Annotated in this window: 56 protein-coding genes and 1 pseudogene (2 of these 57 only partly in view); 28 read left to right on the forward strand and 29 right to left on the reverse strand. The window is 65.1% G+C overall.

Annotation, left to right across the window (positions count from 1 at the left end; translation table 11 throughout):
• Window positions 1-303, reverse strand: partial view of a LacI family DNA-binding transcriptional regulator gene (locus ACOJB8_RS25615; RefSeq protein ID WP_069266659.1) — the start only. Its footprint begins 690 nt before the window's first position; only the first 303 of its 993 coding nucleotides appear in the window; its start codon is at window positions 301-303; the stop codon falls past the left edge of the window.
• A 174-nt stretch (window positions 304-477) separates the two neighbouring features.
• On the opposite strand from ACOJB8_RS25615, the gene ACOJB8_RS25620 reads away from it, so the two are divergent.
• From ACOJB8_RS25620 to ACOJB8_RS25630, 3 genes are all read left to right on the forward strand, one after another.
• The gene (locus ACOJB8_RS25620; protein WP_069266660.1) at window positions 478-1311 is read left to right on the forward strand and encodes an NAD-dependent epimerase/dehydratase family protein; all 834 of its coding nucleotides are present in this window, start codon (window positions 478-480) and stop codon (window positions 1309-1311) included.
• A gap of 295 nt (window positions 1312-1606) precedes the next feature.
• The gene (locus ACOJB8_RS25625) at window positions 1607-2005 is read left to right on the forward strand and encodes a helix-turn-helix transcriptional regulator (protein ID WP_368618849.1); all 399 of its coding nucleotides are present in this window, start codon (window positions 1607-1609) and stop codon (window positions 2003-2005) included.
• A 38-nt stretch (window positions 2006-2043) separates the two neighbouring features.
• The gene (locus ACOJB8_RS25630) at window positions 2044-3333 is read left to right on the forward strand and encodes a type II toxin-antitoxin system HipA family toxin (protein WP_475014993.1); all 1290 of its coding nucleotides are present in this window, start codon (window positions 2044-2046) and stop codon (window positions 3331-3333) included.
• Window positions 3334-3339: 6 nt separating this feature from the next.
• On the opposite strand, the gene ACOJB8_RS25635 is transcribed toward ACOJB8_RS25630, so the two are convergent.
• Window positions 3340-4248 (reverse strand): LysR substrate-binding domain-containing protein, encoded by a 909-nt coding sequence (locus ACOJB8_RS25635; RefSeq protein ID WP_368684606.1) that lies wholly within the window; start codon window positions 4246-4248, stop codon window positions 3340-3342.
• Window positions 4249-4382: 134 nt separating this feature from the next.
• On the opposite strand from ACOJB8_RS25635, the gene ACOJB8_RS25640 reads away from it, so the two are divergent.
• From ACOJB8_RS25640 to ACOJB8_RS25650, 3 genes are read left to right on the forward strand one after another with little or no spacing between them, the layout of a single operon-like run.
• A complete protein-coding gene (locus ACOJB8_RS25640; RefSeq protein WP_368727767.1) occupies window positions 4383-5801 on the forward strand; it encodes a M20 family metallopeptidase in 1419 nt (472 codons plus the stop codon).
• A gap of 10 nt (window positions 5802-5811) precedes the next feature.
• Window positions 5812-7119, forward strand: a complete 1308-nt coding sequence (locus tag ACOJB8_RS25645; protein ID WP_069266663.1) for an MFS transporter — start codon at window positions 5812-5814, stop codon at window positions 7117-7119.
• 39 nt (window positions 7120-7158) lie between these two features.
• Complete coding sequence (locus ACOJB8_RS25650; protein WP_368727766.1) at window positions 7159-8253, forward strand: serine hydrolase domain-containing protein; 1095 nt, start codon at window positions 7159-7161, stop codon at window positions 8251-8253.
• Here ACOJB8_RS25650 and ACOJB8_RS25655 read toward each other — a convergent pair.
• The 3 genes from ACOJB8_RS25655 to ACOJB8_RS25665 all read right to left on the reverse strand — a co-directional run bounded on the left by ACOJB8_RS25655 (window position 8250) and on the right by ACOJB8_RS25665 (window position 13920).
• Window positions 8250-11273, reverse strand: a complete 3024-nt coding sequence (locus ACOJB8_RS25655) for an FAD-binding and (Fe-S)-binding domain-containing protein (RefSeq protein ID WP_475014964.1) — start codon at window positions 11271-11273, stop codon at window positions 8250-8252. The genes ACOJB8_RS25650 and ACOJB8_RS25655 overlap by 4 nt on opposite strands.
• A gap of 6 nt (window positions 11274-11279) precedes the next feature.
• The gene (locus tag ACOJB8_RS25660) at window positions 11280-12566 is read right to left on the reverse strand and encodes an MFS transporter (protein WP_342948770.1); all 1287 of its coding nucleotides are present in this window, start codon (window positions 12564-12566) and stop codon (window positions 11280-11282) included.
• A 136-nt stretch (window positions 12567-12702) separates the two neighbouring features.
• A complete protein-coding gene (locus ACOJB8_RS25665) occupies window positions 12703-13920 on the reverse strand; it encodes an alanine--glyoxylate aminotransferase family protein (RefSeq protein ID WP_368727764.1) in 1218 nt (405 codons plus the stop codon).
• A 162-nt stretch (window positions 13921-14082) separates the two neighbouring features.
• Here ACOJB8_RS25665 and ACOJB8_RS25670 point away from each other — a divergent pair, with 162 nt between their 5' ends.
• Window positions 14083-14790, forward strand: a complete 708-nt coding sequence (locus ACOJB8_RS25670; protein ID WP_342948768.1) for a GntR family transcriptional regulator — start codon at window positions 14083-14085, stop codon at window positions 14788-14790.
• Between the two features lie 81 nt (window positions 14791-14871).
• On the opposite strand, the gene ACOJB8_RS25675 is transcribed toward ACOJB8_RS25670, so the two are convergent.
• The 4 genes from ACOJB8_RS25675 to ACOJB8_RS25690 form a co-directional block, all read right to left on the reverse strand.
• Complete coding sequence (locus ACOJB8_RS25675) at window positions 14872-15168, reverse strand: hypothetical protein (protein ID WP_342948767.1); 297 nt, start codon at window positions 15166-15168, stop codon at window positions 14872-14874.
• On the reverse strand, window positions 15165-15647 hold the full coding sequence (locus ACOJB8_RS25680) for a DUF2778 domain-containing protein (protein ID WP_342948766.1): 483 nt from the start codon (window positions 15645-15647) through the stop codon (window positions 15165-15167). Before ACOJB8_RS25680 ends, ACOJB8_RS25675 begins: the two co-directional genes overlap by 4 nt.
• A 12-nt stretch (window positions 15648-15659) precedes the next feature.
• Window positions 15660-16142: a type VI secretion system tube protein TssD gene (gene tssD / locus ACOJB8_RS25685; protein ID WP_342948765.1), complete on the reverse strand. Its 483-nt coding sequence runs from the start codon at window positions 16140-16142 to the stop codon at window positions 15660-15662.
• A gap of 192 nt (window positions 16143-16334) precedes the next feature.
• Window positions 16335-17288 carry a LysR family transcriptional regulator gene (locus ACOJB8_RS25690; protein ID WP_342948764.1) on the reverse strand — a complete coding sequence of 318 codons (954 nt, stop codon included), beginning with the start codon at window positions 17286-17288 and terminating at the stop codon, window positions 16335-16337.
• Between the two features lie 164 nt (window positions 17289-17452).
• Between ACOJB8_RS25690 and ACOJB8_RS25695 the strand changes: the two genes are divergently transcribed.
• Both ACOJB8_RS25695 and ACOJB8_RS25700 read left to right on the forward strand, forming a co-directional pair.
• Window positions 17453-18643 (forward strand): M20 aminoacylase family protein, encoded by a 1191-nt coding sequence (locus ACOJB8_RS25695; protein ID WP_069266669.1) that lies wholly within the window; start codon window positions 17453-17455, stop codon window positions 18641-18643.
• A complete protein-coding gene (locus ACOJB8_RS25700; RefSeq protein WP_342948763.1) occupies window positions 18640-19944 on the forward strand; it encodes an MFS transporter in 1305 nt (434 codons plus the stop codon). Before ACOJB8_RS25695 ends, ACOJB8_RS25700 begins: the two co-directional genes overlap by 4 nt.
• A 117-nt stretch (window positions 19945-20061) precedes the next feature.
• Here the strand turns inward: ACOJB8_RS25700 and ACOJB8_RS25705 are convergent, their stop codons facing one another.
• Complete coding sequence (locus tag ACOJB8_RS25705) at window positions 20062-20442, reverse strand: hypothetical protein (RefSeq protein WP_069266670.1); 381 nt, start codon at window positions 20440-20442, stop codon at window positions 20062-20064.
• Between the two features lie 222 nt (window positions 20443-20664).
• Here ACOJB8_RS25705 and ACOJB8_RS25710 point away from each other — a divergent pair, with 222 nt between their 5' ends.
• Complete coding sequence (locus tag ACOJB8_RS25710; RefSeq protein WP_342948876.1) at window positions 20665-21219, forward strand: type 1 glutamine amidotransferase domain-containing protein; 555 nt, start codon at window positions 20665-20667, stop codon at window positions 21217-21219.
• A gap of 21 nt (window positions 21220-21240) precedes the next feature.
• Here the strand turns inward: ACOJB8_RS25710 and ACOJB8_RS25715 are convergent, their stop codons facing one another.
• Window positions 21241-23214 carry a potassium transporter Kup gene (locus tag ACOJB8_RS25715; RefSeq protein ID WP_475014970.1) on the reverse strand — a complete coding sequence of 658 codons (1974 nt, stop codon included), beginning with the start codon at window positions 23212-23214 and terminating at the stop codon, window positions 21241-21243.
• A 162-nt stretch (window positions 23215-23376) separates the two neighbouring features.
• On the opposite strand from ACOJB8_RS25715, the gene ACOJB8_RS25720 reads away from it, so the two are divergent.
• Window positions 23377-24357, forward strand: a complete 981-nt coding sequence (locus ACOJB8_RS25720) for a bifunctional helix-turn-helix transcriptional regulator/GNAT family N-acetyltransferase (RefSeq protein ID WP_342948761.1) — start codon at window positions 23377-23379, stop codon at window positions 24355-24357.
• 6 nt (window positions 24358-24363) lie between these two features.
• On the opposite strand, the gene ACOJB8_RS25725 is transcribed toward ACOJB8_RS25720, so the two are convergent.
• Window positions 24364-25689, reverse strand: a complete 1326-nt coding sequence (locus ACOJB8_RS25725) for an MFS transporter (protein WP_342948760.1) — start codon at window positions 25687-25689, stop codon at window positions 24364-24366.
• A 43-nt stretch (window positions 25690-25732) separates the two neighbouring features.
• Entirely contained in the window at window positions 25733-26617 is an 885-nt protein-coding gene (locus ACOJB8_RS25730; RefSeq protein ID WP_069266674.1) for an isocitrate lyase/PEP mutase family protein, read from the reverse strand.
• Window positions 26618-26770: 153 nt separating this feature from the next.
• Here ACOJB8_RS25730 and prpR point away from each other — a divergent pair, with 153 nt between their 5' ends.
• The 3 genes from prpR to ACOJB8_RS25745 all read left to right on the forward strand — a co-directional run bounded on the left by prpR (window position 26771) and on the right by ACOJB8_RS25745 (window position 30323).
• The gene (gene prpR / locus ACOJB8_RS25735) at window positions 26771-28777 is read left to right on the forward strand and encodes a propionate catabolism operon regulatory protein PrpR (RefSeq protein ID WP_342948759.1); all 2007 of its coding nucleotides are present in this window, start codon (window positions 26771-26773) and stop codon (window positions 28775-28777) included.
• A 75-nt stretch (window positions 28778-28852) separates the two neighbouring features.
• Window positions 28853-29464, forward strand: a complete 612-nt coding sequence (locus tag ACOJB8_RS25740) for a LysE family translocator (protein WP_342948758.1) — start codon at window positions 28853-28855, stop codon at window positions 29462-29464.
• Between the two features lie 28 nt (window positions 29465-29492).
• Window positions 29493-30323, forward strand: a complete 831-nt coding sequence (locus ACOJB8_RS25745; RefSeq protein WP_342948757.1) for an alpha/beta hydrolase — start codon at window positions 29493-29495, stop codon at window positions 30321-30323.
• Window positions 30324-30363: 40 nt separating this feature from the next.
• On the opposite strand, the gene ACOJB8_RS25750 is transcribed toward ACOJB8_RS25745, so the two are convergent.
• Both ACOJB8_RS25750 and ACOJB8_RS25755 read right to left on the reverse strand, forming a co-directional pair.
• The gene (locus ACOJB8_RS25750) at window positions 30364-30633 is read right to left on the reverse strand and encodes a hypothetical protein (protein WP_069266678.1); all 270 of its coding nucleotides are present in this window, start codon (window positions 30631-30633) and stop codon (window positions 30364-30366) included.
• A 422-nt stretch (window positions 30634-31055) separates the two neighbouring features.
• Window positions 31056-31346, reverse strand: a complete 291-nt coding sequence (locus ACOJB8_RS25755) for a hypothetical protein (protein ID WP_069266679.1) — start codon at window positions 31344-31346, stop codon at window positions 31056-31058.
• Window positions 31347-31509: 163 nt separating this feature from the next.
• Between ACOJB8_RS25755 and ACOJB8_RS25760 the strand changes: the two genes are divergently transcribed.
• Window positions 31510-31896, forward strand: a complete 387-nt coding sequence (locus tag ACOJB8_RS25760) for a DUF3175 domain-containing protein (RefSeq protein ID WP_342948756.1) — start codon at window positions 31510-31512, stop codon at window positions 31894-31896.
• 179 nt (window positions 31897-32075) lie between these two features.
• Window positions 32076-34661: a bifunctional aconitate hydratase 2/2-methylisocitrate dehydratase gene (acnB, locus tag ACOJB8_RS25765; protein ID WP_069266681.1), complete on the forward strand. Its 2586-nt coding sequence runs from the start codon at window positions 32076-32078 to the stop codon at window positions 34659-34661.
• Between the two features lie 120 nt (window positions 34662-34781).
• Here acnB and ACOJB8_RS25770 read toward each other — a convergent pair whose 3' ends face one another.
• Window positions 34782-35378, reverse strand: a complete 597-nt coding sequence (locus tag ACOJB8_RS25770) for a TetR/AcrR family transcriptional regulator (RefSeq protein ID WP_069266682.1) — start codon at window positions 35376-35378, stop codon at window positions 34782-34784.
• Between the two features lie 114 nt (window positions 35379-35492).
• On the opposite strand from ACOJB8_RS25770, the gene ACOJB8_RS25775 reads away from it, so the two are divergent.
• Together ACOJB8_RS25775 and ACOJB8_RS25780 are read left to right on the forward strand one after the other, a co-directional pair.
• Complete coding sequence (locus ACOJB8_RS25775; protein WP_069266683.1) at window positions 35493-35873, forward strand: DUF4267 domain-containing protein; 381 nt, start codon at window positions 35493-35495, stop codon at window positions 35871-35873.
• A gap of 1 nt (window position 35874) precedes the next feature.
• Window positions 35875-36195: a DoxX family protein gene (locus ACOJB8_RS25780; RefSeq protein WP_342948754.1), complete on the forward strand. Its 321-nt coding sequence runs from the start codon at window positions 35875-35877 to the stop codon at window positions 36193-36195.
• 62 nt (window positions 36196-36257) lie between these two features.
• On the opposite strand, the gene ACOJB8_RS25785 is transcribed toward ACOJB8_RS25780, so the two are convergent.
• Both ACOJB8_RS25785 and ACOJB8_RS25790 read right to left on the reverse strand, forming a co-directional pair.
• Entirely contained in the window at window positions 36258-36620 is a 363-nt protein-coding gene (locus ACOJB8_RS25785; RefSeq protein WP_069266685.1) for a BON domain-containing protein, read from the reverse strand.
• Window positions 36621-36722: 102 nt separating this feature from the next.
• Window positions 36723-37592 (reverse strand): LysR substrate-binding domain-containing protein, encoded by an 870-nt coding sequence (locus tag ACOJB8_RS25790; protein ID WP_475014996.1) that lies wholly within the window; start codon window positions 37590-37592, stop codon window positions 36723-36725.
• Window positions 37593-37734: 142 nt separating this feature from the next.
• Here ACOJB8_RS25790 and ACOJB8_RS25795 point away from each other — a divergent pair, with 142 nt between their 5' ends.
• The gene (locus ACOJB8_RS25795; RefSeq protein ID WP_342948752.1) at window positions 37735-38385 is read left to right on the forward strand and encodes an ureidoglycolate lyase; all 651 of its coding nucleotides are present in this window, start codon (window positions 37735-37737) and stop codon (window positions 38383-38385) included.
• Here ACOJB8_RS25795 and tatA read toward each other — a convergent pair.
• Window positions 38382-38609 carry a Sec-independent protein translocase subunit TatA gene (tatA, locus tag ACOJB8_RS25800; protein ID WP_069266688.1) on the reverse strand — a complete coding sequence of 76 codons (228 nt, stop codon included), beginning with the start codon at window positions 38607-38609 and terminating at the stop codon, window positions 38382-38384. The two genes, ACOJB8_RS25795 and tatA, sit on opposite strands and share 4 nt — an antisense overlap.
• Window positions 38610-39141: 532 nt before the next feature.
• Between tatA and ACOJB8_RS25805 the strand changes: the two genes are divergently transcribed.
• Entirely contained in the window at window positions 39142-41334 is a 2193-nt protein-coding gene (locus ACOJB8_RS25805; RefSeq protein WP_475014977.1) for a glycoside hydrolase family 28 protein, read from the forward strand.
• A 319-nt stretch (window positions 41335-41653) separates the two neighbouring features.
• On the opposite strand, the gene ACOJB8_RS25810 is transcribed toward ACOJB8_RS25805, so the two are convergent.
• The 3 genes from ACOJB8_RS25810 to ACOJB8_RS25820 all read right to left on the reverse strand — a co-directional run bounded on the left by ACOJB8_RS25810 (window position 41654) and on the right by ACOJB8_RS25820 (window position 43717).
• Window positions 41654-41965, reverse strand: a complete 312-nt coding sequence (locus ACOJB8_RS25810; protein WP_342948750.1) for a high-potential iron-sulfur protein — start codon at window positions 41963-41965, stop codon at window positions 41654-41656.
• 220 nt (window positions 41966-42185) lie between these two features.
• Window positions 42186-43199 carry a zinc-dependent alcohol dehydrogenase family protein gene (locus ACOJB8_RS25815; RefSeq protein ID WP_475014979.1) on the reverse strand — a complete coding sequence of 338 codons (1014 nt, stop codon included), beginning with the start codon at window positions 43197-43199 and terminating at the stop codon, window positions 42186-42188.
• Window positions 43196-43717: an SRPBCC family protein gene (locus ACOJB8_RS25820; RefSeq protein WP_342948748.1), complete on the reverse strand. Its 522-nt coding sequence runs from the start codon at window positions 43715-43717 to the stop codon at window positions 43196-43198. Before ACOJB8_RS25820 ends, ACOJB8_RS25815 begins: the two co-directional genes overlap by 4 nt.
• A gap of 120 nt (window positions 43718-43837) precedes the next feature.
• On the opposite strand from ACOJB8_RS25820, the gene ACOJB8_RS25825 reads away from it, so the two are divergent.
• Window positions 43838-44740, forward strand: coding sequence for a LysR family transcriptional regulator (locus ACOJB8_RS25825; RefSeq protein ID WP_342948747.1), 903 nt, complete (start codon window positions 43838-43840; stop codon window positions 44738-44740).
• A gap of 29 nt (window positions 44741-44769) precedes the next feature.
• On the opposite strand, the gene ACOJB8_RS25830 is transcribed toward ACOJB8_RS25825, so the two are convergent.
• Both ACOJB8_RS25830 and ACOJB8_RS25835 read right to left on the reverse strand, forming a co-directional pair.
• On the reverse strand, window positions 44770-45180 hold the full coding sequence (locus tag ACOJB8_RS25830; protein WP_069266693.1) for a hypothetical protein: 411 nt from the start codon (window positions 45178-45180) through the stop codon (window positions 44770-44772).
• 110 nt (window positions 45181-45290) lie between these two features.
• Window positions 45291-45578 (reverse strand): hypothetical protein, encoded by a 288-nt coding sequence (locus tag ACOJB8_RS25835; RefSeq protein WP_428995997.1) that lies wholly within the window; start codon window positions 45576-45578, stop codon window positions 45291-45293.
• A gap of 1 nt (window position 45579) precedes the next feature.
• Here ACOJB8_RS25835 and ACOJB8_RS25840 point away from each other — a divergent pair.
• The 5 genes and pseudogenes from ACOJB8_RS25840 to ACOJB8_RS25860 form a co-directional block, all read left to right on the forward strand.
• Window positions 45580-45732 (forward strand): annotated as a pseudogene (locus ACOJB8_RS25840) (MFS transporter); the annotation flags it as partial.
• Window positions 45733-45938: 206 nt separating this feature from the next.
• Entirely contained in the window at window positions 45939-46313 is a 375-nt protein-coding gene (locus ACOJB8_RS25845) for a hypothetical protein (protein WP_342948746.1), read from the forward strand.
• Window positions 46314-46388: 75 nt separating this feature from the next.
• On the forward strand, window positions 46389-47267 hold the full coding sequence (locus tag ACOJB8_RS25850) for a LysR substrate-binding domain-containing protein (RefSeq protein ID WP_069266696.1): 879 nt from the start codon (window positions 46389-46391) through the stop codon (window positions 47265-47267).
• A gap of 158 nt (window positions 47268-47425) precedes the next feature.
• A complete protein-coding gene (locus tag ACOJB8_RS25855; RefSeq protein ID WP_342948745.1) occupies window positions 47426-48580 on the forward strand; it encodes a methionine aminotransferase in 1155 nt (384 codons plus the stop codon).
• Between the two features lie 47 nt (window positions 48581-48627).
• Window positions 48628-49416 carry an ABC transporter substrate-binding protein gene (locus tag ACOJB8_RS25860; protein ID WP_342948744.1) on the forward strand — a complete coding sequence of 263 codons (789 nt, stop codon included), beginning with the start codon at window positions 48628-48630 and terminating at the stop codon, window positions 49414-49416.
• 40 nt (window positions 49417-49456) lie between these two features.
• On the opposite strand, the gene ACOJB8_RS25865 is transcribed toward ACOJB8_RS25860, so the two are convergent.
• Complete coding sequence (locus ACOJB8_RS25865) at window positions 49457-49693, reverse strand: hypothetical protein (RefSeq protein WP_342948743.1); 237 nt, start codon at window positions 49691-49693, stop codon at window positions 49457-49459.
• Window positions 49694-49726: 33 nt separating this feature from the next.
• Window positions 49727-50305, reverse strand: a complete 579-nt coding sequence (locus ACOJB8_RS25870; protein ID WP_342948742.1) for a hypothetical protein — start codon at window positions 50303-50305, stop codon at window positions 49727-49729.
• Between the two features lie 223 nt (window positions 50306-50528).
• Here ACOJB8_RS25870 and ACOJB8_RS25875 point away from each other — a divergent pair, with 223 nt between their 5' ends.
• Window positions 50529-50909, forward strand: coding sequence for a DUF3022 domain-containing protein (locus ACOJB8_RS25875; protein ID WP_342948741.1), 381 nt, complete (start codon window positions 50529-50531; stop codon window positions 50907-50909).
• Between the two features lie 13 nt (window positions 50910-50922).
• Here ACOJB8_RS25875 and ACOJB8_RS25880 read toward each other — a convergent pair whose 3' ends face one another.
• The 3 genes from ACOJB8_RS25880 to ACOJB8_RS25890 all read right to left on the reverse strand — a co-directional run bounded on the left by ACOJB8_RS25880 (window position 50923) and on the right by ACOJB8_RS25890 (window position 54849).
• Complete coding sequence (locus ACOJB8_RS25880; RefSeq protein WP_342948740.1) at window positions 50923-52245, reverse strand: MFS transporter; 1323 nt, start codon at window positions 52243-52245, stop codon at window positions 50923-50925.
• Window positions 52246-52371: 126 nt separating this feature from the next.
• Window positions 52372-53913 (reverse strand): bifunctional 3-(3-hydroxy-phenyl)propionate/3-hydroxycinnamic acid hydroxylase MhpA, encoded by a 1542-nt coding sequence (gene mhpA, locus ACOJB8_RS25885; RefSeq protein WP_342948739.1) that lies wholly within the window; start codon window positions 53911-53913, stop codon window positions 52372-52374.
• Window positions 53914-53997: 84 nt separating this feature from the next.
• On the reverse strand, window positions 53998-54849 hold the full coding sequence (locus ACOJB8_RS25890) for a fumarylacetoacetate hydrolase family protein (RefSeq protein WP_069266703.1): 852 nt from the start codon (window positions 54847-54849) through the stop codon (window positions 53998-54000).
• Between the two features lie 144 nt (window positions 54850-54993).
• Between ACOJB8_RS25890 and ACOJB8_RS25895 the strand changes: the two genes are divergently transcribed.
• Window positions 54994-55220, forward strand: the 5' end (the start) of a protein-coding gene (locus ACOJB8_RS25895) for a VOC family protein (protein ID WP_069266704.1). Its footprint extends 352 nt past the window's final position; the window shows 227 of its 579 coding nt (coding positions 1-227); its start codon is at window positions 54994-54996; its stop codon lies beyond the right edge, outside the window.

Raw genomic sequence — 55220 nt, forward strand, 5'->3', positions numbered from 1 at the left:
GGCGTCCACGAGGAGCAGCGTGTAGTCGTGCTGGAGCGCCACGCGGTTCGCGCCCTTGACCACGTTCGTGAAGTGCGGGTTCGCGATGTCCAGAATGGCGATGCCGATGGTGCGCGTGCGCCCCGTGATCATCGAGCGCGCCAGCGGATTGGAGCGGTAGCCGAGCAGCGCGATGGCGTCCTTGACCTTCGCTTCCACCGCCGGCGAAAAGCGCTGGGTGCCGTTCACGTACTTCGATACCGTCGCGACCGAAACGCCGGCCATGGCGGCGACATCGCGAATCGTCGGGGAACCACTTTTCATAGATCGGCAACGCCAGGGAGGATCGACGGCGAGCATTGTCGCAGAAACGGACCTGGGGTGAACCCCGGTATTCGCCGCAGGTATTCCTCCATTGACGCTGCGACTGCCGATGGCTATATTTGGAAAACGTTTTCCTCGCGTTTTCAATACCAAAATAATCTCCAGGGAGCCCTGATGTCGCAACACCCACTTGCAGCCAAACCGTTCGGCCGCCTTCTTCTTACCGGCGCGGGCGGCAATCTGGGCCGTCAGTTGCGCGGCGCGCTCGCGAACTGGGCCGAGATCGTTCGCGTCAGCGACATCACGGAGCCGGGCGAGGCGGCGGCACACGAGGAAACGCGCCGCGTCGACCTCTCGGATCGCGCGGCGGTCATGCAACTCGTGGAGGGCGTGGATGCGATCGTGCACCTGGGCGGCATCTCCATCGACGCGCCATTCGACGATCTACTCGAAGCCAACATTCGCGGCACGTACAACCTCTATGAAGCCGCGCGCAAGCACGGCGTCAAGCGCATCGTCTACGCCAGCTCCAATCACGTCACGGGCTTCCATCCCGTCACGAGCGTGCTCGATACCGATGCCGCGCACCGGCCGGACAGCCTGTACGGCGTGACGAAATGCTTCGGCGAATCGCTGTCGCGCTATTACTTCGATCGCTTCGGCATGGAGACGGTCTGCCTGCGCATCGGTTCGTCGTTCGAAGAACCGAAGAACGCACGCATGCTCGTGACGTTCCTGAGCTATCGCGACTTCATCGAACTCGTGCGCTGCTCGCTGTTCACCAACCGCGTGGGTCATGCGATCGTCTATGGCGTGTCGGACAATCCGGCGAGCTGGTGGGACAACGGCAAGGCGGGATTCCTCGGCTACCGCCCGCGCGACAGCTCGGCGCCGTACGCCGAGCGCTTCCCGGCGACCGCGCCGAACGCCGAGCTCGGCGACGCTGCGCAGCAGTATCAGGGCGGACCGTTCGTGCTCGGCGAGCCGATGCATGGCGCCGAACGCTGATCGGAGTCCTGATAAAAGGGAAGACGGGCCCGGACGCCTGCAAGCAGACCGCCCTGGCCGCGAAGCGGCTGGGGCGGGGTTGTGCGGCGATTGACAGTTAGTTGCACATTTACTGGCGTGTCATGCACCTACCGCCGCCCTCGCCCGGCAGCGAATACAATCTGTAGACTGTATTTTTAAATTACAGCCTGTGATTTGTATTTTTACTTTACAGGGTATAGACTGTATCCGACTGGGCCGCGCGTTTCCGTTTGCCTCGGCCGCCTGCATCGGCATTTCGCCGCCCGGAGTTGCCGTGGACTACCCTCTCAAGACCCTGAGCCAGCTGCGCCCGATTCTCGTCGGCTTCCGCAAGAAGGCCGGCCTCACCCAGAAAGACATCGCCGCGCGGCTCGGCATCTCGCAGCAGAGCTATGCCGCGTTCGAGGCGAATCCCGAAGCCGCGAGCGTCGAGCGGCTCGTGCGGGTCTTGCGCCTCGTCGACGTCGAAATCAAGCTCGGCGCGCCCGAAGCCAAGGCCTCGCCTGTCGCGGCGAAAGCCGCGCCCCGCCCGGCCAAAGCACCTGCGGCTGCAGCCAGGATGCCGAGCGCGGCCAACCCCCCGGCCGCCCGCAAACGCACCCGCGCCACGCCGGCGGAGGCCGCGCCGCAGCGCCAGTCCGCCGGCCGCCGCAAGCCGAGGGAGGACTGGTGAGCACACGCCCCCGCCTGCCCAACCGGCTCGACCTGTGGATGAACGGCCTCCCGGTGGGCTACTGGGAGAACGTGCGCGGCAACGAACGCCTCGTCTACCTCGACAGCTGGCTCGACGACGAGCAAGGCCGCCCCCTTTCGCTCTCGCTGCCGTTCACGCCCGGCAACCAGCCCTACCGCGGCCAGATCGTCGCGGACTATTTCGACAATCTGCTGCCGGACAGCGACCGCATCCGCAGACGCATCGCCGCGCGCTACCAGACCGGCGGCACCTCGCCGTTCGAGCTGCTCGCCGCGCTCGGCCGCGATTGCGTGGGCGCGCTGCAGATCCTTCCAGCCGGCGTTGCGCCCACCGGCCTGAAGAGCATCAAGGGGCGCGCCCTGAGCGAAGGCGACATCGCGCAACTGCTGCGCGAAACCACCGCCACGCCGCATGCGGGCGAGCACGAAGCCGTGGACAGCCTGCGGCTGTCGATCGCCGGGGCGCAGGAAAAGACCGCACTGCTGCGGCATGGCGGGCAGTGGCTGCTTCCGCAGGGCAGCACGCCGACCACGCACATCCTGAAGCTGCCGCTCGGCCTCGTCGGCAACATGCGCGCCGACATGCGCACCTCGGTGGAAAACGAATGGCTGTGCACGCAAATCATCGCGGGCTACGGTTTGCCCGTCGCGCCGTGCGAAATGGCGCAATTCGAGGACGCGAAGGCACTGATCGTGGAGCGTTTCGACCGGCGTCTTGCGAGCGACGCCAGGTGGATCGTGCGCCTGCCGCAGGAGGATCTGTGCCAGGCCACGGGCACGTCCGGGCTCGCCAAATACGAAGCCGACGGCGGCCCCGGCATCGACGCGATCATGCAGGTGCTGGACGGCTCCGTGCAGGCCACGGCCGATCGCCGCAACTTCTTCGTCACGCAGCTCATCTTCTGGCTGCTCGCGGCCACGGACGGCCACGCGAAGAACTACAGCATTGCGCTGCTGCCCGGCAGCCAGTACGCCGCCACGCCGCTCTACGACGTGCTCAGCGCGCATCCGGTCGTCGGCCGGGGCCGCAATCATATTGCGCCGCAGCGCGTGAGCCTTGCGATGGCCGTGCGCGGACGCAACCGGCACTATCGCGTCGAGGAGATCTATCCGCGCCACTGGATCGCGCAAGGCCAGCGCGTGGGATTCTCCGCGGCGGATGTCGAAGCGATGCTCGCGCAGGTGGCAGCGCAAACGCCGCGCGTGATCGAAGCCGTCGCGGCGCAGATCCCCGCCGATTTCCCCGCAGATGTAGCCGACGCCGTTTTCGCCGGCATGCGCCGGCTCGCCGCGAGGCTTACCGCGTAGGCGAAATCAGCCGCCCGCAAGCTCATCGTCGTCGATCGCGCGCGTGAGCAGGTCGAGAAAGGCCTGCATGGTTTGCGGCAGCGTGCGGCCCGCCATCGTCTGGATCTGCAGCGTGCGCTGATGCAGTTCCGGGTTCGTGAGCGGCACCGCGGCCAGCCCCTCCACCTCGAGACGGCCGCGCACGGTCAGAAAGCCGGTGAACGTCACGGCATCGGTGAGGCGTACGAATCGTTGCAACGCCACATGATAGTTGCTGACGAACACCGGCTCGAAGATCAGCCCTTCGAGGCTGCACGCGATGTCGAGGAGCTGGCGGATCGTCACGCCCTGGCTGTTCATGGCGACCGGCCAGGGGATCAGATCGCGCAACGACAGCGACTCGCGCGCCGCCAGCGGATGATCGCGCCGCATGAGCGCGAAGATCGGCGCGCGCTGCGAACAGTGCACGGCAATCTCCTTCTCGGGCGCGACGCTGAAGCACAGCGCGATATCGGCTGTGCCCTCGCGCACGCGCTGCGTTGCAACAGAAGGCGCGGACACGTCCAGCTGAAAATGCGTTTGCGGATGGCTCCGGAGAAAGTGAGCAAATACCTGTGGCAGAAAATCCGGCGCGAGGCCTTCGGAACTCGCAACGCGGATGGTCGCGCGACCGCCCTCGCTCAGCCCGCGAATCTCGCCGACCACGCGCTCCGTTTCGAGCAGGCTGCGCCGCGCGTGCTCGGCCAGCATGCGCCCCGCCTCGCTCAGCACCATGCCGCGCGGGCGCCGTTCGAATAACGGCGTGCCGAGCTCCTCTTCGAGCCGGGCGATCTGCCGGCTGAGCGCAGACACGGCAACGTAGAGCCGCTCGGACGCCTTGCTCAGCGAGCCGCTGCGGGCCACTTCCAGAAAATAGCGCAGTGCGGTGTTGTCCATGTCGATGAGCGCGGTCTCGTCCGCTTTGCCGTTTCGGCAAAGATAGATCACAAATATTGTAATTGTGCAGAAATATCGGTGGTTGCAGGATCGGTCGACGTCATCAAACGCCATCGAACAGAGGGAGACGCGCGTTGACCCGTGACACCGCCATTCAAACTGCAGTCGATCAATACGATTCAGGCCGCTTCCTGAACGACCTGCGCCGCCGCGTGGCGTTTCGCACCGAGAGCCAGGAGCCGGAGAGCGGCGGCCGTTTGCGCGCCTATCTGGACGAGGAACTCACGCCGCTGCTCACCCAATGGGGTTTCACCTGCCGGGTCGTCGAGAATCCCGCCAACGGCGCGGGCCCGTTCCTGATTGCTCACCGCCACGAAGACGATGCGCTGCCCACCGCGCTCAGCTACGGCCACGGCGACGTGGTACGCGGCTACGACGCGCAATGGCGCTCGGGCCTCACGCCATGGGACGTAACCGTCGACGGCGAGCGCTGGTACGGCCGCGGCACCGCCGACAACAAAGGCCAGCACAGCATCAACCTCGCGGCGCTCGAGGCCGTGCTCGACGCACGCGGCGGCAAACTCGGCTTCAACCTCAAGCTGCTGTTCGAAACGGGCGAGGAAGTCGGCTCGCCGGGCCTGCACGAACTGTGCACGCGGTTGCGCGACGAACTCGCCGCCGACGTGCTGATCGCCTCCGACGGACCGCGCCTGAGCGCGCACCGTCCGACAATCTTTCTCGGCTCGCGCGGCCTCGTCAATTTCAAGCTCGAACTCACGCTGCGCGAAGGCGGCCATCATTCGGGCAACTGGGGCGGCCTGTTGCGCAATCCGGGCGTCGTGCTCGCGAATGCGATCGCTTCCATGGTCGATGCGCACGGCAAGATCCTCGTCGATGGCCTGCGCCCGCCGCCGATTCCGGAATCCGTGCGCCGCGCGCTCGCCGAAATTCGCGTGGGCGGCAATCCGGGCGAGCCCGAGGTCGATCGCGATTACGGCGAGCCGGGCCTCACGCCCACCGAGCGCGTGTTCGGCTGGAACAATCTGGAAGTACTCGCGTTCCGCACGGGCAACCCCGAGAAGCCCGTGAACGCGATTCCGCACCACGCCATCGCGTACATGCAGATCCGCTTCGTCGTGGGCACGAACTGGCAGGACCTCGAACGGATCGTGCGCGCGCACCTCGATGCGCACGGCTTCGAGATGATCGAACTCGAAGTGGAACGCGGCGCACCGGCCACGCGCGTCGATCCCGACAACGCCTGGGTGCAATGGGCGGTGCGCTCGCTGCGCGAGACCACGGGAGCCGACCCCGTGCTGCTGCCGAATCTCGGCGGCACGCTGCCCAACGACGTATTCGCCGAGGTGCTCGGCATGCCCACGCTGTGGGTGCCGCATTCGTATCCGGGCTGCTCGCAGCACGCGCCGAACGAGCACCTGCTCGGCCCGGTCGTGCGCGACGGGCTGCGCATTATGGCTGGCCTCTTCTGGGACCTCGGCGCAAGAGAGGCCGGTGCGTCCAACCCCGCACCGCATCCCACCACGCTTGCATGAGGACGTCGCAATGAGCATCGAATCCCTACCCGCGCACGGCAGCGAGCCCTGGTCAGAGCCTGCTCAAGGCACGTCAGGCAAGAACGTCTCGCGGCTCATCGTCGCGACTTCGATCGGCAACGCGCTCGAGTTCTACGACCTGCTGGCGTACGGCTACTTCGCCTCGACGCTCTCCAAGCTCTTCTTCCCCGTTCACAACGCAACGATGTCGCTGCTGCTCACGCTCGGCACATTCGCGCTCTCGTACCTCGCGCGGCCGGTCGGCGCGCTCGTGCTCGGCTCATACAGCGACCGCAAGGGCCGCAAGGCGTCGCTCACGCTCTCCATCACGATGATGACGATCGGCACCGGCATGGTCGCGCTGATGCCCACCTACGCGACGATCGGCATCCTCGCGCCCATCGGCATTTTTGCCTCGCGTCTTCTGCAAGGCTTTTCGGCGGGCGGCGAGTTCGGCAGTTCCACTGCCTTCCTGATCGAGCACGCGCCGCAGCGCAGCGGTTTCATGTCGAGCTGGCAGTTCTCGAGCCAGGGCGCGAGCACGCTGCTCGTCTCCCTGTTCGGCGCGGTGCTCACGGGCATGCTCACGCAGCCGCAGCTCGAAGGCTGGGGCTGGCGCATTCCGTTCCTGTTCGGTGTGCTGATCGGTCCCGTGGGCCTTTATATCCGCCGACGCATGGACGAAACGCCCGAATTCGAGCGTATCGAAAAAGCCGAGTCGCCCGTGCGCGAACTGTTCGCGACGCAGAAGGCGCGCGTGATCGCATCGATCGGCGTGCTGATCCTGACTACCTCGGCCCAATACGTGCTGCTCTACATGCCGACCTATGCCGCGCGGCAGCTCGGCCTCGCACCTTCGTCGGGCTTCATCGCCACGCTCGTGGCCGGCCTGATCGCCATCGTGCTCACGCCGATCGTGGGCCACTGGTCGGACAAGGTGGGCCGCACGCGCATCATGTTCGCGGCGGGCGTGCTGTTCCTGCTCACCGTCTATCCCGCGTTCATGTTCGTCACCGCCCATCCTTCGCTGCCCTCGCTGCTGGCGGCCGTGGTCTGGATCGCGGTGCTGAAGGTCACCTATTTCGCTTCGATTCCGGCGCTCATGGCCAGCTTCTTCCCCGCACGCACGCGCACCACGGGCATGGCGCTCGCCTATAACGTCGGCACGACCGTGTTCGGCGGCTTCACGCCGCTCGCCGTGGCCGCGCTCATTGCGGCGACCGGCAACAATCTCGCGCCGGGGCTCTGGCTGATGTTCGCGGCCGTGTTGAGCCTCGCTACGCTGATCTGGGCCTGCATGCGCCTCGACGCCCGTTGAAGCGGCCCGCACAAGAACACCAACAGGAAACACGCTCGTATGCAACACGATTTGCCGAAGGAAGTTCAGGACGCCATCCAGTTTTCCGTCGATCACGAATCGGCATGGGACCGCAATGCCGATGGCAACTTCGGCGTGCACGTGAACGACCCGCCGCCGTGGAACTGCTTGCTGGGCCCCATTCACGATCGCGGCCCTGTGTCCGGCGCGGTTGCTGTGAACGGGCGCCCGCTCGCGCAATGGGGCGCGCCCGATCGGCCCGATCTGACCTTCAGCATCGCCAAGACGTATCTGGCGCTGCTCGCGGGCGTGGCGCACGATCGCGGCCTGCTGCCCGATCCCGACGAGCCCGTCCACGTGCGCGCGCCCGGCATCGGCTTCGATGATGACCACAATGCGCAGGTCACGTGGACGCATCTACTGCAACAGACGAGCGAATGGCAAGGCACGTGCTTCGGCCTTACCGATCAGGCCGATCACTATCGCGCCGTTACGTTCGGCGAGCCGCCCGACGGGAAAAAAGGCGACTTGCGCCCGTTACGCGCACCCGGCACGTATTGGGAATACAACGACGTGCGCATCAACCAGCTTTCGTTCGCGCTCCTGTGCCTGTTCGGTCGTTCGTTACCCGAAGTCTTTCGCGAGACGATCATGAGGCCCGTCGGCGCGAGCGAGAACTGGCAATGGGTCGGTTACGACGACGCGTGGATCGACCAGGGCGGCAGACGCGTGCAGTCGGTGCCGGGCGGCTCGCATTGGGGCGGCGGCATGTCGGTGAGCGCAAACGATCAGTTGAAGGTCGCGCAAATGCTGCTCGACGACGGCGTCGTATCCGGCCGCCGCGTACTCTCGAGCGAATGGATCGCGCGTATGCGCACGCCCTGCCCGCTCGCGCCGTTCTACGGCTCGCTGGTGTGGCTCAACACGGGGCGGCGCATGTTCCCGAGCGTGCCCGAGTCGAGCTGGTTTGGCGTCGGCGCGGGCAGTTCGTTCATGTGGATCGAGCCCGAGCGCAAGATCGCGCTGATCGTGCGCTGGCTCGATTCGCAATTCGCCGATGCGTTCTTCGGCAAGATGCTGCACGCCGTGGATGCCGTGTGCGCGCGCCAGGGCACGAGGACGCTGGCGACCTAGCGCAGCGCCATTTCCAGCACCCGCGCCACGTGTAGCGCCGTGGCGTTTGCGGCGTCGTGGATCTGGTGGCGGCAACTCGTGCCATCCGCCACGACGAGATCAGCGCGATCCGCCTTGCGCACGGCGGGCAACAGCGCCAGCTCGGCCATCGCCAGCGAAGCTTCGTAGTGCTCCGCTTCGTAGCCGAAGCTGCCCGCCATCCCGCAGCATGACGATTCGATCGGCTTCACATCGAGGCCCGGAATCCAGCCCAGCACCGTGAGCACGGGGCGGAAGGCGTCGAATGCTTTCTGGTGGCAGTGGCCGTGCACCCACGCGCGTGGCGCATCGAGTTCGTGCAACGTGAGATCGAAGCGGCCCGCGCCTTTCTCGCGCACGAGGAATTCCTCGAACAGGAACGCCGCGGCCGACAACTCCCGCGCTTCGTCGCCGTAGCCGTATTGCAGGAATTCGTCGCGCATCGAGAGCAGGCACGAAGGTTCGAGCCCGACGATCGACACGCCGCGGGCCACGAACGGCATCAGCGTATCGAGCAGGCGCCGCGCCTCGCGCTTTGCCTCGTCGACCAGTCCCGCGGCGAGGAAGGTGCGGCCACAGCAGAGCGGGCGCTCTTCGCCGCGCACGTTGAAGTGCACGAAATAGCCGGCCGCTTCGAGCACACGTTGCGCGGCGCGGGCGTTTTCGGGCTCGAAGTTGTCGTTGAAGGTGTCGACGAACAGCACCACTTCCTTCGTTGCCGCTGCTGCGTCGGGCTTTGCGGCCGCGACCTCCGCAAGGAACGAAGGCCGCAACTGCGGCAGCGAGCGTTGCGGCGCGAAGCCGAGCATGCGCTTTGCCCACGCGGAGACCACCGGGATACGCTCGCCCGCCGCCGCAAGGCCGCCGGCTTGCGCCGCGCGTCGCGCATAGCGCGGTAAATAGGCAATCATCTTCTCGCGCAGCTTCAGACCGTGCTTCGTATTCCATGCAGCGCGCGCCTCGATTTTCAGCTTCGCCATGTCCACGCCGGTGGGACAGTCGCGCTTGCAGCCTTTGCACGATACGCACAGGTCGAGCGTGTCCTTGACGTCGTCGCTTGCGAGTCCGTCCTCGCCCAACTGGCCAGAGATCGCGAGCCGAAGCGTGTTCGCGCGGCCACGCGTCACGTGCTTCTCGTCCTTCGTCACGCGGTAGCTCGGGCACATCGTGCCCGCGTCGAACTTGCGGCAGTGGCCGTTGTTGTTGCACATCTCCACGGCCTTCGCGAGTCCGCCGGTCAGGTCGTCGCCGCTGCCGGGCGGCGTTTCTACACCCGTTAGCGGATCGCGGCCCACGTCCCACGCCGACCAGTCGAGCATCGGCCGCATCTGGCGCTCGCGATATCCCGGCGCGAAGCGGAACAGCGTCGCGTCGTCCATTTTCGGCGGCCGCACGATCTTGTCGGGATTGAAACGGTTCTCGGGGTCGAACAGCTGCTTGATTTCCGAGAATGCGGCGTTGATCTTCGGTCCGTACTGCCAGGCAATCCATTCGCCGCGGCACAGACCATCGCCATGCTCGCCCGAAAACGCACCCTTGTACTCGCGTACCAATTCCGCAGCCTGCTCGCCTATCGCGCGCATTTTCGCCGCACCGTCGCGGCGCATGTCGAGTATCGGCCGCACGTGCAGCGTGCCGACGCTCGCGTGCGCGTACCACGTGCCTTCGGTGCCGTGCCGATGGAAGATGTCGGTCAGGCGGCTCGTGTACTCCGCGAGATGCTCGAGCGGCACGGCGCAGTCCTCGATGAACGAGACGGGCTTGCCGTCGCCCTTCATGCTCATCATGATGTTCAAGCCCGCTTTGCGCACTTCCCACAGCGCCTTTTGCTCGTTCGCATCGGTCATCTTCACGACTGAGTCCGGGAGGCCGTGGTCGCCCATCAGCTCGACCAGTTCTTCGAGGCGGCGCAGCTGGGCGTCACGCTCGTCGCCCGCGAACTCGACCAGCAGGATCGCATCGGGCCTGCCCACCAGCGCCTTTTCGATCACCGGCTTGAAGCCCGGATTGCCGAGCGCGAGTTCGATCATCGTGCGATCGACCAGCTCGACCGCAGTCGGCTTGAGCTTGACGATGTGCTGCGCCGAGTCCATCGCCTGCCAGAACGTGGGAAAGCTCACTACGCCCAGCGTCTTGTGCGCGGGCAGCGGCGCGAGCTTCAGCGTGATCTGCCGGCTGAACGCGAGCGTGCCTTCGGAGCCCACGAGCAGATGCGCGAGATTCGCCACGCCGTCGTCGGTATAAGCGAGCGGGTTCTGGCAATCGAACAGGTCTATGTTGTAGCCGGCCACACGGCGCAGCACCTTCGGCATGCGTTCCGCGATCTCGCCGCGCTCGCGCGTAGCGATGCGCTGTACGCCTTCGAGCAGCGCCGCCAGCCGCACGCCTTCGTGCGGCATGTTCAGCGACTGGAAGCGCGCTTCGGTGCCATCCGCGAGAATCGCGTCGATGCCGAGCACGTTGTGCACCATGTTGCCGTATTCGATCGAACGCGAGCCGCACGAGTTGTTGCCCGCCATGCCGCCGATCGTGCACTGCGCCGCCGTCGACACATCCACGGGAAACCACAACCCGTGCGGCTTGAGCCACGCGTTCAGATGATCGAGCACGACGCCCGGTTCGACCGTCACCGTGCGCGCATCGGCGTCGAACTCGACGACGTTGTTGAGCCACTTCGACGTGTCGATCACGAGCGCTTCGCCCACCGTCTGCCCGCACTGGCTCGTACCCGCGCCGCGCGCCAGCACGGGAGCGTGCGCGAGGCGCGCCACTTCCAGCGCGGCGCGCAAGTCGTCCTGATCGCGTGGCACGACCACGCCGACGGGCATGATCTGATAGATCGAGGCGTCGGTTGCGTAACGGCCGCGGCTTGCGGCGTCGAACAACACGTCGCCGCGCAGTGCTTCACGCAGACGCCGCGCGAGCGGCGAGCCGTGGCCCGCGCTCGAAGGAACGAGATGAACCGGCTTGACCAGCATGCCCGAGGTGCGTGCGCCTTCCATCGCCGTTCACACTCCTTGATGAGAACCTGCGGGTTCGTCAGCCTTCGTGCCCAGCTCGAAGCGGCTCTCCGGCTGCATGCGGAACGCGAGGATCACGCCGCACCCCATCAGCACCATGCTGCCCACGAACGGCAGGTCCCAGTTGCCGAAGCGGTCGATCAGAAAGCCGCCCACCACGGGCGAGATGATCGCGGCCAGCGCCGAGCCCGTGTTCATCATGCCGCTCGCCGTGCCCGAGAATTCCGGCGCGATATCCATGGGAATCGCCCACATCGGCCCGATCGTCATTTCGGCGAAGAAGAAGCCCGCCGCGAGGCACGCCATGGAAATGACCGGGTCGTGCACGAACATCAGCGGCACGAGCACGATCAGCGTGATCAGCATGCACACCGAGACCATCCAGCTGCGCGCGCGCTTGAGGTTGCCCGTGCGCTGAAAGAGCCAGTCGGTCACGAGGCCGCCGAGCGTGTCGCCCACCACGCCCGCGAGGAACACCACCGAGGCGAAGATCGCCGACTTGCCCAACTGCAGGTGATAGTTGTGCAGGAAGTATTGCGGGATCCAGCTAAGGAAAAGCCACAGCGTCCAGCCGTAGCAGAAGTAGACGATCGTCACCGGAATCATGCGCCTGAAGAGCGCCATCCACGGCAGGCCGGTCGCGCGCGGCTTGGGCGGCGGCAGGATCGCGAGTTCGGCCTCGGTAATGCGCGGGTGATCCTTCGGATGTTCGGTGAACGTGAACGCCCACACCACCACCCACAGCAGGCTGAGCGCGCCGCACACGAAGAACGATTCGCGCCAGCCGTAGCGCGCCATCACCAGCACGACCACCGCTGGCGCCACGGCATTGCCGATGCGCGAGGCGGAGTGCGTGATGCCCTGCGCGAAGCCGCGCCGCTCTTTCGCGACCCAGCGCGACATGGCCGAAGTCGAGGCGGGAAACGTCGCGCCCTCGCCGAAGCCGAGCAACAGGCGCGCGGCGAGCAGCGTGGCGAGGCCGCCCGCCATGCCGGTGAGAACCGTGGCCACGCCCCACAGCGCACCGCAGAAAAGCAGCGTGCGCCGCGCACCGAAGCGGTCGCTCACCCAGCCGCCGATGATCTGAAACAGCAGGTACGGATACGCAAACGCCGAAAAAACCAGTCCCACTTCGGTATGCGAAAGCTGGAACTCCTTGCCGAAGCCCGCCGCCGCCGTGCTCACGTTCACACGGTCGAGGTAGGTGATGAAGTACATGATGCAGAGCATGATCAGCACGATGCTGCTCGCGCTCGTCAATCGATACCGTTTCATCGTCAGTCTCCGTTGCTGGTTCTGTCGGCCGCATCGCCCTTCTCGAAGTGGCGTCCGGCATGGGAACGATCTTGCATCGCCCGGAATCGGCCTCGCATGCCGCGCCCCGTGCGCGGCATGTGAAAAAGTGCTTGTTTCAGGCGGCTTTCAGCGACACCACGTTGGGTTGCGCCGCGAGATAGTCCATCGCGGCTGGCAAGCCGCTGTCCTTCAGGGGCACGCCCGCAATGCGCAGGCCCATCTCGCAGCCGGCCAATGCCGCCAGCAGCGTGAGATCGTTGCAGTCGCCCAGATGCCCGATGCGGAACATGCGCCCTTTGACCTTGCCGAGGCCCGTGCCGAGCGAGAGATCGAAGCGCTCGTAGATGATCTTGCGCACGGCATCCGCATCCACGCCTTCGGGCATCATCACGCCCGTGAGCACGGGACTGTAGACGGCGGGATCGGCGCACTGGATCTCGAGGCCCCACGCGCGCACCGCGCGCCGGCACGCCTCGCCCAGCCGCTGATGCCGCGCGAACACGTTGTCGAGCCCTTCGTCCTGCAGCATGTCGAGCGCTTCGGAAAGGCCGTAGAGCAGGTTCGTGTTGGGCGTGTACGGCCAGTAGCCGCTCTTGTTCATCTCGATGATCTCAGCCCAGCCCCAGAAGCTGCGCGGCAGCTTCGCGTGCTCGCTCGCGGCCAGCGCCTTCGCCGAAACCGCGTTGAAGCTGATGCCCGGCGGCAGCATGAGACCCTTCTGCGAGCCGGAGACGGTCACGTCCACGCCCCATTCGTCATGGCGATAGTCAGCGCTGGCGAGACCGGAAATCGTGTCGACGAGCAGCAGCGCCGGGTGGCCTGCGGCATCGATCGCGCGGCGCACCGCGGCGATGTCCGAGGTCACGCCGGTCGAGGTCTCGTTATGCACCACGCACACCGCCTTGATGGCGTGCTGCGCGTCCTCGCGCAAACGCTTTTCGATCATGTCGGCCTGCACGCCGCGCCGCCAGCCCTCGATGCCGGGCAGGCCGAGAAATTCCGGCTTCAGGCCCAGGCGTTCGGCCATTTGTTTCCACAACGTCGCGAAATGGCCCGTCTCGAACATCAGCACCGTGTCGCCGGGGCTCAGCGTGTTGGTGAGCGCGGCTTCCCACGCGCCCGTGCCGGAGGCCGGGTAAATCACCACCGGCTGCTGCGTCTTGAAGATCTTCTTGATGCCGTCCAGCACCTTGAGCCCGAGCACGGCGAACTCGGGGCCGCGATGGTCGATGGTCGGATAGCTCATCGCGCGCAGGATGCGATCGGGCACCGGGCTCGGCCCGGGAATCTGCAGGAAATGGCGACCAGCGGGATGGAAATCGAGCTTCAACATGCAATCGCTCCTGTTTTGAATTTTGCATTCAAAAAACTATAATCCAGCCAGTTCATGTGCAGACAGACAATTCTGACGTGGTTTACCCCAGGCACAGCTAGCTTCTTTGGGGTCCTGTCCTTGGGCTAGAATTCGCTGGAAATCGATGGAAATGCCTTTTGCATGCAAAACCCGAACCTGAACCCCTCTGCGACCAGCCCGGAACTGCCGCCCATTCCGCGCCAGCAACTCCATGACACCGTCGTCGATCATCTGCGGCGGTTCATCGTGGAAGGCGCGCTCGAGGCCGGGCGCAAGCTCAACGAGCGCGAGCTGTGCGAAACGCTGGGCATTTCGCGCACACCGCTGCGCGAGGCGCTGAAGGTGCTCGCGTCCGAAGGGCTGATCGAAATTTCGCCGAATCGCGGCGCCTCGGTCTCGAAGATGTCGGAGGCCGAACTGCGCGAGACCTTCGAACTCATGAGCGGACTCGAAGCGTTTTCAGGCGAACTGGCTTGCGAGCGGATCACCGCGGCTGAGATCGCCGAGATCAAGGCGCTGCACTACGCGATGCTCGCCTGCCGCGCGCAGAACGATCTGGCCGGTTACTACAGCCGAAATCAGGCGATTCACGACAAGATCAACGAAGCGGCGCGCAATTCGGCGCTGCGGCAGACGTATATCGCGGTGAATCGCCGTTTGCAGGCGCTGCGGTTCCGCTCGAACTTCGAAACCGCCAAGTGGGACCGCGCGATCCACGAGCACGGCGAGATGCTGGCGGCGCTCGATGCGCGCGACGGCAAGCGGCTCGCGGCGATACTGCGGCAGCATTTGCTCGCCAAACGCGATGCGGTGTTGCGGATTGGGGATACGCCGCCGGTGCAGGAGTAGGTTGGCTTTACGCTCAAATGATAAGCCCCGCCGAAGCGGGGCAAAACGATGTGCTAAGGAGGGGCTTTCCGACTGAGCGCCTTAGCGAAAACGAGGGGCGAGAAAGCGCCGCCAAATCAGACTTCCCCCAATTCCGATAACCATACCGGAAATAGCCATTGATATCGAGAAGTAAATCAGCATCGCGATCACGCCCATATCATCAGGATCCGGCATATTGTCTTTCAGGAGGATTCTAAAACCAGACCGGATTGCCAGATCGACCCAATACGGCATGTCAGTCGGCATGGTGAGATAGAAAGTGGTTAGATAGTATGCCCCAGCAATGGCTAACGCTATACAGAAAATTAACCACACGATTTCTGCCAATCGTTTCATCGAACGTCAACCGTACCGTAAGCATGCAACGCCGAACCCGGAACTAGCAAGTCTGCCGGATGCGAACGAATATATCGTCGAAGGTTCGTGAACTCGGACGGGCTAATTACGGTAATACAGCCTTCACTCAGCCGCATTGGTCCTTCAGGATGCAGCCTGAAGTGCCCCCGCTTGATGCCATCAATCATCGTCGCGTCTCCGCCGTGCGCGTTCCATAGCATGAACCACTTCGTATGGTCGGTCGAACCGAACCCGTGCGCGTCATACCAGTCCCGGAACCAGCCAAATCGTCCGCCCGATTGCCGGTCAAGAATATAGTATGTCCCAGCGGGCAGCGGGCCTATATCGGACATAGCCGTGTCGTTCGGATTGTCTCGCCCCTGCTTCTGCCCGGAGTATGCTGCGACCGGGCCAAAGCCGGAACAGTACAGCGTCGAGGTCGTTTGGCCATTCAGCGCAAATGTACACCTTACCGGCATATTCGCGCCCCGTTAGAAGTAGTTCCACGAATCTTTGAAAATCATATTCCCTTCCGTGTAATTCCAGGTAATTTCCTCATAGCGGAATTCCACGACTTCGAAATGATTACGATGTTGGTTTACGGCCTCTTTGATATTTGGCACGCGAAGCGATATCCCGACTACCTTTACATTCCTCATGAGCACGGTGAAATAGGCCTCTTCTATCCCCGCATCATTTGCGCGATAGAACTTCAGCTCTCCCGTCTGCAAGGTAAGTCCACATGCAACCGCACGATAGAGAAGCGCAGAGGAACGATCGATTTCCTTTTCGATAATGAGCGGCCGATGCGTGCGCGCACCCATCAGCTTTCCGGTGTTGCTGTCCGAAGGCATATGCAAGCCATGTGTCAGGCTCAATACCTCGATACTCCCTTCTCTTCCGAAAACCTCGCTGGATCCAACAATAACCGCGCCGCCTTCGTCCTTTAGCCAGAGATGCAGGGGAACCGCCATTTTGACCTTCCTTGAGAACCATGAAGTAAACGAAAACCAGCGCGAAAACTCGGCCGGTTAGCTGAACGGGTCAGTCGATTACCCGTTCGAGCGATGCTCACTCCATGCGGGAAGGCGGGATATGGGATTCATCCGAAAATGCTACGTAATAAACGATGCGACGATGCGATATGCATCACTTGTATCGCCCCACTACTTCGCCGCCGACTCCAGAAAACTCTGCGCAAGCTGCTTCCTCAGGTGATCGGCAGCAGGTGAGAGCCTGCGACCCACGCGCGTGACCATCTGGCTCGAAAAGCCCGCCGCGATCGGATGATCGATCGGCACGGCCACCAATTCGCCCAGATCGATGCCGCGGCGCGCCGTGATCGACGACATGAACGCCACGCCAAGACCAGCGGCCGCGAGCGTCTGCGCCGTGTTGAACAGATCCACGCGATACGCCGGCATCACGTTCAGACGCGCATCTTCGAACAGCGACTGCACGAAGTGCTGCACACCGAACGACTCGGTCATGAAGATCAGGCGCTCGCTGGCGAGTTCGGCGGGCGCCACCTTGTGCATCTTCGCAAAGCGGTGCGAGGGTGCGACGAGCGCGCAAAGCGGCCGCGACGCGAAGGGATGAATGCGCATGGCAGGGTCGTCGGAGGTGCGTGTGCACAGGCCGATATCGACGACGTCGTCGCGCACGAGCGACAGCACGACCGGCGTCGGCCCCGAGCGAATCTCCACGAGAATGTCCGGGTACGTCATCGAAAAACGCTGCAACGCCCGCGCGATCAGATTGCCGATGAAGCCCTCGCCCACACCCAGCGCCACGCGGCCGCGCCGCAGGTGCCGGTACTCCTCCAGGCGCGCGGCCAGATCGCGCTGACGGCGCTGCCCGTCGCGATAGTGGTCCACCAGCACCTGACCGATCTCGGTCACGGCCACACTGCGCCCGCGCCGCTCGATCAGCGGAAAGCGCAACCGGCGCTCCAGCGCCGCCACCTGCCTGCTGATGACCGAGGCGTTGATGCCGAGCGCCTCTGCGGCCATGCGCACGCCGCCTGCGGCTGCGATTTCGGCCAGATAGCGCAGCGGCCGCTCGCCGATCTCGTCGATCACGCCTCGCGCCGCATCTTCCCAATCTGCCTTTCCCCGCACTGCATCGCTCCTTCCGCGCGCCTTGCCATGCTGCGCCGCGACAATCTATCGTTGACTATAAGTCAACATTTTCGGTGCTTTTCCGTCATGGGTCGAGTTTTTCGTCGATGCAATACTCGGCCTTTGGCTTTTGCCCAAAACCCATTCCAATAAGGGGAGTCCCCGTGAGCGAGCACCACTACTGCGAAGTCGCCGACCTGGCCGAGGCCCGATCGGAACTCGACGAAATCCGTCATCACCTCCACAAGCACCCCGAGCTGTCGTACGAGGAAGCCGACACGTCGTGTTTCGTCGCCGACAAGCTCGAGTCCTGGGGATACGAAGTCACGCGCCATGTGGGCGGGCACGGCGTCGTGGCGGCGCTCAAGGCCGGCACGAGCACGCGCACCGTAGGCGTGCGCGCCGACATGGACGCCCTGCCGGTCCAGGAGCTGACCGGCCTCGACTATGCGAGCATCCACGCGGGCAAGATGCACGCGTGCGGCCACGACGGCCACACTACCGTGCTGCTCGGCGCCGCGCGCCAGCTCGCGAAAACGCGCAATTTCGACGGCACCGTCCACCTGATTTTTCAGCCCGCCGAGGAAGCCGGTTCGGACAGCGGCGCCGAGCGCATGATCGCGGACGGCCTGTTCGAGCGCTTCCCCTGCGAAGCCATCTTCGGGCTGCACAATCATCCGGGCGTGCCCACCGGCACCTTCGGCTTTCGCGCCGGCCCGCTCATGGCCGCGTGCGACACCGTCAAGCTGCGCGTTCACGGCAAGGGCGGCCACGCGGCGCGCCCGCATCTGGCCGTCGACCCGGTGCTCGTGGGCAGCAGCATCGTGATGGCCCTGCAGTCGGTGGTGTCGCGCAACGTCGACCCCAACGAAGCCGCGGTCGTGACCGTCGGCGCGTTCCGTTCGGGCCACGCGCCGAACGTGATCCCCGAAGACGCCGTGCTCGAAATGAGCGTGCGCTCGTTCTCGCCCGAGGTGCGCGCGACGCTCGAGGCACGCATTCGCGCGCTCGTGCAAGCGCAGGCGCAAAGCTACGGTGCGACGGTGGACATCGAATTCATCCGCGGTTATCCGGTGCTGATCAACAGCGAAGCCGAAACCGAATTCGCACGCCAGGTCGCCGAGGAACTGGTCGGGCCGGAGCACGTCATCGCGCCCTTCCCGCCGATCGCCGGCAGCGAGGACTTCGCGTACTACCTGCAGCAGCGGCCCGGTTGTTTCGTACGCCTTGGCAATGGCGAAGGCCGCCCGATGCTGCACAACGCGCGCTACGACTTCAACGACGACAATCTGACCATTGGCGCAGCGTTCTGGACGCGCCTCGTCGAACGCTTCCTCAGCAAGGAGCGTGCATGAACGCCGCCACCGAACCGCTTCTGGAAACAGCCGAAGAAGCGCCGCTCTCGCCGGGCTACCAGCGCAAGATCGTTCTCGCGGCGGTGATCGGCAACCTGCTCGAATTCTTCGACTTCACGGTCTATAGCTATTTCGCGCTCACGATCGGCCATCAGTTCTTTCCGGCCGACAGCCAGGTCACGTCGCTCTTGCTCGCGTTCGCGGTGTTCGCCGTGGGTTTCGTGATGCGCCCGCTCGGCGGCATCGTGCTCGGCCGCTACGCGGACCGCGCGGGCCGCAAGCCGGCGCTCACGCTCACCATCCTGCTGATGGCGGTGGGTTCCGCGTCCATCGGTCTTGCACCGACCTATGCGCAGATCGGCCTGGCCGCGCCGCTCTTGATCGTGGTTGCCCGCCTCGTCCAGGGTTTCGCGCAGGGCGGCGAGTTCGGCGCGGCCACCGCCACCCTCCTCGAAATGGGCGGCCAGGCAAGCCGCGGGTTTCGCGCGAGCTGGCAGCTCGCGAGCCAGGGCGCGGCGGCGCTGCTCGGCTCGGGCCTCGCGGCGAGCCTCGGCTTTCTGCTCTCCGCGGAAACGATGCATAGCTGGGGATGGCGCATTCCGTTCTTGCTCGGCACGCTCATCGCGCCGGTCGGCATCTATCTGCGCCGGCACATTCGCGAAGAGCCGCCCGCGCAGCGCGTGATCGCGGACCGCGACGACCCGAAGCGCGGCCTGTACGTGCGCAACTGGTTTCTCACGATCTTCGCGATCATGGGCATGTCGGTTTCGACCTACGTGATGATGTACTACATGCCGACCTACTGCATCCAGTACCTGGGACTGCCACCCAAAATGTCGATCCTCGCGGGCGTGGCGTCCAGCACGATCTCGCTCGTGATGTGCCCGATCTACGGCGCGTGGTCGGACCGCATGGGCCGCCGCAAGCCGCTCACGGTGATCGGGCGCGTCGCGTTGATCCTGCTGCTCTATCCGGCGTTCTGGTTCATGACGCACTTTCCGTCGCTGCCGGTCGTGCTCGCCGCGCTCGTCGTGCTCATGCTCTGCTATACGATGGGCTCTGCGCCCGCTTACGCGCTGATGCCGGAAAACTTTCCGAAACATCTGCGGGCAGGCTATATGTCGAGTGCATACGCGATTGCGGTTTCCGTGTTCGGCGGCACGGCTCAGCTCGTGGCCGGCTGGCTCATCCATGTGACGGGCAACAAGATGGCGCCCGCGTGGTACATGATCGGCTGCGTGCTGATTTCGCTCATCGCCGTTTCAATGTTCGAGGAAACCGGCAACAAGCAGATCGACTGACCGCTCGCCTGACAAGATGCAGCCCTAAAAAGGGCGGGCGACGCACGCTGCGTCGCTCGCCCTTCGCACTACACCCCGATTCTTCTTCTTTAGCCAGTTTGACTAGCTACCGCGCCCTTATTGGCTTCCGCCAGGCTGCGTGCTCATCCCGCCATTGCCGTTACCGTTGTCGTTGTTATACGGCATGCTTTGAGGGGTTCCCGTGGCAGGCGCAGGCGCCGCGCCAGTCCCCGTTCCCTGGCCGCCGCCGGTCGCTGTAGTGCCGGGCGCGCCATAGCCGCTATTGTTATAACGGGTGCCTGCGGTGCTGCCCGGCGGACGCGCCGTATTGATGCCCGCCGCGCCCGTCGTGCCGCCGCCCGCGCCGACACCATTGCTACCGCCGCCGGCGCCACCGGCTCCCCCGCCGGCTCCCCCGCCTGCGCCCTGCGCGAGCGCCGCTGCCGAACACGTTGCGATGATGACCCCAGCCAGCAATTGTTTGATCGATCCATTCATTTCGCTCTCCTTGAGGATTGTGGATGGAACTGCTACGTGGCGAACCGGCGGCGCACCACGCCTGACTGTTGTTCCGCAAGCGCCATGCCGCCGCAGAGTCGAACCCGGCTGCGCGCCGTTTGCTCTGATTCGAGGTTTCACGCGCCGCGCGGCATCCGCCTTGCTACATTTGAGATTGGTTGCAAACGGTCTCAGACGGTCTCAATCAAGGAGGAAATCGCAATGGCCAATATGCTCGACAACTGCAAGGTCGCAATCCTTGCCATGGACGGATTCGAGGAAGTCGAACTTACCGAGCCGCGCCGCGCATTGAAGGAAGCGGGGGCGCACGTGGACGTGATATCGCAGAAAAGCGGTGAAATTCAGGGTTTTCGTCACGTCGACAAGGGCAGCAAGATCAAGGTGGACCGCACCTTCGGCAGCGCGAAGGCGGATGACTACGACGCGGTCGTATTGCCCGGCGGCGTGGTGAACTCTGACGCCATCCGCCTGATTCCGGAGGCGCAGGCGTTCGTGCGTGCGGCCAACGACGCGCATAAAACGATTGCCGTGATCTGCCATGGTGGTTGGCTGCCGGTCTCGGCCGGTATCGTCAAGGGACACACCATGACGAGCTGGCCCTCGCTTCAGGACGATATCCGCAATGCGGGCGGCAAGTGGGTCGACGAGACCATGGTCCACGACGGCAACTTCATTACGAGCCGCAAGCCCGACGATATACCTGCCTTCAACGCCGAGATCATCTCCACCCTTTCGGCGGCGGCGGGCACGGCATGACGGCGCGGGCCGGCGTCATGCTCACAGCGCCACCTGCACGCCCAGCTCGACCACATGCGCGGGAGCCAGACCGTAATACTCGGCGCTCGAAGTGCAGTGGTACGACATGAACGCGAAGAGCCGCGCACGCCAGCGGCTCACGTCCTGCTGGGCTTGCTCGCGCAGCACCTCGTCGCGCGGCAAGTAGAACGTGGTCTGTTGCGGGTCGAAACGCCAATCGCCCAACCTGCCTTGCAGCGATGCCAAAAGCCGCGGCAGATTGGGCCGCTCGACGAAGCCATGATGCGCGACGATCTCCCAGCAACCCGCGCCGAGGTCGCGCGCTTCGATGCGCGTTTCATCGTCAGCCTGCGGTGCGGACTCCGAAACATTGGCGAACACGATCACCGTGCGATGCGGGACGTGATTGTGGCGCACGTTGCTCGCGAGCGCGGCCGGCGTCATGCCGGGTGCGTTGCCCGGGTATACGGCCGTGCCCGGCACGCGCGGCGGCTTCGGATCGGCAGTGCAGATACCACGCAGAAAGACGTCCACCGATTCGCCGCGTGCCGCATGACGCGTCTCCAGTTCGCGGCCACGGTGCCAGGTACTCATCATGATGAACAGCAATGCGCCCACGGAAACCGGGAACCAGCCACCGGTGGGAATTTTCGGCAAGCTCGCGGCAAGCAGCATGCCGTCCACGATCAGCAGCGGCACACATGCCAGCCATGTGGCGACGCGCGGCCAGCCCCATACTTCGCGACATACAGATAGCATTTGCATCGACGTGGTCACCATCGTCATCGCCACGGCGAGGCCATACGCGGACGTGAGCCGCTCGGAGCTGCGAAAGAACAGCACGAGAAACACCACGGCCACGAGCAATCCCGCGTTGACTGCCGGAACATAGATCTGGCCGCGCCGCGTGCTCGAGGTTTCGATCGTGCGCATGCGCGGCAGGAAGCCCAACTCGATGGCCTGGCTCGTCATGGAAAACGCGCCCGAGATCACCGCTTGCGAAGCGATGATGGTGGCAAGCATGGCGATGCCGACTGCCGGAATGAGCGCCCAATGCGGCATCGAGCGAAAGAACGGCTGGCTGGCGCCGCCCGGCTCGAACAGCACGGTCGCGGCCTGGCCGAAATAGCCCGCGACGATCGCCGGCAGCACGACGCAAAAGAACGCAATGCGAATGGAGCGCGTGCCGAAGTGGCCAATGTCGGCGTAGAGCGCCTCGGCGCCCGTCAACGCAAGAATTACGGCAGCGAGCACGCCGAAGGCGAGCCCCGGATGCGCGAGCGCGAGCCGCACGGCCCAGACCGGCGACGCCGCGGCGAGAATCGCCGGATAGAGCACGATGTGATAAACGCCCACCGCGCCGAGGCTCAGGAACCAGAGCGCCATGACGGGCCCGAAGGTGCGCCCGACCACGGCGGTGCCGCGCGCCTGGAACAGGAAGAGCGCCACGAGAATCGCCAATGAAACCGGCAGCACGGCGCTGTCGAATGCGGGATTGATTTCCTTGAGCCCTTCCACCGCGGAAAGCACCGAAATGGCAGGCGTGATCATCGAGTCGCCGTAAAACATCGCCGCACCGACGAGACCCGCGAGCACGAGCAGACGCGGCGCGGGCCGCCCCGCCTTCGCGAATCCGGCGCACACCAGCGCCGTGAGCGCAACGATGCCGCCCTCGCCCTCGTTGTCGGCGCGCATGACGAAGCAGGCGTACTTGAGCACGACCACGATCAGCACCGCCCACAGGATCATGGAGAGCACGCCCATCACCACCGGCTGGGCCGTGGAATGCGCCGTCTGCACGGCTTCGCGCAGCGCGTAGATCGGGCTCGTGCCGATGTCGCCGAACACCACGCCGAGCGAGCCGAGCACCAGTGCGCGCTGGCCGGCGTCGTCGTCCTGCTTGCGCGCCTGTTCTTTCGGCGCGTTTCCGTACGGGTTGAGGCGTTCCTTGAGCATGGCTGCGCGGCGTTCGGTGGAGGCTTTGACCTCTCGCAATTGGCGTTCCTCTGGCGCCTGAGCCAATGGAAGGGTCGAACGGCGATTTCCCGGCCGCGTGGCGAACTTGCCTTATCCGTCGGGCACGCCTATATTGAGTCCAAATGGTTGCGAGTCGCAACCATTTGCATGAAGACCGTGCAGACCATAACGGAGACCATCATGGATTTTGTCGACGTGCCCGCGCAGCCTCGCGAGACGACCATCCTCGAACTGCGCGAGTTCTCGCGGCGGCTCGTGCGCGAGCTGGGCTTCATGCGCACCACGCTCGCCGACAGCGATCTCGCCCCATCCGCCGTACACGCCATCATCGAGATCGGCGCGCAGCCGGGCATCAATGCACGGGCGCTCGGCGACATCCTGCGGCTCGACAAGTCGAACACGAGCCGCCAGGTCGCGCGGCTCGAGGCGGCCGGTCTCGTCAAACGCAAGACCGCCGACGATGACGCGCGCTCTACCGAGTTGACCCTGAGCGCGGCAGGCCAGAAGCTGCGCGCGAAGATCGACCGCTTCGCCACGGATCAGGTTTCCAATGCGCTGCGCAGGCTCGTTCCTGCCGACCAGCAGACGCTCGTGCGTGCGCTCGCGCTCTACGCCGACGCGCTCGCGCACGACAACCCCAACGAGACCCGCGCAACAGCGCCGGCGGCGGGCGTGCAGATCGTGGAAGGCTACCGGCCCGGCTGCATTGGCGACATTGCGAGCCTGCACGCGCGGTTCTACGCGGCGAACTGGGGCTTCGGCTCGTACTTCGAGAAGAAGGTGGCCACGGAACTCGCCGACTTCACCGGCGCCTTGCCAGCCGTTGGCAAGGCGCTCTGGCTCGCGGTGGAGCGCGATCGCGTCCTCGCTTCGCTTGCCATCGACGGGAACGAGAGCGGCAACGCAGGTGTCGCTCACCTGCGCTGGTTCATCGTCGACGACTCACTGCGCGGTACCGGCATCGGCCGGCAGTTGATGACCAACGCGATGCAGTTCGTCGATGCGCACTACGCCGAGACCTACCTGTGGACCTTCAAGGGCCTCGACGCCGCGCGGCATCTGTACGAGTCGTTCGGCTTTCACCTCGCGCAAGCGTCCGAAGGCGACCAGTGGGGCACGAAGGTCACGGAGCAGCGCTTCGTGAGGCGCCGCGCCGATTGACTCGCATCACACGGAACTCGCCGGGCGCCCGCGCGTTTCCGGCATACGCAGATACACGATCAGCGAAACCGCCGCGCAGGCCGTGACGTACCAGTAAAAGTACTGCTCGTGGCCGCTCGCCTTGAAGCGCAGCGCGACAAACTCCGTCGTGCCGCCGAGAATCGCCGTGGTGAGCGCGTACGGCAGTCCCACCGCGAGCGCGCGGATGCGCGTCGGGAACAGCTCCGTTTTCGCGAGCATGTGCACCGAGGTGAAGCCGCTCAACATCACGAGGCCGGCGAACGACAGCAGGAACGCCACCAGCGGATCCCGCGTGTGACTGAGCGCCGTGAAAAGCGGCACGGAAAACAGCGTGGTCGACAGGCCAAAGCAGATCAGCACCGGGCGGCGGCCGAACACGTCCGAGGCGAGCCCGAAGAGCGGCTGGAGCGGCATATACAGCAGCAGCGCGCCGGTGGAGACGAGCGTCGACATCTCCTTCGAAAGGCCCACGGTGTTCACGAGGTACTTCTGCATGTAAATCGTGAACGTATAGAAGCCCACCGTGCCGCCCACGGTAATGCCGATGGCGAGCAGAATCTGCCGCCAGTGCGAGAGCAGCTGCTTCAGCACCGGCGGACCGGCTTCACGCCGGCCACGCTCGAACGCTTCGGTCTCCGTCACGTTGCGGCGCATATAAAGCGCGAACAGCGCGAGCGCGCCGCCCAGCAGAAACGGCACGCGCCAGCCCCAGCGCTCGATCTGCCCGGCCGTCATCAGCAGGTTCTGCATGACGAGCATGAGTGCGAGCGCAACGAGTTGGCCGGCCACCACGCTCACCTGCAAAAAGCCAAGATAGAAGCCGCGCCGGTTGGCGGGCGCGATCTCGCTGAGGTAAGTCGCACTGGTGCCGTACTCGCCGCCCATGCTCAGGCCCTGGAGCAGGCGCGCCGCGATCAGCACGACAGGCGCGAGCACGCCGATGCTCGCGTAGCCGGGCGTGAGCGCGATCATCAGCGAGCCGATGCACATGGCCGTGACCGACCACGTGAGCGCCGACTTGCGCCCGTGGCGGTCGGCGTAGAAGCCCACGAGCCAGCTGCCGAGCGGCCTCGCGACGTAGCCCACGGCCGCGATGGCCGCCGTGTTCATGAGCTGCACGGTCGGCTTGTCGCTCGGGAAAAACGACTTCGCGAAGTAAATCGAAAAGATGCTGTACGCCAGAAAGTCGTACCACTCGATCAGGTTGCCGGCCAGGCCCCCGACGATCGAACGGATGCGCGGCCGCGCGATCGGTGCTGTTTCTGCCGGCTGGTTTTCGATTCGGACTCCGAAATCCGTGTCGTTCGACATGCGTGTCTCCTCCTCTTGTTTTGCAAATTGTGCGCTGTGGCGTTCAGTCCTTCGGTGCGTACTCGCGATCGAGCCGGTCGAAGAGCGGCTTGTTCACGAGGCGCTGACGCTCGGCGAACGGCGCGACGATCGTCGCGTCTTCGTCGAGCCGGCCGTTCGTGCGCAATTGCCCGAGAGCGCGCTGCATGCCGACCACGGCGCCCTGCAGCGCCGCGTTCGCGTACAGCACCAGCGCATAGCCAAGGCCCGCCAGCGCCTCGCGCGACTGCACCGGCGTCTTGCCGCCAATCACGATGTTGATGAGTTGCGGCGCGTCGATGAGTTTGGGCAGGCGCTCGATATCTTCGAGCTTTTCCGTGGCTTCGATAAAGAGAATGTCCGCGCCCGCCTCGATGAACGCGTGCCCGCGCGCGATCGCGTCTTCGATGCCGTGCACGGCGGCCGCGTCGGTGCGCGCCATGATGAGCAGGTTGCCATCTTCGCGCGCATCAACGGCGGCGCGGATCTTGCCCACCATCTCGCTCGCGCCGATCACTTCCTTGTTAGCGAAGTGGCCGCACTTCTTCGGCATCACCTGGTCTTCGAACTGGATCGCGTCGGCGCCGCTGCGCTCGAGCGTGCGCACGGTCTGGCGCACATTGAGCGCGTTGCCGAAGCCCGTGTCGGCATCGACGATGAGCGGCAGGTTGACCGCGTCGCGCACGCGCGCCGTGTGCTCGGCAATGTCGCTCAAGCCGATGAAGCCGAGATCGGGCAGGCCGAACGACATGTTGGTGACGCCCGCGCCCGTGAGGTAGAGCGCTTCGAAGCCGGCGTCCTCGATCACGCGGGCGCTCATGGCGTTGAAGGCGCCCGGCACGAGCAGGCCGCGGCGCTCGTTGACCTTGGCGCGGAACGCGGCGCGGCGTGCTGCAGTGGAAGTGGTCATCGCGATGACTCCGTTCAGTGGGTTTTGAGATGGCTCAGACAATCGCACGATGTGTGCCAACGAGCGGAAACTGGGCGCAAACCATATAAAACAATACTTTAGGCGGCCCCAGCGTACGACCGGTGTTTCATGCCACAATCTATGGAACGTTTCATGAAACGTTTCCGAACACCCATTTCCCGTACCAAGGATTGCGCCGTGCCTCCCTCCAGCCTGTCCCAGGCCGCCAGCCGCCCGAGCATCGCGCTCGTGAGCATCAGCCGGCTGCGCAATCTCTGCGAAACCGTTGCGCCGCGCTATGCCAGCGAGGCGCGCTTCTTCAACGTGCGCGAAGGCTATGGCGACGCCGTCACGGCGCTGCAGCCCTATATCGAAGCCGGCACCGTCGACGTGGTGCTCGCGGCCGGGTCCAACGGCGCGTACCTGCGCGACAACCTGAGCGTGCCCGTGGTCATGGTGAAGGTGAACGGCTTCGATGTGCTGGCCGGCATCACGCACGCGAACGCCACCTGGCCCGGCGCGCCGATCGGGCTGATCCTGCACGAGAGCGTCTCGCACGAACTCGCCGACCTCGGCGCGTGGCTCAACCTGCGGCTCACGCAGTGCGCCTATCGCACGGTGGACGAAGTGCACGACGCCGTCACGGCGCTCGCCGCCGAGGGCTGCCGCGTCATCATCGGCCCCGGCATGGCTTGCGATCTCGCCCAGGCGGCAGGGCTCGAAAGCGTGTTCCTGTACTCGCTGGGCGCGGTGCACGAGGCATTCGAGCGCTCCGTGGAACTGGCCCGCGTGAGCCGCCAGAAGGAGTCCAAGCGCGTGCGCCTGAACACGATCGTCGCGCACCTGCGCGACGGCGTGGCCGCTTTCGACGAAGCCGGTCAGCTCGAAGCGGTCAATCCAGCCATGCTCGATCTGCTCGGTCTCGACCGCGCGCGCGATGTGAGCGCGCAACTGGTCCGCTCGGTGGGCCCGCTACTGCACGAAGTGGCCGGCGGCGATGCGGCGGTCGATGAACGCATCGAGCAGATCGGCGGCCGCTCGCTGATCGTGAGCTGCGTGCCGATCGTCGAGCAAGGTGCGCGCTCGGGCGCGGTGGTCACGGCGCAGGATGCGCTCGTCGCGCAGCGCATCGACCGGTCGCTGCGCACGACCCAGCGGCCGCGGCACCTCGTGGCGCGCTACGAACTGGACGACCTGGTCGGCGTTGCGCCCGCCATGGCGCGCGTGCGGCGCCTCGCGGCCATGAGCGCCGCGCACGACGCCACCGTGCTCCTCACGGGCGAAAGCGGCACGGGCAAGGAACTCGTCGCGCAGGGCATCCATAACGCGAGCCGCCGGCGCGGCAATCCATTCGTTGCCTTCAACTGCGCGGCGCTGCCCGAGGGGCTGATCGAAAGCGAACTGTTCGGCCACGAGGAAGGCGCGTTCACGGGCGCGCGGCGCGGCGGCAAACCGGGCCTCGTCGAAATCGCGCATACGGGCACGATCTTTCTCGACGAAATTGGCGAGATGCCGCCCGCGCTGCAAAGCCGCCTGCTGCGCGTGCTCCAGGAGCGCGAGGTGATGAAACTGGGCGCCAGCCGCGCCACGCCCGTTGACGTGCGCGTGATTGCCGCCACGCACCGCGACTTGCGCGCGCTGGTGCAGGAAGGCGCCTTCCGCGCCGATCTGTATTTCCGACTCAATCTGCTGCATATTCCGTTGCCGCCCTTGCGCGAACGCCGGGAGGACATTGCCGCGCTCGCGCGGCATCTGCTCGAACGTATGGCCGATCGCTACGCCTTGCGTGCCGCCGCGATCGAGCGCGTGCTCACGCTGTTCGCACCATACTTCGCGAGCTATGCGTGGCCCGGGAATGTGCGCGAGCTCGAGAATCTGCTCGCGCGCGCGGCCATCTTCCTCGCCGACGAAACCGGCGACGCGTCCGCGGATAGTTCGTTATACGATGTATTCCCGGAATTCGCGCAGAACGACGAAGCGAACGATGCGCCGCGGCGCGCGGCGATTGCCTCGAACGGCGCGCGGCGCGACGCCGCCAGGCCGGTCACGCGGGAAGACGTCGAGCGCGCACTCACCGCGCACGGCGGCAATCGCGCAGCCGCCAGCCGCGCGCTCGGCATAGGCCGCACGACGCTTTGGCGCTTGATGAAGGGCGCGTGAGCGCACGGAGTATCATGACAACCTCCACGATGCGCCGATTGAGGGCGCATCGAACCTGCCGGGGAACCTGCCTTCGTGAACTATTTCAATGTCCTGCTCGCGCTTTCTGGCGTCCTGCTGCTGAGCGTCGCCAGCCCGGGGCCGAACTTCGTCATCGTCACCTCCACGGCGGTGGCCTCGCGGCGCGCGGGCCTCGCGACCGGCCTCGGTCTCGCCGCCGCCTCCGGCACATGGGCATGGATCGCCATCGCGGGCCTAAGCCTGATCGTCTCCCATGTGGCCTGGATCGGCACCGGGCTGCGCATCGCAGGCGCGGCCTACCTGATCTGGCTCGGCGCGAAGATGCTCCTCACCGCACGACAGCCCTTGCAGGTTGCCGCGCAGGCGGGCGCTTCGGGTTGGGCCGCCGCGAAGAAGGGCTACGTCGTCAGCATGACGAATCCCAAGGCCATTGCGTTCTACGGCAGCATTTTCGCGTTGATGGTGCCCGCTGCCGCGCCGCGCTGGCTCGAAGTGGCGGTCGTCGTGATCGCGATCCTCATCTCGTGCGCCTGGTATTGCTCGATGGCCCTGCTCGCCTCGCATCCCACGGTGCGCCACTTCCTCGTCCGGCGCAAAGCCGCGCTCGACTCGGTGGTGGGCGTCGTGCTGATCGGGCTCGGCGGGCGCATGCTCGCGGGGCGCTGAGCCGGGTCACGCGGCCATGAGCGTGCGCATGGCTTCGCAATGGCTGCGCGCCGCGCCGCTGGCGTCGGCATTGACGCTGGCGTTCGTGCTCGCAGCGTCGTCCTTGCTGGCCCACGCGCAAAGCGCGCCCAAGGTCGTCGACATACCCACGAGGCCCGGCGTCACCCAACGCTTCCTTTTCATTGCGCCCGCAGCGCCGAAGGCGGCCGCGATACTTTACGCGGGCGGGCATGGCGGCCTGCAACTGGACCCGCAGGGAAACTTCGGCTGGGGCGCCAACAATTTTCTCGTGCGCAGCCGCATGCTGTTCGTGGACGACGGCGTTGCTGTGGCAGTCATCGACGCACCGAGCGACCGGCAATCACCGCCCTACCTGGACGGTTTTCGCCTCACGCCGGAACATGCCGAGGACGCTCGCGCCGTGATCGCATGGTTGCGCGAACAATTACACGTGCCGGTCTGGCTCGTCGGCACGAGCCGCGGCACGCAGTCGGTCGCGGCCATCGCGATTGCTCTTGCGAATGACAGCAACCCCAGCGCTGGCCCGAACGGCATCGTACTCACCTCGACCATCCTGCGCGAAAATCGGGGCGGCGACCCGGTCACGGGCATGAAGCTCTCGGCACTCAAAATTCCCGTGCTCGTGGTGCACAACAAGGACGACGCCTGCAAGGTGTGTCCGGTGTCCGAAACGGACACGCTCATGCAGAAGCTCACGCAATCGCCGGCAACGAAACTGATGCTCGTCTCCGGCGGAACTTCGCGGGGCGACCCGTGCGGGGCGTACGCGTATCACGGCTTCAACGGCATCGAAAGCGAAGTCGCGCACGGCATCACGGCGTGGATGCTGGCGCCTTAGCGGGCTTTCCGCGCCCGGCATCCCACCTCTGCTTGCACCTCTAACCGCCCTTTCTTTTCACGGGCGCGCTGTTGTGTCCGAACGACCCCGGCGGCTCCGCCCGGCCGTGATGGCCGAGCGGCACCTCGGCCGTCTGCTCCGGATGCGGCCCGCCCTCGCGCGGCATGAACTCGGGCCGTGGTTCCGGTTGATCGAAGCTGCCCGGCGCACCCCGTGGGGGTTTCTCCTGCGTCGGCTGCTTGCCGGCGGCGAGTTCGTCGTCGGTTGCGCTGGCCTCGTCCGGCCTGGGGTTTTGGGTTGAAAGACCCATCATCCGCTCCTTAAAGGGTGTGGATGCGAGGCATCCTGTTCATGATTTCGGACCGCTCGCCGGCGTTGGTTGCGCGCCGGCTAGCGCCGACATCTGGCTACTCGAAGAATCCTGGGTTTGCGGGCGCGCCCCTTCGTCTGCACGTTTGCAAGCCGTACAGCCGAGCGCCAGTGCGGCCGCGCCGAGCAGCCAAACACGCGGCCACGAATGGAGCCACAAACGGGCGCGCGGCCTGTCCAGATTGGCACCCGATTTCGCAGTGCTTTTCATCCGATCCCTCCCTTGTGCGCGCCAAATTGCAATTCCGCGCGCCACGCTTGTAATTCTTCTACCCCGCTTCCCGTCTGCCCCACCATTCACTTTTTCGCTGGCGCGCTCCGTATTGCGCCGGTCCTGCGCTCATCCTGCATTCCCGAGAGGCTTCATTCCCGATAAGCCGCCATCACGATCCACATATCGCGCTCGCCATTGCTCACTTCGGCAGCCAGCGCATAGCGGTCATGCGGACTGCAGGCGTTCTGCAGCGCCTTGCGCGCCTGTTCCGTGTTGTCGTAGTCGCGCTTTTCCAGCGGACGCACTTCGTTGCGTCCCTCGAACATCTTCTGGTCCTTGCGGTAGATAAGCGTTTCGGTTTTCCATTCGCGAAAACATTCCCGGACATGCTGGAAATCGCCTCCGCAGACGTTCACCTGGTAGCGTGGAGTTGACTTCATGATCGACTGCCTCCCTTGCCGGTTCGACGCGCACCTGCCGCTTACCTCACGCCGCGCGCGTCCACACCCGCGGCGCCGCATAGGGCGTGCCGGGCCTGACTTCCCTTGCGGGCGGTATTGCATTTGCGCAGCGGGTGAGTCGTCTGATGGAGAGGGAGAAGTCATGAGCACGAGCCAGCATCCTGCTACGCGACGCAAGGGCGGGCGCCCCGCGCGGCAGCGTCATGCCCACGCGAGCGCCGCGAAAGCGCACACGAAACGCGCTACGAGCGGCGCCCCGAAAAAATGGTCGAAGCACGTGAACGAGACGAGCGACGCCATGGACATCGAGTCCGGCGTATTCAAGTCCGGCAGCGCCGAAGCGATCGCCCGCTCGCTCAAGGAGTCGTCGCTGCACAGCCGGCGGCGCAAGGGCACGCCATTTCAGTCGGCCATGTCGATGCTGAACTTCTACATCAACCGCGCAGGCAGAAACCTGCCCAAGTCGCGGCGCGACACGCTCGCGAAAGCCAAGGGAAAGCTTCGGGAAGCGTTTGGCCGCAAGCCCTGAGCGAAAATTTCAGGCCTTTTCACGGTGGCATCGGCTTTGCGGGCAACTCTTATATAAGACATAAGACATTTGACGTTATATCGTATTGCGCTTAAAATCCCGGTCAAAGCAGTGCCTGGAAAAGCCTCGGAGTGCCCGAAAAGCCTTCGCCTTCAAACGCAATACCAGTAGGTCCCCCAATGCTTGAAAACTTTCGCGCTCACGTAGCCGCACGCGCCGCGCTCGGCATTCCCCCCCTGCCGCTCACGGCTCAGCAGACCGCCGAACTGGTGGAACTGCTGACGAATCCTCCCGCTGGCGAAGAGCAAACGCTGCTCGACCTGATCACCAACCGCGTGCCGGCAGGCGTCGACGAAGCCGCCCGCGTGAAGGCCGGGTTCCTGGCCGCCGTGGCCAAGGGCGAAACCGCCTGCGCACTGATCTCGCGCGCTCGCGCGACCGAACTGCTCGGCACGATGCTGGGGGGCTACAACATCGCCCCGCTGATCGCGCTGCTCTCCGACGCCGAAGTGGGCACCGTGGCTGCTGAAGCGCTGAAGAAAACCCTGCTGATGTTCGACCAGTTCCATGACGTCAAGGAACTGGCCGACAACGGCAACGCCAACGCCAAGGCAGTGCTGCAAAGCTGGGCCGACGCCGAATGGTTCACGAGCCGCCCGGAAGTGCCGCAAAGCCTGACCATCACCGTGTTCAAGGTGACGGGCGAAACCAACACCGACGACCTCTCGCCGGCCCCGGACGCGACCACCCGCCCGGACATCCCGCTGCACGCGCTGGCGATGCTGAAGAACGCGCGTCCCGGCATCACGCCGGAAGAAGACGGCAAGCGCGGCCCGGTCAAGTTCATCGAATCGCTGAAGGAAAAGGGCCACCTGGTCGCCTACGTGGGCGACGTGGTCGGCACGGGCTCCTCGCGCAAGTCGGCCACCAACTCGGTGCTGTGGTTCACGGGCGAAGACATCCCCTTCATCCCCAACAAGCGCTTCGGCGGCGTGTGCCTCGGCGGCAAGATCGCCCCGATCTTCTACAACACGATGGAAGACGCCGGCGCCCTGCCGATCGAACTCGACGTGTCGCAAATGGAAATGGGCGACGTGGTCGAACTGCGCCCGTACGAAGGCCGTGCGCTCAAGAACGGCGCAGTCATCGCCGAATTCCAGGTCAAGTCCGACGTGCTGTTCGACGAAGTGCGCGCCGGCGGCCGCATTCCGCTGATCATCGGCCGCGGCCTGACGGCCAAGGCGCGTGAAGCGCTGGGCCTCGCCCCGTCGACGCTGTTCCGCCTGCCGCAAAACCCGGCCGATACCGGCAAGGGCTTCTCGCTCGCGCAGAAGATGGTTGGCCGCGCATGCGGTCTGCCGGAAGGCCAGGGCGTGCGCCCGGGCACGTACTGCGAACCGAAGATGACCTCGGTCGGCTCGCAAGATACGACCGGTCCGATGACCCGCGACGAACTGAAGGACCTGGCGTGCCTCGGCTTTTCGGCCGACCTCGTCATGCAGTCGTTCTGCCACACCGCCGCTTATCCGAAGCCGGTGGACGTGAAAACGCACCAGACGCTGCCGAACTTCATCAGCAACCGTGGCGGTATCGCGCTGCGTCCGGGCGACGGTGTGATCCACTCGTGGCTGAACCGCATGCTGCTGCCCGACACCGTCGGCACCGGCGGCGACTCGCACACGCGCTTCCCGATCGGCATCAGCTTCCCGGCGGGCTCGGGTCTGGTCGCCTTCGCGGCCGCCACCGGCACGATGCCGCTGGACATGCCGGAATCGGTGCTCGTGCGCTTCAAGGGCAAGATGCAGCCGGGCGTCACGCTGCGTGACCTCGTGAACGCCATCCCGCTGTGGGCGATCAAGCAAGGCTCGCTGACGGTTGCCAAGCAAGGCAAGAAGAACATCTTCTCGGGCCGCATTCTCGAAATCGAAGGTCTGCCCGACCTGAAGGTCGAGCAAGCGTTCGAACTGTCGGATGCTTCCGCTGAACGTTCGGCCGCCGGTTGCACGGTGCATCTGAACAAGGAACCGATCATCGAATACCTCAACAGCAACATCACGCTGCTGAAGTGGATGATCGCCCAGGGCTACCAGGACCCGCGCAGCCTGCAGCGCCGCATCAAGGCGATGGAAGCGTGGCTGGCCGACCCGCAACTGCTGCAACCGGATGCGGACGCCGAGTACGCCGCCGTCATCGAAATCGACCTGGCCGACGTGCATGAGCCGATCGTGGCCTGCCCGAACGATCCGGACGACGTGAAGACGCTGTCGGACGTTGCCGGCGCCAAGATCGACGAAGTGTTCATCGGCTCGTGCATGACCAACATCGGTCACTTCCGTGCCGCGTCGAAGCTGCTCGAAGGCAAGCGCGACATTCCGGTCAAGCTGTGGGTCGCGCCGCCGACCAAGATGGACCAGAAGCAGCTGACCGAAGAAGGCCACTACGGCGTGTTCGGCACGGCTGGCGCGCGTACCGAAATGCCGGGCTGCTCGCTGTGCATGGGTAACCAGGCACAGGTGCGCGAAGGTGCAACGGTCATGTCGACCTCGACGCGCAACTTCCCGAACCGTCTGGGCAAGAACACGAACGTATACCTCGGCTCGGCGGAACTCGCGGCGATCTGCTCGCGTCTGGGCAAGATCCCGACCAAGGAAGAGTACATGGCCGATATGGGCGTGCTCAACGCCAATGGCGACAAGATCTACCAATACATGAACTTCGACCAGATCGCCGACTTCAAGGAAGTGGCCGATACGGTGACGATGTAAGTGTGATGCTGGAGTACGGCGCGGGACTGTTGTTCCAGATCTGCGCCGTAGCGCCGGACAATGGCGCCGCAGGCTGAATGCCTGCGGCGCCATTTTTATTTGGTTCGCCGAGGTGCTGGCTTATGAGTGGGAGTCGAGCGAGCTGTTTCGGGAAGCGATGACTGCCCGGACGACCAGCATGATGCGTTCGACCCGCGCACCGGGCCGGATTCGGCCTGAACGTTCGAGTTCGGCGAGCCCATGCAGGGCTGCCCAAAAGGTCTCGGTCACGTTTTCGACATCGGCACTGAACGGCGCGACGACCGACGCGATCGCTTCGAAACCGGCCCGCAGTTCCGGTCGGGTCTCAGCATCTGCAAACCGCAGATCGGTCGGGAGCGTGAACATCGCCTCGTAGAGCGCGGGACACCGCACGGCAAAGCCAAGATAGGCCATGGCGACACGCTCGAGGGCGTTTTCTTGCCCCGCCGCTCCATGCGCCGCTTCCCGAAGTGCCACCGTGAGTTCCTGAAAACCCTCGAGTGCAACGGCTGAAACGATCGCATCCCTGTTCTCGAAATGCGAGTACAGGACCGGCTGGCTATATTCGATCTCTTCGGCGAGGCGGCGAACCGTGACGGCATCCCATCCGTCGCGCTCCGCAATCAGGCGCGCTGCCGCGACAATGCGGGACTCGCGCTCGGCCCGTTGCCTGCCCTTGCGCTCGGCGATACTCAACTTTTCACCCTCCTGCCCCGAATAGTCCACATGCCCGTGATGATACGGAAGCTTGAAAATCTAGCATTGCTAGATTATATTCCGTCACTACACCACGAAGCACAGGACACTGCAATGCATTGGCTTTCGTTCGGACTGGCGCTGTTCCTCGCCCTCGCGATTATCGCGATCGGCACCCAATATCTTGTCAGGCCAATGTCTGCGACTCGCAGTTTCGGTCTGCCGCTTCCCGAAAACGGCGCCAATACCGCCTGGTGGCTTCGCCTCAAGGGCGTGCGCGACATTGCGTCGGGACTGGCGGTCCTCGCGTTCATGGTGTTGGGCACGCCACTTGGGATCGGCATCGTCCTGCTCGTGGAAGCCGTCATCCCCATTGGCGACATGCTGCTCATTCTTGCCGCGAAAGGCTCCACCAAAAGCGCCTTCGGCATGCATGGCGCGACGGCCGTGCTGATGGTCCTCACCGCAATTTCGATGATGATGGGAGGGCGCTGAAATGATCCACACGGTTTCGATCTGGCTTCTCGCCGCCGGCTTCTTTGGCGCCGGTCTATTCAACGCGATTGGCACGTCCGCATCGCAAAGCGATTACGCCCGGTGGGGTTACCCGCGCTGGTGGGGCCGTTTGACCGGCGCACTGGAAATGCTATCCGCCGTTCTGATTGCGCTACCGGCAACTCGCATGATTGGGCTGGCGCTCGGGGCGCTAATCATTGCGGCAGCGGTTTTGACCGTTCTGCGTCATCGCGACTTCTCGCACCTTGTGCCGCTTGGTGTCTTTGTTGTCGTGATCGCGCTCGCAGGAATCCCGGCTTGAAAGGGCCGCGCGCAGATCTGCACATCCGGCACAATCAGCGCGCGAATGCCAACGCGGGGGACTCAGCCGTTGCCGCCGTGAAAGAGCGTTAGCTTGTTCGACACCGAATTCACGCCTTGCACCGAACGCGCAACCTCTTCCGCCTGGCGAATCTGGTCGCCGGTGCGAACCGTGCCGCTCAGCGTCACAGCGCCGCTGCGCGCGCGAACGAAAACACCGGACACGTTGAATCCCTGCGCCCTCGACAACGCGCGCCGCACGGCACGGGCAAGCGCGCGGTCCGCCTTCTTCTCGCTGGGCGCCGCCTGGGTCGTGCCCGGCGCCATCGACGCGTCCGTTGGCGCATTTTCCGTTTGGGCATGCGCCACGCCAGCGGCGGTCAACAGAAAAGACGCAAACACGGCGCATCGCAGATTCGATTTCATGACCTACTCCTGACATTGCCGCGCAGGGACGCGCCGGCCGCCGTCCATATTGCACCTCCACGCAAACACCCGCTCCGAAGGCGCTCGCATCGCGCCGTCGCACTATACGACCGCTGATGCCGCCGCCACGCCCAGGAAGGTCTGCACGATGCCTCGCTTGCGTTGGCTGTGAAGGCAGGCCACCGAATCGATATTGCAGTCGCGCAGCTCCTCCACCGGGATGGCGACGCAATGCGCGCCCTCGGGAATCTCGAGTTCGAGCACGAATCCGATGCCGAGGCCTTTCCGGACCGCTTCCAGAACGGCCTCGCGGCTACCGAGTTTCATCGCCGTCGGGAGCGAAATCCCTGCGCCTCGCAAGGCTTCGTCGACCAGACGCTGGGTGTTGGAACCCGCCTCCCGGCGAATCACGGCATACGCCGCGAGATCGCCGAGCGACACGCTTTTGGCCGCGGCGAGCGGATGATGCCCGGGTACGAGCACCCGCATGCCCTGACGCGCGACGGGGATCGACGCCACACGCGCATCGCTCCTGGCATTGCCGATGACCACCGCGTCGACCCGATACGCGAGCAGATCATCCCAGACCTCGCGCTGACTTCCGAACGACACCGAAATTTCGATATCGGGGTATTGCGCACGAAAGGCGGCCACCACCTGAAGCACCACCTGTGGCCCGTCGGCGGCGAGTTTGAGGCTGCCGTGCTGGAACCTCGTCGCCCGGCTCACCATGTCCTCGATCTGCTCTTCCGCCGCAAACATCTGGCGGGTCAATTCAAAGAGCGGCTTAGCGGCATCGGTGGGTTGAACGCCCTCATTCGTGCGGATAAAGAGCGCCTGCTTGCAATCCTCTTCGAGATTGCGGATCTGCGCCGTGATGGCCGGCTGCGTCAGACCGAGAAGATTCGCCGCCTTCGAAAAACCGCCCTCGCGCACGACCGCATCGAACGCCCTGAGCTGGAAATAGCGCATCGCCACCTTGAACCTCGCCCCATCAATCTCAATGTGAAAATATAGCACCGGCATTAATTTGACTGCCACAGGTACGCACTCTAAGCTCGGTGCCGTTGCGGTCGTGGCTAGCCGCCCTCTTATAAGTCTGGGGAGATTCGAAATGAGCATAGAGATCGACTACCTCAATCCCGCCCTCTCGCGAGGCCTGCGGCGAGTGGCGATGCCCGTGGTCGACGCGACTCCGGCAACGCTGAACGGCTATGGCAAGCTGGTGGACGACCCGCACGCCTGCCAGGTGGAAATCGTCCAGTGGCCCGCCCTGGGGTCTAGACCGATCGACCCGGGAACCGGCGATGAAGCGGGCACGACCGAAGGCACGTTCGTCAGCGAATGGCGCGGCGACATTCTCTACGGGCGCAACGAAGCGGTAGGCGGCAATTATGTTCTCGCGTACGCAACGCAGCCAGACGACGCACGCGAAGACAGCGCTACCGTACCGGAACGCATGTTGTTATGGCATGCGAACTATCACCCCGACGGCGGGCAACTGTTCTTTCCGCTCGATCGTCGCCCGTTCTATGTTCCGCTGGCATTGCCGGGCGACGATATTACGCCGGAGAAGTTCGTGTGCTTCCGCTTCGACGGACGCCAGGGTCTCTATATCCACCCCAACATCTGGCACGAAGGCGTGTTCGCACTCGACGGGACTCAGCGATTCTTCGACAAACAAGGCGCCGTGCATGCACGCGTCTCGGTCGAATTCGCATCGGAGTTTGGCTGTCTGCTCGAGGCCGCCATCGCGCGTGACTAGCGCGCGTTGCTCGAGCGGGTCACATCCTTTGCTTCCGTATCGACGGCATCGCTTTGCTGCAATGCATGCTGCCGCTCAGGCGTTTCGCCTTGCGCCATGCCTTCCTTGAATCCCTTCACCGCGACGCCCAGATCGCCTCCGATGTTCCGTAGCTTGTTCGTACCGAAAACCAGTGCCACGATCAGCAGGACGATCATCCAATGCCAGATGCTCAACGAACCCATAACTGAAAATCCTCTCTTTGCCGTCGCGCGTGTCGCTTGCGACGAATGAATGAACCTTGCGGCCCGACCCGGCGTATCGCCCGATGTTCCGCAGGCGTATTGGAACGCGCCGATGTGTCTCGCTCGTTTCCTTGAACGGCGGTTTTGTATGCGCATGTACGCATGCGCCCCGTAGATACACGCCTATACAAAGAGGGCGCGGTTCCAGAGAAGCGTTTAATGTTCCCACCGGCGACGCCCCGCTCGTCTGACAAATTTACGAAACCGTAAGCTATCCGCAGGCATAAGGCATATCCCATAGACCCAGGTACACCCCCTAGATAAATCTGATTGACGATTTCCATGTCGTCTGACAACAATATCCATGGTGATCGAGTCAGCCGCTCCTGTTCGATCTCGCCGCTGTAACCGTGCCTCTCCCGTTCGCATTAGCGTCGCCACGCGGCCCAATCGCCGCCCAATCGCCGCCGTAGTCGAGCCACGCTTTCTTCAGCAAAACAATCCAGCGAGACAACATAGGAGAACGAATCAAATGGCAATATATGACCAGGACAATCCCCTGCCCTCAACAGCCCGCAACCATGCGCCCGCCTCGCCCAAACGGCGCGCGTTCATGGCCTTCGCCGGCGCGTCCGCAGGCGCAAGCCTCCTCGCCGCCAGCCGCGCAGCGGCAGCAGCCGATTCCGTGTTTCCCACGCCTGCCGCATTCGGAGGCAAGATTCCGCAACCGCCCGGCCACGCCGCCGGCGACCCGATCTGGGGCCCGGACGGGCAGGCCACGGCGATCATCAGGAGACTTGCCCATGTCGATCGGTCGCTGTTCTCACGCGCCGACTTTCACGTGACGAGCTACGGTGCGCGCACACTGCCGCCCACCGCGCTGATTACGTCGACCGCGTGGCCGGGCGGCAAGATTCCATGGGTGACGGGCGGCACGGAACAGACCGCGCATCCGACCAGCGATCTGCAGAGCCCCGGCTCGGGCGTGATGGTGCCGTGCGACTACACGGGCACGCAATACGACTCATGCACGGCGATCAATGCCGCGGTTGTCGACGCGAGCCGCGCCGGTGGCGGCCGCGTGGTGGTGCCGGCCGGCAACTGGTACTGCGGCGGTCCGATCGTGTTGCTGAGCCATGTGAACCTCCACCTGGAATCGGGCTGCACGATCTATTTCAGCCCGAATCCTGCGGACTATGCGAAAAACGGCCCGTACAAGACGGCCAACGGCAATCTGTACCACACGCGCTGGCAGGCGAACGACTGCCTGAATTTCGGCTCGCCGATTTATGCCTTCCGCCAGACCAACATCGCCGTGACCGCCGACGACAACACCTGCGTGCTGAACGGTCAGGCGATGACACCGATGCAGTTGAGCACCCAGCCGCCGACCTCGTGCTGGTGGACCTACAAGGGAAGCAGCAACACCTACGGCTGCGCCGGTTCATCGACGCCTTCTCAGGCCTATGTGAATCCGAACAACGTCGCGCTAACGAGCCTCCCCGCTGGCCAGATCCAGAACCCGCAGGCGAATGTCTCCTTTACGAACCCGTACGGCGTGACGACGTCGCTGATGACCCTCCTCACGGGCACGGGCTGGAACCAGGACCAGAACTATCTGCCCGCGCTGTCCGAGCTGCGTGTGCCCGTCGAGAACCGCATATTCGGCAACGGTCACTATCTGCGTCCGTGCATGATCGAGTTCATCGGCTGCACCAACGTCTATCTGCAGAACTACCACACGCAGAACACGCCCTTCTGGCAGCACCATCCCACCGATTGCACGAACGTGGTCATCGACGGCGTGTTTGCCGATAGCGTCGGACCGAACAACGACGGCTTCGATCCGGACGCGTGCAATCACGTGCTGGTGCAAAACGTTCAGTTCAACACCGGCGACGACTGCATCGCGATCAAGTCCGGCAAGTATCTCGACACCGGGTACGGCCCGATGCAGAACATCGTCGTGCAGAACTGCACGATGCAAAGCGGCCACGGCGGCCTGACGATCGGCAGCGAAATGAGCGCGGGCGTGCGCAACGTCTACGCCCGCAACCTGACGATGCAAAACGAGAACTGGGCGAGCAACCCGCTCAATATCGCGCTGCGCTTCAAGAGCAACATGAATCGCGGCGGCTTCATCAACAACGTCTGGATCAACGGCGTGACGCTCGCCAATGGCGTGAACCTCGCGGGGAAATACGGCGGCGGCTCGCTGGGGGCTGCGATCAGCAAGATCACGGGCACGGGCACGACCGGTCTCGCAACGAACCCGTCGACGGGCCAGGGCGGCCTGATCACGTTCGACTGCGATTACAGCCCGTCCGGCGACGCGGTGCGCTGGAGTCCGTCCATGATCAGCAACATCAACATCACGAACGTGAACGCAAGCAACGTGTCGGGCGCGGTGTCCTACTCGATGCCCTCGGGCTTCGTCGCCGGGTCGAACTCGTGCTTCCAGGCGATCGTCATGCAGGGCCCCGAAGCGGTCGATTACAACGGTCCACTGCCGGTGCCGAGCGTGAGTCCGATCAGCGGCGTCACGATCTCGAACTGCAACCTCGGCAACCCGGTGTGCGCGGGGGCGGTACCGACCACGCCTTCGACATCGGCGACGGCCGCGCCGGGGCCGGTCTTCGCGAGCAACGTGAGCGGCATCACGCTGACCAATGTGGTGATCGCGGGCACCACGTACAACACGTCGCTGACCGCACCGGCGACCTGATATCGACGCAACGCACACGGAACGCGTGGGAAGCGCGTTCCGTGTGCGCGGCGATCGGCTTCTTCAGCGTGGTTCCTTGTCTGCCGGAGGTTGCCGGCGTTTCGGCGCCGGCTCATTTCCGGAGCCCACCGGCTCGCGCGTACAGGCGTCCGGCGGCATGACAAAGGGAATGTCGTCGCGGCAACACGCATATACCGGAAACCCGTATGCGTTCGTCCCGACGATGGTCGTTGGCCCGTGCAGCGGGCACACCGCCTTCATGGCGCCTCCCGAAACGCATTGCTCGATGGCTTGTAGCATACCCCTCTCGGGGCATGACTCAAGCCTTCTTCACGTAGGCATTGCACCAGCCTTTGGCGTCGACGATCTTGCCGCCATAGGTCGCGCACGGACCATTCGGCGCGCCCGGCTTGCCCTGAAACAGCTGGCAGTTCGCGCAGGTCTGCCCCGCCTGAAAGCGCGGGAACTTCGTCTTGTCGACTTTGCTCGCCTCGGTTTTGTAGCCGAGCGCCATGGCGGTCGGATCGCTCTCGGAGAGCACCGGCGCGTCGGCGCGGGATTCGCTGGAAAGCGCCGCCGTGGAAGCCACGGAGGCGGCAAGGATCATGAAGCGACGACGGGAAAGCGGCATGGTGGGGCTCCTGAGCATGGAACGTACCCGGCTCTCGTGGTTGCTGATCGGCTGGCCGATTCGTTCGTGTTTCTTCCGTGTGCTATTTATTTATAACACTTCGCGATGTCTTGTAAAGAACCGAAACATTGTGCATCGGATGCTTCCTTATTTACTTCGTTATGCAAATCAATTTTCATCGCGACCGAAAACCCGGCATCACAGCGGCGCCGCATTGACTTCACCAGGCCGCGCAGACCTTGCCGAAATGCGCCCCGGCCTGCTGATGACGAAACGCATCGGCCAGTTCGTCCAGCCCGAACGTCCGGTCGAGCACCGGGCGAATGCCAGCCTGGTCGAGCGCCGCGACGTGCTCTTGCTGCTGGCGCCGGCTGCCCACGATCAAGCCCTGCAGGCGCGCCTGCTTCGCCATCAGCAAGGAGGTCGGCACCGTGCCTTCGCGTCCGGTCAACACGCCGATCAGCGCGATGTGGCCGCCCACGCGCACCGCGTCGATCGACTGGGCGAGCGTACCAGGACCGCCGACTTCGATCACGTGATCCACGCCCTTGCCGCCCGTCATGTCGCGCACGAGCGCGCCCCACTTTTCGTGTTGCCGGTAGTTGACCACCTGGTCGGCGCCGAGCGCTTTCGCACGCGCCAGCTTCTCGTCCGACGATGACGTGACGATGACCGAAGCGCCCATCATCCGCGCGATCTGCAACGCCGCGATCGACACGCCGCCGGTGCCGAGCGTCAGCACGGTGTCGCCGGCCTTCAGGCCGCCGTCGACCACCAGCGCGCGCCATGCGGTGAGTCCAGCCGTCGTAATCGTGGCCGCCTCGGCGTAGGTCCAGCCGCGCGGCGCGAGCGTGAAGGCGCTCGCGGGCCGCACGGCGTGCAAAGTCGCGAAGCCATCCGCGCCGTCGCCGGGCGTCTGCGCGAAGTTGCCCACGGCCTGCCACGGCAACCCGTCCGCCCATTGGGGGAAGAAGCACGACACGACGTGGTCGCCGCGCTTGAACTCCGTCACGCCCGCGCCGACCGCCGACACCACGCCTGCGCCATCGGACATCAGCACGCGGCCATCTGCTGTAGGGATCGCGCCGTTGGCGACCAGCAGGTCGTGAAAATTGAGCGACGTAGCGTGAAGCTCCGCGCGGATCTCGCCGGCGCCCGGCGCGCCGGGCTCGGCGATATCGCGCAGCTCGATGCGATCGAGCCCGCCCGGCGCACGCACCACGGCGGCCTTCATGGCCGTGCTCCCTTCGCCTTGCGCGCGGCGTCGACGAGGCCGTCGGGCCAGTCCTGGTGCCCGTTGATCATCGGATTCGGGCGCGTTTTCGCCAGCGTCACAGCCGGTTTGCCCTTCTGCGATTCCTGCGTAAGCACGCGCACGCGGCCGCCGGAAAGGTCTTCGATCAGCCAGGCGTGAATCACATCCAGACGCGTTTGTGCGTCGCCCTCGGCCCAGCCGTGCCACGCCACGCGTGAGGGCTGGCCTGCGGCCGGCGGCACGTGCTCGGTCACTTTGGCCTGCACCGGGAAGCCGAAGGTCTTGAATTGAAAACGCGCGCCCGCGCTCAGCTCGGGCCCCAGGCCGTCGTGGAAGCCGACATCCGCGGAATTGCTGTAATAGCTCGGCCACACGGTCGCGTTGTTGAGTAACGGCCAGACGTCGGCGGTGGAGAGGCCCGCCACGATCACTTCGTTGGAACAGAAGTTATCGGTCGTGCCGGGCAAGTAGTCTTCGGGCCAGAAAATCTCGTTCATGTTCGTTACCTTTCGATGCTGTCGGTTTCGGTGCGGTGGACACGAGAAATCATGCGGGCTATGCTGAAATAAATCCAATCGCGACTCATTATTTCGGCCATAAACCATGTTGATATCAGAATGCTCGATCTGAATCTCTTGCGGGCGCTTGACGCCCTGCTCGACGAACGCAACGTCACGCGCGCCGCGCAGCGTCTGTCGCTCACGCAGCCAGCCGTGAGCGCGATGCTGACGCGTCTGCGTGAGAGTTTCGGCGATCCGCTGTTCGTGCGCTCGCAACGTGGCATCGTGCCGACCGAACGCGCACTACAACTGGCCGCGCCGCTCAAACAGGTGTTGAGCGAAATCGAGCAGATGCTGCAGCCGCAGGCCTTCGTGCCAGCCGAGGCCGAGATGACGCTCACCCTCGCTTCGACCGACTACGCGCTGCGCGCAGTCGTCGTGCCGTATCTCGCGCGGCTGCGGGAAACGGCGCCCGGCGTGCGCGCCGTGATCGTGCCGGTGCAGCACGAGCGTCTGCAGGCGCAACTGGAAAGCGGCGACGTGGATCTGGCCCTGATCACACCGGAGACCGCGCCCGCCGATCTGCATGCGCGGCGCCTCTTCGACGAGCGTTACGTATGCGTGATGCGCGCGGATCACCCCGCCGCCCAGCGGCGGCTCACGCTGGAGCGCTTTTGCGCGCTCGATCATGCGCTGGTGTCGTATGAGGGTGGAAGCCTGAGCGGCGTCACGGACGAGGCGCTGGCGCGCGTGGGTCGCACACGTCGCGTGACGGTGTCGGTGAACAGCTTTCTCGTGCTGCCCGATCTCTTGCTGACGAGCGATCTGATCGCGGTCGTGCCGTCACGGCTTGTGAAGAACGCACCGGGGCTCGCCGTGGTCGAGCCGCCGCTGGCGATACCGGGGTTCACCAAGACGCTCGCGTGGCACGAGCGCACGCATCGCTCGCCAGGGCATCAGTGGGCGCGCGCGTTGTTGTTCGAGACGTGTGAGGCGTTGGCGAGCGACGCGCCGGGGTGATGCCGTCACATCGGCGCGCGTAAAGGCGATCAGCAGGACGGGCTGCCGTTGGCCGTGCAGAACGCCGCGGGCGCACCCGCGATGAGCGGAAGCGGCGTGACGGGTCCTGGCGGTGGCGGCACAATCCTCACGGCGCCGCACCACGAGGTATGGCTGTGCCCCGCGCTGGGCACGCAGGGCGCAACGGCTGCGCGCAGCTCATCGGCCGCTTCCTCGCTCAGTTCGTTGCGCTCGCGCGCTTCGAGCGCGGGCCGCAGCTGGTCGCCCAGCCACGACGCGAACGCGACGACACAGCCCGCCGCGACAGCGAGCAGCATGACCCGCGCCTTGTGCTCGCGCAGCTTGATGAGCAGGCGCAGCGCCGCCGGCCGGCCAGCGTTGGGCGCCTCGCGCCCGGCGGCGGCACGCACTGCCGCTCCTTCGATGATTCTCGTTGCCACTGTCTATTCGTTTTGCTCCTGTGATTGCGCCTGGCGCCCGTATCGGGGCATACGGGTTAACGGCAGGTCGGCGCAATCCGAAAGGGGTGCAACGAAAATATTTGAAAGCCTCAGCGGTCCTCGCGCGAGCGCTCCGCAAACGCGAACACGGTTTCGCGGAACCCTCCACCGGCGGATTGTGCACGGCGGGCTTCGTCACGAGATGCAGCGGCGCGCGAAACGCCTCGTCCCCGGCCACGCGGCAGTAACGCACGCTCTCCTGCTGGTAGCGCCGCATGGAGGCCGGCACGAGCGTCACGCGCCACGAGGTTGATCGCGGTGACCATGCGCGGCACCTCGTCGACCACGCGCAACTGCACGCCATGGGCTTCGCAGGCGCGCACGAAATCGGCGTACATGCCCGACTATGCATCGATCGGCATCGCCGCGCCGCTCATCGTGCTGCTCGCGCGCATCCTGCAAGGGCTGTCGGTGGGCGGCGAGTTCGCCACCGCCGCCTCGATGCTCACCGAGTACGCGCCGCCCGGCCGCAAGATGTTCTATGGCAGCTTCACTCGGGCGGCGCCCAGGTCGCGCATCGCTATGCCATCCTGAGCGCCGCGCCCGAGCAATGCGCCCAACGCGGCGTGCCGCTGCGCTTCGTGATCGCGAATCCCTCTTCCTGGGTGTATTTTGATTCGTTGCGACCGCAACCGGATGGCAGCTTCGCCCCTGCGGATCGCACCGCATGTCCCGACGTCGACGACTGGAAGTACGGCATGTGCAAGCTCCCGCGCTATGCGGCTGCCACGCACGATGCCGCGACGCTCGAGCGCCGCTACGTCGGGCGGGAAGTGATTTATCTGGCAGGCGAGCGCGATTGCGACCCCGCGCACGCGGCGCTCGACCGCTCGTGCGCGGCCAGCGCGCAGGGGCCTCACCGGCTCGCGCGAGCCCTAACCTATTACGCCTACCTGCGCGCGCGGCACCCGCAGTTGCGCCATACGTGGTTCGAGGTGCGGGGTGCGGGCCACAACGCCGAGGCCATGTTCCTCTCCGGGCCCGGCATACGCGCTTTGTTCGGCGCACGTGCCACGATCGACACGGCACGCGCGGCGAGCCAGGCACAGAGCGCAGACGGCGCAGACGATTGAAGCGGGCGGCCGTCGTATCATAGCGGCTCGATTCCCGCCGGCTGCGCGCACTCGCCCGGCCGCCCAACGACCGCCATGAGACGCCTTCCCCCGCTCAACGCCCTGCAGATTTTCGAAACGGTCGCCCGCTACGGCAGCTTTACGCGCGCGGCCGAGCACCTTTGCCTCACACAGGGCGCAGTCAGCCGGCAGATCCTCGCGCTCGAGCAGTACTACGGCCTGCCGCTCTTTCGCCGCTCGTCCAAAGGTCTCACGCTCACCGCCGAAGGCGAGCAACTGCTGCCGGCCGTGCGCGACGGCTTCGGGCGTATCGAAGAAGCCTCGCAGCGCCTCACGCGCCAGCGCACCGAGCTTGCGCTCAAGGTCCCGACCTGCGTGATGCGCTGGATGCTGCCGCGCATCATGCGCTTCCAGAACGAGCACCCCGACCTGCAGATCCAGATCACGACCACCTGGGGGCACGAAGTCGACTTTCAGGCCGAGCCGTTCGACGCGGCGATCATCTACGGTTCGTCGCCCGGCGCCGACGTGCATGCGGTGCCGCTCTTCGACGAATACCTCACGCCCGTCTGCACGCCCGAGGTGCTCTCGCGCCGCCCGCTCGTCAAGCCCGACGACCTCGCGCACCAGACCCTGCTGCACCCCACGCGCGACCACGCTGACTGGCGCCTGTGGCTCGCGCGCGCGGGCGCGAAGAAAGTCGATGCCGATCTCGGTCCCACGTTCGAATCGCTCGATCTCGCGGCCACTGCCGCCATGCAGGGGTTCGGCGTCGCCATCACCGATCGCACGCTCGTCCGCGAGGATGTCGAAACACGCCGCCTCGTCATGCCCTTCGACCTCGCCGTACCCACGGGCTCGCGCTACTATTTCGTGTACCCCGAATGTGTGGCCCAGCAGAACAAGGTGCAGCTGTTCAGCGACTGGATGGGCCGGGACCGCTCGACGCCGTAGCGCGCCATGAGGGCGGCGCATGGTGGCCATGAGAATTAATCGATTGCATGCGGGCTGCTCTTTCGGCGTAATGGGGCGCTCCGCGCAAGGCCCGATCTTCCGGCAACCTCGCATTTGACACACCATGCGGCCGCGCGCCGCCCGAAGGGAGACCGACCATGCAGAGCGCCGCGCAGGCCCGCTCGAAGCTGCCCGATGTAGGCACGACGATTTTCACGGTAATTGGCCAGCTTGCCGCCGAGCATCAGGCGCTGAACCTCTCGCAAGGCGCACCGAATTTCGACCCGAGCGCGAAACTCGTGGATGACGTGGCCGCCGCCATGCGCGCGGGCCACAACCAGTACGCGCCGATGGTGGGCCTGGCCGACTTGCGCGAAGCGCTCGCCGCGAAGTTCGAGACACTCCATGGCGCACACTACGAGCCGTCGAGCGAGGTGACCGTGCTCGCGAGCGCGAGCGAAGGCCTGTACTCGACGATCAGTGCGCTCGTGCATCCCGGCGACGAGGTCATCTACTTCGAGCCCGCGTTCGACAGCTATGCGCCCATCGTGCGCCTGCAGGGCGCGCTGCCCGTGGCGATCAAGCTCGCGCAGCCGCATTTCCGCGTGGACTGGGACGCAGTGAGCGCGGCCATCACGCCGCGCACGCGCATGATCATCGTGAACACGCCGCACAATCCCACGGCCACGATCTTCGGCGAGGACGACATCGCGCGGCTCACGGCGCTCACGCGCAATACCGACATCGTGATTCTCTCCGACGAGGTGTACGAGCACGTGGTCTTCGACGGCGCGCCGCACCGGAGCATGGCTCGCTATCGCGAGCTGGCCGAGCGCAGCGTGATCGTTTCGTCGTTCGGCAAGTCTTATCACGTCACGGGCTGGCGCGTGGGCTATTGCCTTGCCCCCGCCGAACTGATGGACGAGATCCGCAAGGTCCACCAGTTCATGGTCTTTTCCGCCGACACGCCCATGCAGTATGCGTTCGCGCAGGCGCTTGCCGAGCCGAAGACCTATCTGGGACTCGCGGCCTTCTACCAGCACAAGCGCGACCTGCTCGCGCGCGCGCTGGCAGCCTCGCGCTTCGAACTGCTGCCGAGCGAAGGCAGCTTTTTCATGCTCGCGCGCTTCCGGTCTTTCTCCGACGAGCGCGACAGCGACTTCGTGCTGCGACTCATCCGCGACGCCCGCGTGGCGACGATTCCGCTCTCGGCGTTCTACACCGACGGCACCGACGAAGGCGTCATCCGCCTGAGCTTCGCCAAGGATGACGAAACATTGCTCGAAGGCGCACGCCGCCTTTGCGCGATCTAGCGCACTCCATTCGAAACACAACGAACCTGATCGGCAAGGAGATCACCATGAAGCGACTCAACGCGCTCCTCGCGCTGGCATGCATGTGCGGCATACTCGGCCCCGCATCGGCATTCGCCGATACGAACCTGTTGCGCTTCGGCGTCGAGGCGCAGTATCCGCCGTTCGAAGCCAAAGCCGCGGACGGCACGCTGCAAGGCTTTGACATCGACATCGGCAATGCCGTGTGCGCCAAGGCGGGCATGACCTGCAAATGGGTCGAAACCTCGTTCGACGGCCTGATTCCCGCGCTTCAGGGCCGCAAGTTCGACGCCATCAACTCGGCGATGAACGCCACCGAAAAGCGCCGCGAGGCCATCGACTTCACCACGGTGATCTATCGCGTGCCGAGCCGCCTGATCGCGCGCAGTGACAGCGGGCTTGTCGCGACTGCCGCGTCGCTCAAGGGCAAACGCGTCGGCGTGCTGCAATCGTCGATTCAGGAAACCTATGCCAAGGTGCACTGGGAGCCGGCCGGCGTGAGCGTCGTGCCCTATCAGGACCAGAACCAGATTTACGCGGATCTCGGCGCGGGGCGTCTCGATGCAACGCTCGTGCTCGCGCCAGCGGGCCAGAAGGGCTTTCTTTCGCAACCCGAAGGAAAGGGTTTCGCGTTCGTGGGCGAAGCCGTACGCGACGACAAGATTCTCGGCAGCGGCGTGGCGTTCGGCATCCGCAAGGGCGATACAGCCTTGCGCGAGCGCCTGAACGCGGCCATTGCAAAGCTCGAGTCCGACGGCACAGTCACCTCGCTCGCGCACAAATACTTCGGCGACATCGACGTTTCGCCGAAGTAAAACGCCAGCACTCAGGGGCGGCCGTATGGCATGAACGAGCTCAGCGCCGCCCCTCGCGCGAATTGCGGTTCACGGGCTCGTCGTTCTGCGTGCGCTCCTGGTACGCATCGCCGCCCCGGCGGTCCGTGTCCTCCTGGCCGCTCTCCACGTCGCTATGCCCCTGGCGGCCCACCGAGCGCGGCTCGTGCGGATGACGCCGCGCGAGCGGCTCGCTGCCTTCGTGCTGCGGGCTCTTGACGTTCGTACCGTCGTCGTCCGGCGTCTCGTGATGCTTCATGATTGCCTCCTTGTCGGCGCAACGCGCCGCCGCTCATTCGCGCAGCGGCTCGACGCTGCGGGTGGGGTCGAAGTCGGCCCAATGACCTTGCTGCCAACGTCCGTCGGCGCGCTCGATCTCCACGCCGCCCGCCGCGCTCAGTACCTGCGCCGCCCTGTGCTGGGTGCCGGAGCTCACATGCACGGCCACCAGCACGCCGGACTCGCGGGCCTTCGGCGTGCCGTCGGGCTCGTGGCCGACGTCGGGCTGGCGCGCCTTGCCGCCACCCCTCGTCTGCCATAGCGCGCCCGCGAGCGTGCCCACATAGGCGCCGACGCCGGCGGCCACCGCCAGCACCACCAGCGAGTGGAATACGACGTACGAGATCAGCACGCCGAGCACGAGCCCGATCACCGCGCCTCCCGCAGCCCCCGTCGCCGCGCCCAGCGACGTGCCGCGCGCGCCCGGGTCGACGAACTCGTCGCCGCCCACCGGAAAGCGCGCGTGCTGGCCGCTCGGGTTCACGAAGAACGAGGCGACATCCTCGCCGACAAAGCCGTTCGAATGCAGCTTGTCGACGGCCACTTCCGCTTCGTGCAGGGTCGTGAAGCGGCTCGCAACGATCATAGACATGGCTCTCTCCTTGCAGGCTTCGATGAGTGGAAGTTCCTGACCGAGCGCGCACGCGTCGTGCCATTCGCCTGCGCTCGATCCGATGCGCGCCTTCGCCTGCCGCTTGCCGCGTAGCGCATCGGCCGTGCCCAGGCACGGCTGGAACGCCCGATGCGCGCTGTGAAGTCACGCGAAAGCGCACGCAAAAGCGCGCGCAAAAACGGCCATCGAGACGGGAGCCCCTATGAACACCTTCGATTTCGACCAGCGTCTGGAGGAGATCCAGATCGCTGTCGCAAGTATTTTCGAATCGCCCAAGCGGCCGGCGGTCAGCCTCATCGACGAGGGCGAGACGATGGTTATCCAGCTTTCCTGGGTCGTGGACTCGCACCGCGACACCACGCTCGACGCGCGCTGCGCCGCCACGCTTCGCTTCTCGCGCGCGCAACTCGACCGTTACGCCGAGATGGACACGGCGCGCCGGCGCATGGTCCAGCAGCGCATTCGCGAGCGCGTGCGCGAACGCTTCGACGCACGGCAGGTGCTGCCCGCCACCGAGGGCGCGTGCTCGATCGAAATCGACGTCGACGATTCCGAGTTCGAAACGCCCGAAGGCTTTCTTTGAGCCACGCGCACGCCTAACCTGCGGCTGCCGCCGGGCGCTCGACCCGCGAGCGCGACGAAGCGTGCAGCCCGAGGTTCGCCAGCAGCGCGACCAGCGCCGAGCCGATCACGTACCACGCTGGCGCGGCCGGCGACCCGCTCATGCGCACGAACGCCGCGCAGAGCAACGGAGCAAACCCGCTGAACACGACCACCGAAACGTTGTAGGCGAGTGCGATGCCGCTAAAGCGCACCTGCACCGGAAAGAGGTCGGCGAGAACCGCGGCCCACGTGCCGCTTGCGAGCGAGAACACCAGCGCGGCGAACACGAACAGGACGACCACGTTCACGCTGTGCGCCGCGAGCGCCGTATAGAACGGCCAGGCGAGCGCGGCGAGCAGCACGCAAGACACACGCAGCAAGTACCGGCGCGGCACGAAGTCGCCAGCCCAGGCCGCCGCGAGCAGCCCCACCGAACTCACGAGCAAGTACGCATTCTGGGCGAGCGCGGCCTCACGCGGCGCGTATTTCAACGTTTCGATCAGATACGCGGGCATGTGGCCGTAGAGCACGCCGTTGAAGCCCGCCATCACCGCAATCGAAAGCGCGCCGCCCACCACCGCGCCGCGATGGTGGCGCAGCGTTTCGCGAAACGGCTGCTTCACCACGGCGCCCTGCATTTGCCGGAATTCGGGCGACTCGTCGAGATTGCGTCGCAGCAGATACGAAACGATCCCGCACAGGCCGCCCACGAGGAACGCAATGCGCCAGCCGTAGCTCGCGGCGTCGGCGGGGGTGAGCGCAGACTGCACGACGAGATTGACGATCGTCGCGAGCATCACGCCCGTATTGATCGCGCAGACGATCACGCCGGCCGCGAGGCCCGCGCGGCGCGGCGCCGCTTCCACCGCGTAGGTGATCGCGCCGGGCATCTCGCCGCCCACGCAAAAGCCTTGCAGCACGCGCAGGCCGATCAGCGCAACGGGCGCGGCAACGCCCCAATGCGCGTAATTGGGCAACAGGCCGATGCAGATCGTCGCGAGCGTCACGACGACGATCGAGCCCACGAACACGGGCCGCCGCCCGATGCGGTCGCCCAGGCTGCTGAGCACGATGCCGCCGAGCGGCCGGATGATATAGCCGATCGCGAGCACCGAAAACGTGAGCAGCATGCTCACGAGCGGGTCGCTCGCCGGGAAGAATTGCGCGGCGATCGAATGCGCGAAAAAGCCGTAAATCACGAAATCATAGAATTCCAGCGAGCCGCCCAGACTCGCAATGAGGATCATCTTCCATTGGGCGCGGGTCAGGCCAGGCGGCGCGGCGTGCGACGCTGGCAGGGAGGGTGTCGTCTCCATATGCTCTCCTTGTTGATGGACCTGGCGGCGCTTGTGTTTCTGCTAGCGGATCTTCGTCCTGCGCCACTTCTTCAAAATCATCGGCCCGGGCAGCCGCGTTGCATTGCGGACTGCCCGGGCCTTGGGTCAAGCGGCCTCGCGTCGCTGCAGCGCGCACGCAACGCCTGCACGTGCGAGCAGCGCTTCCACGTCGCTCGCGGCGTGCGCGACGCCGCAGACGTAGCGGTCGGGCCGCAGCAGCACGGCGCGCACGCCGGTGTCCGCGAGCCAGGCGCGCAGCGGCTCCCGCGTGGCCGGCACGATCGCCACGCGCTCACGTTGGGCTGCGTTCGTCAGCGCGCTCTGCGCGTGTTGCGCAAGCGCTTCGTCGACGATCAGCGCGAAGCGATAACCGACGGCGTCGTCGAGGCGCGAGCCGTCTTCGAACACGGGTTGCGGCCCGATATCGCCGCCCGCCGCACCGGCGTGCCAGCCCGGACCCAGACGCGGCTGGGGCGTGCGAAATTCGCGAATCGCCGCCGTCATCTCGCGGTCGCGCGCGGCAACGGCGTCGCTGTCGGTGGCCTGGATCACGCCGCCTAGCTGCACCGCCGTTTCGATGAACGTGCGCACGTGCGGCTCGCGCTCGCTCTCGTAGGTGTCGAGCAGCGCGTCGGGCAGCGCGCCGTCGATCACGTCGGCGAGCTTCCATGCGAGGTTCGAGGCGTCGCGTATGCCCGCGGCCATGCCCTGCCCCATGAACGGCGGCGTCTGATGCGCGGCGTCGCCCGCGATCAGCAGCCTGCCGCGCCGCCAGCCCTGCGCGATCACCGAATGGAACGTGTAGATCGCCGAGCGTTCGAGTTGCGCGTGCGCCGGCGTGATCCAACGCGCGAGCCGCTCCCAGATCCATTGCGGCGTGCCGATGCGGCGCTCGTCGTCGCCCGGCATCACCATGATTTCCCAGCGGCGGCGGTTGTGCGGCCCACGCGTGTATGTGGTCGGCCGCGCGGGGTCGCAGTACTGGATCGAGTAGTCGCCGAGATCGGCGCGCTCGCCCTCCAGCAGCACGTCCACCACGACCCAGCGCTCATGTGATTTCAGGTCGGCCAGCTCAGTGCCGATGAAGCGGCGCACGGTCGAGCGCGCGCCGTCGCAACCCACCACGTAGCGCGCCGTGGTGTGGGCAAGGCGCCCTTGCGCCATATCTTCGAAACGGATGCGCACGTGGTCGTCGCATTCGTCGAGCGCGAACACTTCGTGACGCAGGTGCACGTCGGCGCCGCCGCGCGCGGATAGTTGCGCACGCAACGCCCGTTCGAGATCCGGCTGATGGAATTTGTAGCTTGCGCACCAGCCTTGCGGGCCGATGCCGCCGGGCCGGGTCCAGTCGATCATCAGCTCGCCGCGCGCATTCAGGAACTTCATGCCGGGGCCGACGAACAAATTGGGCAGCAGTGTCTGCGCGATTCCCGCCGCCTGAAACACGCGCATGCATTCGCCGTCGAAGTGCACGGCGCGCGGCAGCTGGAACACGTCCTTGTCGCGCTCGAACACCACGACTTTCAGGCCGCGCAGCGTGAGCAGATTAGCGAGCGTCGCGCCGGTCGGCCCGAAGCCGATAATCGCGACGTCATAGTCTGGCTCCGAATTTGATTTGCATACCGAATTGTCTACGACATCCTTCATCCCATTCACCTGATCCGTGGCTAACTGAGTGAAAACTACGTGGATGACTGCGCCGCCCGCATCGCGCGGGCGGCGTCCTGCGGCTTACGCTTCGTCCGCGACGGGGTTCCTGAGTGTGCCGATGCGATCCACCTCGACTTCCACCACGTCGCCATGCTTCATGAAAAGCGGCGGATTGCGCTTCGCGCCCACGCCGCCGGGCGTGCCGGTCACGATCACATCGCCGGGGAAGAGCGGCGTGAAGGTGGAGAGATACGCGATCTGCTTCGCAATGCCGTGAATCAGCATCTGCGTGGTCGCGCGCTGCACTTCCTGGCCGTTCAGACGCGTAACCAGCGTCATCAGCGCGTTCGGCTCGATCTCGTCGCTCGTGACCATCCACGGGCCGAACGCACCCGTGCGGTAGAAGTTCTTGCCCGGTCCCCATTGGCCCGTGTGGCGCTGCCAGTCGCGCACCGAGCCGTCGTTGTAGCAGCTGTAGCCCGCGATATGACGCCACGCGTCGGCCTCGGCGATACGCCGGCCGCCCTCGCCGATGATCACGGCGATCTCGCCTTCATAGTCGAACTGCGTGGACTCGCGCGGACGCAGCATGGGCTCGCCGGCGCCCACCTGCGAAGCCGGCAGCCGCATGAAGATCACGGGCTGCTCGGTGGTCTCGCGGTTGGTCTCCTTCACGTGCTCCGCGTAGTTCAGGCCCACACAGAAGATCTGCTGCGGATTCGCAATGACGGGCTCGAGCGTGACTTCGGCGAGCGGATAGTCGCCCTGGCCTTCGTTCGCGGCCCGTTCCGCTTCGGCGAATGCACCGGCGGCGATCAACGACTTGAGGTCGGCATAGCGGCCGCCCAGGCGCTTCTTGAGGTCGTACACCGCGCCGTCGCGCACGACGCCGAACGACGAACCTTCATGGGTGGAAAAGCTGGCGAGTTTCATGATGCTCCAATGAGAAAGAGGGTATTCGGTGGAAATGGGGGGCGCGTATTTCTTGTGCGTTTATCGTATTTTGAGAATACACTACGTAAAACGCACAGTACAACGTGATTTGCATCAGGGTTTATCACTATCACTGGAGACAGCATGACTCTGCCGAACACCGAACCAACCACCAGACGAACCGGCCTCACGCTCAGCCACATGGGTTTTTACGTGAGCGACATGGCGAAGGTCGAAGACTTCTATACGCGGGTGCTCGAATTCACGGTCACGGACCGCGGCACGCTGCCCTCGCCGCGCGGCACCGTCAGCCTCGTCTTTCTCAGCCGCGATCCCCGTGTGCATCACCAGATCGTGCTGGCGAGCGGCAG

Source organism: Paraburkholderia sp. BR10141 (assembly GCF_056155635.1).

Coding starts and splice junctions, on each gene's coding strand:
- ACOJB8_RS25860 (WP_342948744.1), top strand. CDS start 48,628: ATGAAGCGACTCAACGCGCTCCTCGCGCTGGCATGCATGTGCGGCATA.
- ACOJB8_RS25815 (WP_475014979.1), bottom strand. CDS start 43,199: ATGAAGGCCGCCGTGGTGCGTGCGCCGGGCGGGCTCGATCGCATCGAG.
- ACOJB8_RS25810 (WP_342948750.1), bottom strand. CDS start 41,965: ATGCCGCTTTCCCGTCGTCGCTTCATGATCCTTGCCGCCTCCGTGGCT.
- ACOJB8_RS25705 (WP_069266670.1), bottom strand. CDS start 20,442: ATGAATGGATCGATCAAACAATTGCTGGCTGGGGTCATCATCGCAACG.
- ACOJB8_RS25755 (WP_069266679.1), bottom strand. CDS start 31,346: ATGAAGTCAACTCCACGCTACCAGGTGAACGTCTGCGGAGGCGATTTC.
- ACOJB8_RS25700 (WP_342948763.1), top strand. CDS start 18,640: ATGAACGCCGCCACCGAACCGCTTCTGGAAACAGCCGAAGAAGCGCCG.
- ACOJB8_RS25730 (WP_069266674.1), bottom strand. CDS start 26,617: ATGACCACTTCCACTGCAGCACGCCGCGCCGCGTTCCGCGCCAAGGTC.
- tssD (WP_342948765.1), bottom strand. CDS start 16,142: ATGGCGGTTCCCCTGCATCTCTGGCTAAAGGACGAAGGCGGCGCGGTT.
- ACOJB8_RS25855 (WP_342948745.1), top strand. CDS start 47,426: ATGCAGAGCGCCGCGCAGGCCCGCTCGAAGCTGCCCGATGTAGGCACG.
- ACOJB8_RS25780 (WP_342948754.1), top strand. CDS start 35,875: ATGATCCACACGGTTTCGATCTGGCTTCTCGCCGCCGGCTTCTTTGGC.
- ACOJB8_RS25635 (WP_368684606.1), bottom strand. CDS start 4,248: ATGGACAACACCGCACTGCGCTATTTTCTGGAAGTGGCCCGCAGCGGC.
- ACOJB8_RS25710 (WP_342948876.1), top strand. CDS start 20,665: ATGGCCAATATGCTCGACAACTGCAAGGTCGCAATCCTTGCCATGGAC.
- ACOJB8_RS25750 (WP_069266678.1), bottom strand. CDS start 30,633: ATGGGTCTTTCAACCCAAAACCCCAGGCCGGACGAGGCCAGCGCAACC.
- ACOJB8_RS25630 (WP_475014993.1), top strand. CDS start 2,044: ATGAACGGCCTCCCGGTGGGCTACTGGGAGAACGTGCGCGGCAACGAA.
- ACOJB8_RS25760 (WP_342948756.1), top strand. CDS start 31,510: ATGAGCACGAGCCAGCATCCTGCTACGCGACGCAAGGGCGGGCGCCCC.
- acnB (WP_069266681.1), top strand. CDS start 32,076: ATGCTTGAAAACTTTCGCGCTCACGTAGCCGCACGCGCCGCGCTCGGC.
- ACOJB8_RS25645 (WP_069266663.1), top strand. CDS start 5,812: ATGAGCATCGAATCCCTACCCGCGCACGGCAGCGAGCCCTGGTCAGAG.
- ACOJB8_RS25820 (WP_342948748.1), bottom strand. CDS start 43,717: ATGAACGAGATTTTCTGGCCCGAAGACTACTTGCCCGGCACGACCGAT.
- ACOJB8_RS25835 (WP_428995997.1), bottom strand. CDS start 45,578: ATGTACGCCGATTTCGTGCGCGCCTGCGAAGCCCATGGCGTGCAGTTG.
- ACOJB8_RS25680 (WP_342948766.1), bottom strand. CDS start 15,647: ATGCCGGTAAGGTGTACATTTGCGCTGAATGGCCAAACGACCTCGACG.
- ACOJB8_RS25670 (WP_342948768.1), top strand. CDS start 14,083: ATGCAAAACCCGAACCTGAACCCCTCTGCGACCAGCCCGGAACTGCCG.
- ACOJB8_RS25795 (WP_342948752.1), top strand. CDS start 37,735: ATGAGCATAGAGATCGACTACCTCAATCCCGCCCTCTCGCGAGGCCTG.
- ACOJB8_RS25890 (WP_069266703.1), bottom strand. CDS start 54,849: ATGAAACTCGCCAGCTTTTCCACCCATGAAGGTTCGTCGTTCGGCGTC.
- ACOJB8_RS25865 (WP_342948743.1), bottom strand. CDS start 49,693: ATGAAGCATCACGAGACGCCGGACGACGACGGTACGAACGTCAAGAGC.
- ACOJB8_RS25660 (WP_342948770.1), bottom strand. CDS start 12,566: ATGAAACGGTATCGATTGACGAGCGCGAGCAGCATCGTGCTGATCATG.
- ACOJB8_RS25790 (WP_475014996.1), bottom strand. CDS start 37,592: ATGCGCTATTTCCAGCTCAGGGCGTTCGATGCGGTCGTGCGCGAGGGC.
- ACOJB8_RS25775 (WP_069266683.1), top strand. CDS start 35,493: ATGCATTGGCTTTCGTTCGGACTGGCGCTGTTCCTCGCCCTCGCGATT.
- ACOJB8_RS25825 (WP_342948747.1), top strand. CDS start 43,838: ATGCTCGATCTGAATCTCTTGCGGGCGCTTGACGCCCTGCTCGACGAA.
- ACOJB8_RS25850 (WP_069266696.1), top strand. CDS start 46,389: ATGAGACGCCTTCCCCCGCTCAACGCCCTGCAGATTTTCGAAACGGTC.
- mhpA (WP_342948739.1), bottom strand. CDS start 53,913: ATGAAGGATGTCGTAGACAATTCGGTATGCAAATCAAATTCGGAGCCA.
- ACOJB8_RS25650 (WP_368727766.1), top strand. CDS start 7,159: ATGCAACACGATTTGCCGAAGGAAGTTCAGGACGCCATCCAGTTTTCC.
- ACOJB8_RS25870 (WP_342948742.1), bottom strand. CDS start 50,305: ATGTCTATGATCGTTGCGAGCCGCTTCACGACCCTGCACGAAGCGGAA.
- ACOJB8_RS25720 (WP_342948761.1), top strand. CDS start 23,377: ATGGATTTTGTCGACGTGCCCGCGCAGCCTCGCGAGACGACCATCCTC.
- ACOJB8_RS25655 (WP_475014964.1), bottom strand. CDS start 11,273: ATGGAAGGCGCACGCACCTCGGGCATGCTGGTCAAGCCGGTTCATCTC.
- ACOJB8_RS25785 (WP_069266685.1), bottom strand. CDS start 36,620: ATGAAATCGAATCTGCGATGCGCCGTGTTTGCGTCTTTTCTGTTGACC.
- tatA (WP_069266688.1), bottom strand. CDS start 38,609: ATGGGTTCGTTGAGCATCTGGCATTGGATGATCGTCCTGCTGATCGTG.
- ACOJB8_RS25805 (WP_475014977.1), top strand. CDS start 39,142: ATGGCAATATATGACCAGGACAATCCCCTGCCCTCAACAGCCCGCAAC.
- ACOJB8_RS25875 (WP_342948741.1), top strand. CDS start 50,529: ATGAACACCTTCGATTTCGACCAGCGTCTGGAGGAGATCCAGATCGCT.
- ACOJB8_RS25665 (WP_368727764.1), bottom strand. CDS start 13,920: ATGTTGAAGCTCGATTTCCATCCCGCTGGTCGCCATTTCCTGCAGATT.
- ACOJB8_RS25880 (WP_342948740.1), bottom strand. CDS start 52,245: ATGGAGACGACACCCTCCCTGCCAGCGTCGCACGCCGCGCCGCCTGGC.
- ACOJB8_RS25725 (WP_342948760.1), bottom strand. CDS start 25,689: ATGTCGAACGACACGGATTTCGGAGTCCGAATCGAAAACCAGCCGGCA.
- ACOJB8_RS25675 (WP_342948767.1), bottom strand. CDS start 15,168: ATGAAACGATTGGCAGAAATCGTGTGGTTAATTTTCTGTATAGCGTTA.
- ACOJB8_RS25845 (WP_342948746.1), top strand. CDS start 45,939: ATGTGCAAGCTCCCGCGCTATGCGGCTGCCACGCACGATGCCGCGACG.
- prpR (WP_342948759.1), top strand. CDS start 26,771: ATGAAACGTTTCCGAACACCCATTTCCCGTACCAAGGATTGCGCCGTG.
- ACOJB8_RS25745 (WP_342948757.1), top strand. CDS start 29,493: ATGGCTTCGCAATGGCTGCGCGCCGCGCCGCTGGCGTCGGCATTGACG.
- ACOJB8_RS25620 (WP_069266660.1), top strand. CDS start 478: ATGTCGCAACACCCACTTGCAGCCAAACCGTTCGGCCGCCTTCTTCTT.